General features: G+C 66.2%; 36 protein-coding genes and 1 tRNA gene. 24 read left to right on the forward strand and 13 right to left on the reverse strand.

Annotation, left to right across the window (positions count from 1 at the left end):
• Positions 1 to 286: 286 nt before the first annotated feature.
• Positions 287 to 1,222, reverse strand: coding sequence for an AraC family transcriptional regulator (locus AC3WJE_RS18370; protein WP_493732271.1), 936 nt, complete (start codon positions 1,220 to 1,222; stop codon positions 287 to 289).
• A 257-nt stretch (positions 1,223 to 1,479) separates the two neighbouring features.
• Here AC3WJE_RS18370 and AC3WJE_RS18375 point away from each other — a divergent pair, with 257 nt between their 5' ends.
• The 18 genes from AC3WJE_RS18375 (at position 1,480) to AC3WJE_RS18460 (ending at position 19,329) form a co-directional block, all read left to right on the forward strand.
• The gene (locus AC3WJE_RS18375; RefSeq protein ID WP_493732272.1) at positions 1,480 to 4,680 is read left to right on the forward strand and encodes an efflux RND transporter permease subunit; all 3,201 of its coding nucleotides are present in this window, start codon (positions 1,480 to 1,482) and stop codon (positions 4,678 to 4,680) included.
• A complete protein-coding gene (locus tag AC3WJE_RS18380) occupies positions 4,680 to 5,810 on the forward strand; it encodes an efflux RND transporter periplasmic adaptor subunit (protein ID WP_493732273.1) in 1,131 nt (376 codons plus the stop codon). The genes AC3WJE_RS18375 and AC3WJE_RS18380 overlap by 1 nt, the downstream gene beginning before the upstream one ends.
• Before the next feature lie 173 nt (positions 5,811 to 5,983).
• Positions 5,984 to 6,598: an alpha/beta fold hydrolase gene (locus AC3WJE_RS18385; RefSeq protein ID WP_493732274.1), complete on the forward strand. Its 615-nt coding sequence runs from the start codon at positions 5,984 to 5,986 to the stop codon at positions 6,596 to 6,598.
• A 74-nt stretch (positions 6,599 to 6,672) separates the two neighbouring features.
• Positions 6,673 to 7,404 (forward strand): YebC/PmpR family DNA-binding transcriptional regulator, encoded by a 732-nt coding sequence (locus AC3WJE_RS18390; protein ID WP_493732275.1) that lies wholly within the window; start codon positions 6,673 to 6,675, stop codon positions 7,402 to 7,404.
• A 113-nt stretch (positions 7,405 to 7,517) separates the two neighbouring features.
• Positions 7,518 to 8,039, forward strand: a complete 522-nt coding sequence (gene ruvC, locus AC3WJE_RS18395; protein WP_493732276.1) for a crossover junction endodeoxyribonuclease RuvC — start codon at positions 7,518 to 7,520, stop codon at positions 8,037 to 8,039.
• Between the two features lie 142 nt (positions 8,040 to 8,181).
• Positions 8,182 to 8,769, forward strand: a complete 588-nt coding sequence (gene ruvA / locus AC3WJE_RS18400) for a Holliday junction branch migration protein RuvA (protein WP_493732277.1) — start codon at positions 8,182 to 8,184, stop codon at positions 8,767 to 8,769.
• 48 nt (positions 8,770 to 8,817) lie between these two features.
• Entirely contained in the window at positions 8,818 to 10,722 is a 1,905-nt protein-coding gene (locus AC3WJE_RS18405; protein ID WP_493732278.1) for a potassium transporter Kup, read from the forward strand.
• A 151-nt stretch (positions 10,723 to 10,873) separates the two neighbouring features.
• Complete coding sequence (gene ruvB, locus AC3WJE_RS18410) at positions 10,874 to 11,902, forward strand: Holliday junction branch migration DNA helicase RuvB (protein WP_493732279.1); 1,029 nt, start codon at positions 10,874 to 10,876, stop codon at positions 11,900 to 11,902.
• Between the two features lie 72 nt (positions 11,903 to 11,974).
• A complete protein-coding gene (ybgC, locus tag AC3WJE_RS18415) occupies positions 11,975 to 12,427 on the forward strand; it encodes a tol-pal system-associated acyl-CoA thioesterase (RefSeq protein WP_493732280.1) in 453 nt (150 codons plus the stop codon).
• A 10-nt stretch (positions 12,428 to 12,437) separates the two neighbouring features.
• On the forward strand, positions 12,438 to 13,217 hold the full coding sequence (tolQ, locus tag AC3WJE_RS18420) for a protein TolQ (protein ID WP_493732281.1): 780 nt from the start codon (positions 12,438 to 12,440) through the stop codon (positions 13,215 to 13,217).
• Positions 13,218 to 13,287: 70 nt separating this feature from the next.
• A complete protein-coding gene (tolR, locus tag AC3WJE_RS18425) occupies positions 13,288 to 13,734 on the forward strand; it encodes a protein TolR (RefSeq protein WP_493732282.1) in 447 nt (148 codons plus the stop codon).
• Entirely contained in the window at positions 13,724 to 14,782 is a 1,059-nt protein-coding gene (tolA, locus tag AC3WJE_RS18430; RefSeq protein ID WP_493732306.1) for a cell envelope integrity protein TolA, read from the forward strand. The genes tolR and tolA overlap by 11 nt, the downstream gene beginning before the upstream one ends.
• A gap of 129 nt (positions 14,783 to 14,911) precedes the next feature.
• A complete protein-coding gene (gene tolB, locus AC3WJE_RS18435) occupies positions 14,912 to 16,231 on the forward strand; it encodes a Tol-Pal system beta propeller repeat protein TolB (protein WP_493732283.1) in 1,320 nt (439 codons plus the stop codon).
• A gap of 59 nt (positions 16,232 to 16,290) precedes the next feature.
• The gene (pal, locus tag AC3WJE_RS18440) at positions 16,291 to 16,803 is read left to right on the forward strand and encodes a peptidoglycan-associated lipoprotein Pal (RefSeq protein ID WP_493732284.1); all 513 of its coding nucleotides are present in this window, start codon (positions 16,291 to 16,293) and stop codon (positions 16,801 to 16,803) included.
• A gap of 6 nt (positions 16,804 to 16,809) precedes the next feature.
• Complete coding sequence (ybgF, locus tag AC3WJE_RS18445; RefSeq protein ID WP_493732285.1) at positions 16,810 to 17,616, forward strand: tol-pal system protein YbgF; 807 nt, start codon at positions 16,810 to 16,812, stop codon at positions 17,614 to 17,616.
• Positions 17,617 to 17,666: 50 nt separating this feature from the next.
• Positions 17,667 to 18,353 (forward strand): 7-carboxy-7-deazaguanine synthase QueE, encoded by a 687-nt coding sequence (gene queE / locus AC3WJE_RS18450; RefSeq protein WP_493732286.1) that lies wholly within the window; start codon positions 17,667 to 17,669, stop codon positions 18,351 to 18,353.
• 173 nt (positions 18,354 to 18,526) lie between these two features.
• Positions 18,527 to 19,201, forward strand: coding sequence for a 7-cyano-7-deazaguanine synthase QueC (gene queC / locus AC3WJE_RS18455; protein WP_493732287.1), 675 nt, complete (start codon positions 18,527 to 18,529; stop codon positions 19,199 to 19,201).
• A gap of 52 nt (positions 19,202 to 19,253) precedes the next feature.
• Positions 19,254 to 19,329 (forward strand) — tRNA-Lys (locus AC3WJE_RS18460).
• A 124-nt stretch (positions 19,330 to 19,453) separates the two neighbouring features.
• Here AC3WJE_RS18460 and AC3WJE_RS18465 read toward each other — a convergent pair.
• The 7 genes from AC3WJE_RS18465 to AC3WJE_RS18495 all read right to left on the reverse strand — a co-directional run bounded on the left by AC3WJE_RS18465 (position 19,454) and on the right by AC3WJE_RS18495 (position 27,286).
• Positions 19,454 to 20,392, reverse strand: a complete 939-nt coding sequence (locus AC3WJE_RS18465) for a cyclase family protein (protein ID WP_493732288.1) — start codon at positions 20,390 to 20,392, stop codon at positions 19,454 to 19,456.
• A 259-nt stretch (positions 20,393 to 20,651) separates the two neighbouring features.
• Positions 20,652 to 20,996, reverse strand: a complete 345-nt coding sequence (locus tag AC3WJE_RS18470; protein ID WP_493732289.1) for a PilZ domain-containing protein — start codon at positions 20,994 to 20,996, stop codon at positions 20,652 to 20,654.
• A complete protein-coding gene (locus AC3WJE_RS18475) occupies positions 20,993 to 23,092 on the reverse strand; it encodes a DUF1631 family protein (protein ID WP_493732290.1) in 2,100 nt (699 codons plus the stop codon). Before AC3WJE_RS18475 ends, AC3WJE_RS18470 begins: the two co-directional genes overlap by 4 nt.
• A gap of 222 nt (positions 23,093 to 23,314) precedes the next feature.
• Complete coding sequence (locus AC3WJE_RS18480; RefSeq protein ID WP_493732291.1) at positions 23,315 to 23,713, reverse strand: response regulator; 399 nt, start codon at positions 23,711 to 23,713, stop codon at positions 23,315 to 23,317.
• Positions 23,714 to 23,803: 90 nt separating this feature from the next.
• Positions 23,804 to 24,289: a hypothetical protein gene (locus AC3WJE_RS18485; protein ID WP_493732292.1), complete on the reverse strand. Its 486-nt coding sequence runs from the start codon at positions 24,287 to 24,289 to the stop codon at positions 23,804 to 23,806.
• Between the two features lie 124 nt (positions 24,290 to 24,413).
• A complete protein-coding gene (gene recQ / locus AC3WJE_RS18490; protein ID WP_493732293.1) occupies positions 24,414 to 26,216 on the reverse strand; it encodes a DNA helicase RecQ in 1,803 nt (600 codons plus the stop codon).
• Between the two features lie 509 nt (positions 26,217 to 26,725).
• Positions 26,726 to 27,286 carry a Dps family protein gene (locus tag AC3WJE_RS18495; protein WP_493732294.1) on the reverse strand — a complete coding sequence of 187 codons (561 nt, stop codon included), beginning with the start codon at positions 27,284 to 27,286 and terminating at the stop codon, positions 26,726 to 26,728.
• A gap of 86 nt (positions 27,287 to 27,372) precedes the next feature.
• On the opposite strand from AC3WJE_RS18495, the gene hrpA reads away from it, so the two are divergent.
• A complete protein-coding gene (hrpA, locus tag AC3WJE_RS18500) occupies positions 27,373 to 31,647 on the forward strand; it encodes an ATP-dependent RNA helicase HrpA (protein WP_493732295.1) in 4,275 nt (1,424 codons plus the stop codon).
• A 103-nt stretch (positions 31,648 to 31,750) separates the two neighbouring features.
• Here the strand turns inward: hrpA and AC3WJE_RS18505 are convergent, their stop codons facing one another.
• Both AC3WJE_RS18505 and AC3WJE_RS18510 read right to left on the reverse strand, forming a co-directional pair.
• On the reverse strand, positions 31,751 to 33,526 hold the full coding sequence (locus AC3WJE_RS18505; protein ID WP_493732296.1) for a chloride channel protein: 1,776 nt from the start codon (positions 33,524 to 33,526) through the stop codon (positions 31,751 to 31,753).
• A gap of 10 nt (positions 33,527 to 33,536) precedes the next feature.
• Complete coding sequence (locus AC3WJE_RS18510) at positions 33,537 to 34,049, reverse strand: hypothetical protein (RefSeq protein WP_493732297.1); 513 nt, start codon at positions 34,047 to 34,049, stop codon at positions 33,537 to 33,539.
• Positions 34,050 to 34,198: 149 nt separating this feature from the next.
• Here AC3WJE_RS18510 and AC3WJE_RS18515 point away from each other — a divergent pair, with 149 nt between their 5' ends.
• Together AC3WJE_RS18515 and AC3WJE_RS18520 are read left to right on the forward strand one after the other, a co-directional pair.
• Complete coding sequence (locus AC3WJE_RS18515; RefSeq protein WP_493732298.1) at positions 34,199 to 36,361, forward strand: RelA/SpoT family protein; 2,163 nt, start codon at positions 34,199 to 34,201, stop codon at positions 36,359 to 36,361.
• A gap of 796 nt (positions 36,362 to 37,157) precedes the next feature.
• The gene (locus tag AC3WJE_RS18520) at positions 37,158 to 38,642 is read left to right on the forward strand and encodes a hypothetical protein (protein ID WP_493732299.1); all 1,485 of its coding nucleotides are present in this window, start codon (positions 37,158 to 37,160) and stop codon (positions 38,640 to 38,642) included.
• Between the two features lie 34 nt (positions 38,643 to 38,676).
• On the opposite strand, the gene AC3WJE_RS18525 is transcribed toward AC3WJE_RS18520, so the two are convergent.
• Genes AC3WJE_RS18525 through AC3WJE_RS18535 form a run of 3 tightly spaced genes read right to left on the reverse strand, consistent with a single transcriptional unit; the run spans position 38,677 to position 42,785 of the window.
• A complete protein-coding gene (locus AC3WJE_RS18525) occupies positions 38,677 to 41,241 on the reverse strand; it encodes a glycosyltransferase family 4 protein (protein ID WP_493732300.1) in 2,565 nt (854 codons plus the stop codon).
• Positions 41,238 to 41,468, reverse strand: a complete 231-nt coding sequence (locus AC3WJE_RS18530) for a hypothetical protein (protein ID WP_493732301.1) — start codon at positions 41,466 to 41,468, stop codon at positions 41,238 to 41,240. The genes AC3WJE_RS18525 and AC3WJE_RS18530 overlap by 4 nt, the downstream gene beginning before the upstream one ends.
• A 21-nt stretch (positions 41,469 to 41,489) precedes the next feature.
• Positions 41,490 to 42,785: a glycosyltransferase family 4 protein gene (locus tag AC3WJE_RS18535; protein WP_493732302.1), complete on the reverse strand. Its 1,296-nt coding sequence runs from the start codon at positions 42,783 to 42,785 to the stop codon at positions 41,490 to 41,492.
• A gap of 80 nt (positions 42,786 to 42,865) precedes the next feature.
• On the opposite strand from AC3WJE_RS18535, the gene mrcB reads away from it, so the two are divergent.
• The 3 genes from mrcB (at position 42,866) to yoaA (ending at position 47,951) form a co-directional block, all read left to right on the forward strand.
• Positions 42,866 to 45,286: a penicillin-binding protein 1B gene (gene mrcB, locus AC3WJE_RS18540; protein ID WP_493732303.1), complete on the forward strand. Its 2,421-nt coding sequence runs from the start codon at positions 42,866 to 42,868 to the stop codon at positions 45,284 to 45,286.
• A 3-nt stretch (positions 45,287 to 45,289) separates the two neighbouring features.
• Positions 45,290 to 45,814 carry a tetratricopeptide repeat protein gene (locus tag AC3WJE_RS18545; protein ID WP_493732304.1) on the forward strand — a complete coding sequence of 175 codons (525 nt, stop codon included), beginning with the start codon at positions 45,290 to 45,292 and terminating at the stop codon, positions 45,812 to 45,814.
• Positions 45,815 to 45,938: 124 nt separating this feature from the next.
• Positions 45,939 to 47,951, forward strand: coding sequence for a DNA repair helicase YoaA (gene yoaA, locus AC3WJE_RS18550; protein WP_493732305.1), 2,013 nt, complete (start codon positions 45,939 to 45,941; stop codon positions 47,949 to 47,951).
• Positions 47,952 to 48,013 lie beyond the last annotated feature (62 nt).

Below are 48,013 nucleotides of genomic sequence, written 5' to 3' on the forward strand. Positions count from 1 at the left end.
GCCCTTCGCTTCGCTACGGGTCCGCGGAGCCGACGGGATTTTCTGACGCGGCATCCATGCCGCGGCAGAAAACGACGTGCATCCATGCACGTCGCCCTTCGGATTTTTCCCGCCGTCTCCGCCGCTGCGGCAGGGGCCCCGGGTAAGTCAAAGTCCAAGGCAACAGCAAAGGCAAAATCACGAGCAAAGGCAACGGCAAAAGCAGGGCCACAGCCAAAGCAATGGCAACCGCAAAAGCAAAGCAGTACTCAGTCTTTCATCGCCGATTCGTCCGGGTTGCCGTTGCTCAACGACTTGCAGGAAGAACCTGCGCCACCTCGGTGCGCGGCGGTGCGCCGAACAGGCGCTTGTACTCGCGGCTGAACTGCGAGGGGCTCTCGTAGCCGACCCGGTGCGCGGCTACGGCCGCTTCCAGGCCGTCGAACAGCATCAGTCGGCGTGCTTCGTGCAATCGCAGTTGCTTCTGGTACTGCAGCGGTGACATCGCGGTGGCGGCCTTGAAGCTGTGGTGCAGGGCCGAGACGCTCATGTGGACCGCGCGTGCCAGGGCTTCGACCCGCAGCGGTTCCAGGTAATGACGGCGCAACAGCGCCACTGCCTGGACGACGCGTTGATGCTGGCCGTCGTTGACCGCCAATGCGCGCAGGTGTCCGCCCAGGTCGCCCTGCAATACGCGGTAGAAGATCTCGCGGATCGCCATCGGTGCCAGTACCCGCAGGTCTTCGGGGCTGTCGAGCAGGCGCATCAGCCGGAGTACCGCGTCCAGCAGCGGGGTGCTGACCCGCGCGGCGTAGGCGGCGCAGGCGCTGCCCTTGTCGTCGTTGTCGCTCTCGGCGCTGTCCAGCAGCAGTCGGGTGATGTCTTCCGGGTCGATGTCCAGGCGCAGGCACAGGTAAGGCTTGTCCGGGCTGGCCTCGATCACCTGGCCGATCATCGGCAGGGTCATCGACACCACCAGATAGTGCAGCGGGTCGTAGCGGTAGTGGAATTCGCCCAGGGTGGCGGTCTTGCTGCCCTGGACCACCAGGCACAGCCGTGGCTCGTAGACCGCCGGCACGCAGGCGGTCGGGGCATCGATCCGCATCAACTGCAGCGGTGGCAGGGCGGTGTGGTGGAGGCCCTCGCGGCTGGCGGTCAATCGGGCAATCCGGTCGGTCAGTTCGGCCAGCGGGGCGCTGACCGAGTGCTGGGCGATCAGTTCGGAGGGGGAAGGGATGGTCATGAGACTTCCGCGGACGGCGCAGGCTTGCGGCGATTGTCTGGAGAGTAAGCGCAGGAAGGCGGGGGCGCGAGTCGATTTTGCAGGATCAGGCAATCATTCGGCAGCAACGGGCAAGCGTCCGAACGACGATTTCGGAGAGTCTGTTGTGATCGCCGCGCGGCAGCGTTCCGCGTGGGCATCTTGTGGCAGGGGTCTGGCGGCGCACATCATCGGCGCTCGCGAACCGCTCGCCCTTCATACCCCACGGAGCTGTCCGCATGTGGATCGTCCAGTACGCCTTGTCGCGTCGTTACACCATTGGCGTGCTTGCCATTCTGATCCTGTTGTTCGGGATCCAGTCGGCGCGGCGCATGCCCACCGACATCCTGCCCGAGGTCGGCATCCCCTCGGTCAATCTGATCTGGACCTATGGCGGTCTGCCGGCGGCGGAGATGGCGGCCAAGTTGACCTCGTTCTCCGAAATTTCGGTGATGAACAACGTCGATGACCTCAAGGAAGTGCGCTCGGAAAGCCTCAACGGCATCGGCATCGTGCGCGCCGACTTCCAGCCCGGGGTCAATCTGGAGCGTGCGCTGGCGCAGATGACCGCAGTCTCGCAGACCATCCTGCGACGCATGCCTCCGGGTACCTCGCCGCCGCTGGTGGTGCGCAACAACGTGTCCAGCACGCCGGTGCTGCAACTGGTGCTGTCGTCGGACTCGATGAGCGAGGCGCAGCTGTACGACTACGCACGCCTGCAGTTGCGCTCGCAGATCCAGTCGATCCCCGGCATCCGCATGACCCTGCCGTACGGCGGCGCGGCGCGCCAGGTGATGGTCGATCTCAAGCCGGAGGCATTGCAGACCTACGGCCTCACCCCGCAGGACGTGACCGGCGCACTGGAGCGCGGCAGCCCGACGCTGCCCTCGGGCACCATCCGCGAAGGCGTGCGCGAGATGCAGATCTCGCTGGAGACCAGCCCGGAAAGCGCGGCCGGCTTCCTCGACCTGCCGATCACCAGTCGCGGCGGCAACGTGATCTATGTGCGCGACGTGGCCAGCGTGCGTGACGGCGGTGCGCTGCAGACCAACATCGCGCGACTGGACGGCGCCAGCGCGGTGTCGGTGGCGCTGATCAAGATGGGGGGCGCCTCGGCGGTGGAAATCGTGCATCAGGTGCGCGAGCGCTTGCCGGAGATCATCGCCTCGGCGCCGCCGGGCACACGCATCGAACCGATCTTCGACCAGTCGGTGTTCGTCGACAACGCGATCGGCTCGATCCGGCATGAGGCGATCCTGGTCGGCCTGCTGGTGGCGGCGGTGGTGTTGGTGTTCGTCGGCTCCTGGCGATCGAGCGTGATCGTGCTCTCGGCAATCCCGCTGGCGCTGCTGACCTCGGTGACCGTGCTGCACCTGCTCGGCTACACCTTCAACGTGATGACCCTGGGCGGGCTGGCGCTGGCGATCGGCATCCTGGTCGACAACGCGGTGGTGGACGTGGAGAACACCAACCGCCATATCGCGATGGGCAAGGACGTGCGCAGGGCGATCCTCGACAGTGCCGGCGAGGTGGTGTTCCCCGAGTTCGTCTCGACCGTGTCGATCTGCATCGTGCTGACCCCGATCCTGCTGATGACCGGGCTGTCGTCGTGGGTGTTCACACCGCTGGCGCTGGCGGTGATCTTCGCGATGCTGGCCTCGTTCCTGCTCTCGCGTTCGCTGATCCCTGTGTTGTGCTACCTGCTGCTGCCGGCTGACATCCGCAGCCGGGCGCAGCCGCGTTGGGCGATCGAGCGCGCGCTGCTGGCCCTGCATCACCGCATGGAGCACGCGCTGGAATGGTTGCGCGAACGCCACCACGCATTGCTGTATCGGCTTGGCCACCACGGCGGGGTACTGGCGCTGGCCGCGCTGGTGCTGCTGGCGCTGGGCGGCGGTGCGGCGACGTTGCTCGGCCGCGAGTATTTCCCGCAGGTCGATGCCGGGCAGCTGCGCTTGCAGGTGCGGCTGCCGTCGGGCACGCGATTGGAGCAGACCGCGCAGCGGCTGGCGCAGATCCAGCGCGAGATCCGCCAGATCATTCCCGCCAACGAGTTGCAGACCGTCTACGAGCAGATCGGCATCCCCGACGCGGTCAACCTCGCCTGGGTGGACAGCGCGGTGGTCGGTTCGTTCGAGGCCGAGCTGATGCTGCAGCTGCGCACCCCGCATGCGCCCACCGCCGAGTATCTGAAGAAGATCCGTGCGCGCATCGCCGAGCGCTTCCCCGACGTGCATGTGTTCGAGCGCCCGCCGGATGCGACCGGTCGCACCCTGGCCGGCTCGGCGGTGGGCGCGCTGGAAGTGCGCTTCAACGGGCGCGATGCCGCTGGCAACCTGGCACTGGCGCGCGGACTGGTGCCACGCCTGCAGCAGGTGCCTGGAGCTACCGACGTAATGGTGCGGCAGGTGCTGGATCTGCCCGAGTACCACATCGCCATCGATCGCAGCCGTGCCGCCCAGCTCGGCATCAGCGCGCAGGACGCCAGCCGCGCGGTGCTGGCGGTGCTGGGTTCGTCGGGTACGGTGACGCCGGTGTACTGGGTCGAGCAGGCCACCGCGACGTCGTACACGGTGCAGTTGCAGGTGCTGCCCTCGGATCTGGCCGGGATCGACGCATTGCTCAACACGCCGCTGCGGATCGGCGCCGCCGGTTCCAGCGTGCTGCTGCGGAACATCGCGACCGTCACTCCGCGCACGGTGCCGGCCAGTGTCGGCCGGGTGATGATGGCGCCGACCGTCAGCGTGATCGCCAATGTGCAAGGGCGCGACCTTGGCGGCGTCTACGCCGACCTGCAGAAGATCACCGCCGAGATGCGCGGGCGCCTGAAACCCGGCAACCGCATCGAGATCGTCGGCCAGGCCGGCGAGATGCAGAGCGCTTACGGCGAGCTGGGCTCGGGGCTGCTGATGGCGGCGGTGCTGGTGTTCCTGGTGCTGGTGGTCAACTTCCAGTCCTGGATCCAGCCGCTGGTGGCGATGTCCGGCCTGCCGCTGGCGATCGCCGGCGCGGCAGTTGCGCTGTTCGTCACCGGCACTCCGCTCAGCGTGCCCGCGCTGATGGGCGTGATGATGGTGATCGGCGTATCCACCGCCAACAGCGTGTTGGTGACCAGTTTCGCGCGCAATCTGATCGCCGAGGGCCATGATCCCGAACGGGCCGCCTACGAGGCCGCGGCGGTACGCCTGCGACCGGTACTGATGACCGCCAGCGCGATGGTGCTCGGCATCGTGCCGATGGCGCTGGGGCTGGGCGAGGGCGGCGAGCAGAACGCCCCGCTGGGTCGCGCGGTGATCGGCGGCCTGCTGTTCGGTACGCCGGCCACCCTGCTGCTGGTGCCCTCGATCCTGGCCGTGCTCGGTCGCCGCCACAATCGCCGCATCGCTGCGGCCGCAACCACCACCGACGGCCTGCCGGCCGGCGGTGAAGGAGTCGTCTGATGAACACCCCCCAGCTCATGTCCCGTTCGTTCCTGGTGGTTGGCGCGGTACCGGTGCTGATCGCCGCCTGTGCGTTGCTGGCCGGCTGCGAAAAGAGCCGCGCGATGCCGGAGTCCGCGGTGGTACCGGAGGTTTCGCTGGTCAAGGCGCGTCCAGCGGATGCCGACTACGTGCTGGTACTGCCCGCACGTGCCCAGGCCGGGCAGACCGCGCAGGTGTTCGCTCGCGCCACAGGACTGGTCGGTTCGCGCCGGGTGGATCTGGGTGATCGCGTCAAGGCAGGAGAGGTACTGGCGACGATTGCCGCGCCGGAAATCGACCAGGCGGTGCGCCAGGCACAGGCCGACGTCGCCCAGGCCGATGCCGAGCTGGTGCTGGCACGCGGCAACTACGAGCGCGCCGCCGCGATGCTGCGCACCCAGTTGATCTCGCGCGAGGACTACAGCAGCCGCCTCGGGGCACGCGACGCCGCGCAGGCGGCGCTGGAGGCCGCACGCGCGCAACTGGCCAGTGCGCGCGAGCGACAGGGTTTCGCCAGCGTGCGCGCACCGTTCGATGGGGTGGTCAGTGCACGCAATGTCGATCTGGGTGATCGCGTGGTCGGCGATACCGCCTCGGCCACGGTGCCGATGTTCCGCATCGACGCGCTCGATCCGCTGCGCATCGCGGTGGACGTGCCGCAGAGCGCCACCTTGCAGGTGCGCCCCGGGCTGCGCGCGCAGGTGACCTTCCCGGAGCTGCCGGGCCAGAACTTCGACGCCGAAGTGGTACGCAGCGCGCAACGCATCTCCGAGGACGCCGGTGGCATGCGCGTGGAACTGCGCCTGCCCAATCCGGATAACCGGATTCCGGCCGGGATGGTGGGGCAGGTACGCCTGAGCGTGCCGCGCGCCGCGCCGGCCGTGGTGCTGCCGTTGGCGGCGGTGGTGCAGGACGGCGCCACTCCGAAGGTGGCGCGGGTGGGCGCGGACGGTCAGGTGAATTACACGGCGGTCGTGCTGGGGCGCAACCTCGGCAACGAGATCGAAGTGCTGTCCGGCGTGGCTGCGGGCGATGCGGTGGTGATGGCGCCCAATGCGCTGCTGGCCGATGGCACCAAGGTGGCAGTCAAGAAGCCGCCTGCGCAGTAGCGCAGTCCAACGGCATTCCCCTGTAGGAGCGGCGTAAGCCGCGAGGGGGCCTCCCAGGAAAGCCTCTCGCGGCTGACGCCGCTCCTACGATTGTCAGTACGGCTTGCCAGTACGAATTGCCAGGGCTGTGGTGTATTCCTTAGTCTGAATGCCCCTTCCTGTTGCCTGATCGCATGCCGCTGGTCGTACTGCTTCATGGCATCTGGAATCCCGCGTGCTGGATGCTGCCGCTATCGATGCGCCTGCGCCGGCAAGGCTTCGAGACGCGCCTGTTCGGCTATTACGGTGCCATCGACGGCCCCGATGTGGCGGTGGAGGCTTTTTCACGGCAACTTGCACGGCTCGGTGACCGGCCGCTGTCGCTGGTCGGCCATAGCCTCGGCGGGCTGGTCTCGCTGGAGACCGTCCGGCGCGGCGGCGGGCCCACGGTGGAGCGGATCGTCTGCCTCGGCAGCCCGCTGCTGGGTAGCGCGACCGCACGCGCATTGAGCCAGCACCGCAGTTGCGCCTGGGCGCTGGGACGCAGCCGTGCGCTGTTACTGCAAGGACTCGCGCCCTGGACCCGCCCGGTGCCGGTCGGCATGGTCGCCGGCACCCACGCCGCGGGCATCGGGCGGCTGTTTGCGGACCTCGGCGACTCCGACGGCACCGTCGCGCTGGCCGAAACCCGGTTGCCCGGGCTGACCGACCATTGCGTGGTGGATGCCAGCCATACCGGGCTGGTGTTTTCGCCGGCCGCGGCCCGCCAGACGGTGAGGTTCCTGCATGAGGGGCGTTTCGGCGCCTGAGCCGGCTGGCGGAGGGCAGGGCGGGCAATCGGGTAGAATCCGCGCCCTGTCATCCAAGCAAGACCGGTAAGCCCATGGGTAGAGGCCCTTCGATCGAAGCCCGCAAGAATGCGTCTGACGCCAAGCGTGGCAAGGTTTTCACCAAGATCATCCGCGAGATCGGCGTGGCTGCGCGCGCTGGCGGCGGCGACCCGTCCAACAACCCGCGCCTGCGCGTGGCGATGGACAAGGGGCTGGGCGCGAACATGTCCAAGGACGTGATCGAGCGCGCGATCAAGAAAGCCACCGGCGAGCTGGAAGGCGTCGAGTACGAGGAAGTGCGCTACGAGGGCTATGCCCCCGGCGGCGTGGCGGTGATCGTCGACTGCCTGACCGACAACCGTGTGCGCACCGTCGCCGACGTCCGCCACGCCTTCTCCAAGTGCGGCGGCAACATGGGCACCGAGGGCTCGGTGTCCTTCATGTTCAAGCGCCTGGGTGTGCTGAGCTATGTCGCCGGCGCCAATGAAGACCAGGTCACCGAGGCGGCGATCGAAGCTGGTGCCGACGACGTGATGGTCTACCCGGAAGACGGCGCCCTCGACGTGCTGACCGCACCCGAGGCGTTCTCCCCGGTCAAGGACGCCATGACCGCCGCCGGCCTGGCCCCGGCCCACGCCGAGATCACCTTCCGCGCCGACAATGACATCGCCGTGGACGGCGACACCGCGCTTCAGGTGCGCAAGCTGCTGGACATGCTGGAAGACCTGGATGACGTGCAGGACGTGTATTCCAACGTCGATCAGGGTTCTTTGGGGAGCGCCTGACGGCGCTCCCGGGATTCGTGATTCGTGATGGGTGATTCGCAAAAGCGGCCGATCTGCGCCAGTGTGGATCTTTTACGAATCCCCCATCACGAATCACGAATCACGGCCTTTCCATGACCCGCATCCTAGGCATCGATCCCGGCTCGCAGCGCACCGGGGTCGGCATCATCGACGTCGATGAGGCGGGGCGTACTCGCCATGTCCATCATCTGCCGCTGGTGCTGCTGGGTGAGGGCGACTTCGCCCAGCGCCTGAAGCGGCTGCTGCATGGGTTGTCGGCGTTGATCGAGGAATACCGTCCGGACGAGGTCGCGATCGAGCGGGTGTTCGTCGGCAAGAGCGCAGACTCGGCCCTCAAGCTCGGCCAGGCGCGCGGCGCGGCGATCAGCGCGGTGGTGCTGCGCGACCTGCCGGTGCACGAATACGCGGCCAAGGAAGTGAAGCTGGCACTGGTCGGCAAGGGCAGTGCCGACAAGGTCCAGGTGCAACACATGGTCGGTGTCATGCTCAACCTGAAAGGCAAGCTGCAGGCCGACGCCGCCGACGCGCTGGCCGTGGCGATCACCCACGCACACGTGCGCACGACCGCGCAACGGTTGGGCGTGAACACTGGACAGGCTTGGAGTAGGAAATGAGTGGAGCCGGGATTGGGGATTGGGGATTGGGGATGACCAGCCGTCCGGCTGTGGAAAGCCGCAACGGCGGATTTGCATCGCTCTTGCCCCACGAATCCCCAATCCCCAATCCCGAATCCCACCGCGTCCAAAGGACGCGGCCATGATCGGCCGTCTGCGCGGGATCCTCGCCCACAAGCAGCCGCCGTGGTTGGTGATCGACGTCGGTGGTGTCGGTTACGAGCTGGAGGCGCCGATGAGCACCTTCTATGACCTGCCCGATCTCGGTCGCGAGGTCACACTGTTCACCCATTACGCGCAGAAGGAGGACAGCGTTGCGCTGTACGGCTTCCTGCGCGAGGGCGAGCGAAGGTTGTTCCGCGATGTACAGAAGGTCTCCGGCATCGGCGCCAAGATCGCGCTGGCGGTGCTGTCGGGCGCGAGCGTGGACGAGTTCGCGCGGCTGATCCAGACCGGCGATGTCACCGCGCTGACACGTATTCCCGGCATCGGCAAGAAAACCGCCGAGCGCATGGTGGTCGAACTGAAGGACCGCGCCGCCGATTTCGGCGGCGGCGGCGCGCCGATCAGCGGACAGCTCGGTACCGATGCCGTCTCCGAAGCCACGGTGGCCCTGCAGCAGTTGGGCTACAAGCCCGCCGAGGCGGCCAGGATGGCCCGTGACGCCTCCAGCGAAGGCGACGACGTCGCCAGCGTGATTCGCAAAGCGCTGCAGTCCGCGCTGCGCTGACGCGAACCCTTTCCTATTTCTCCACGGCCCACGCGCTACCCTGCCTCCATGTCCAAGCCCCCCTCTTCCGGCCACGCTGCCGCTACCTCTTCCAAGAGCGGCTGGACCGTCATGCTGGCGACGATCGGCGTGGTGTTCGGTGACATCGGCACCAGCCCGCTGTACACGCTCAAGGAGGCGTTCTCGCCTCATTACGGGTTGACCGCCGACCACGACACCGTGCTGGGCATCCTGTCGCTGATCTTCTGGGCGCTGATGCTGGTGGTGACGCTCAAGTACGTCGCCATCATCATGCGCGCCGACAACGAGGGCGAAGGCGGCATCATGGCGCTGACCGCATTGGCCCAGCGCACCCTGCCGGGCGGCACCCGCTCGGTCTATGTGGTCGGCATCCTCGGCATCTTCGGCGCCTCGCTGTTCTTCGGCGATGGCGTGATCACCCCGGCCATCTCGGTGCTGTCGGCGGTGGAGGGGCTTGAGATCGCCGCCCCGCAACTGGAACCGTTCGTGGTGCCGATCACGCTGGTGGTGCTGATCGTGCTGTTCGTCGCGCAGCGCTTCGGTACCGAGCGGGTCGGCAAGGCGTTCGGACCGATCACCCTGGTCTGGTTCATGGCGCTGGGCGCGATCGGCATCTACAACCTGGTGCAGGCGCCGGAAGTGCTGTACGCGCTGAACCCGTGGTGGGGCGTGCGCTTCTTCATGGAGCACAACTGGCACGCGGTGTTCGTGCTGGGTGCGGTGGTGCTGGCGGTGACCGGTGGCGAGGCGTTGTACGCGGACATGGGCCACTTCGGCCCGCGTGCGATCCGCCGCTCCTGGAACTTCGTGGTGCTGCCGATGCTGACCCTGACCTACCTGGGGCAGGGCGCACTGGTGCTGCGCAACCCGGCCGCGGTCAGCAATCCGTTCTACGAGGCGGTGCCGGGCTGGGCGCTGTATCCGACCATCGTGCTGGCCACCGCGGCCACCGTGATCGCCTCGCAGGCGCTGATCACCGGCGCCTATTCGGTGTCCAGCCAGGCGATGCAGCTGGGTTACATCCCGCGCATGAGCATTCGCCATACCTCGCAATCCACGATCGGGCAGATCTACGTGCCGGCGGTCAACTGGACCCTGCTGGGAATGGTGATCGTGGCGGTGATCGGCTTCGGCGACTCGACATCGCTGGCCACCGCCTATGGCGTGTCGGTCACCGGCACCATGCTGATCACCACCGTGCTGATGATCATCTACGCCCGCGCCAATCCGCGGGTGCCGCGCGTGGCGTTGTGGGCGCTGGCCACGGTGTTCCTGGCGGTGGATTGCGCATTCTTCTACGCCAACATCATCAAGTTCCTGGATGGCGCCTGGTTCCCGCTGCTGCTCGGCGTGGTGATGTTCACCCTGATGCGCACCTGGCGTCGCGGTCGCGCGCTGCTGCGCGAGGAGATCCGCAAGGACGGCATCCGCATCGACAGCTTCCTGCCGGGGCTGATGCTGGCACCGCCGGTGCGCGTGTCCGGCACCGCGGTGTTCCTGACCGCCGATCCGATGGTGGTGCCGCACGCGTTGATGCACAACCTCAAGCACAACAAGGTGCTGCACGAGCGCAACGTGTTCCTGACCGTGGAGACGCTGCAGGTGCCGCACGCAGCGGCCGGGCAGCGCCTGAAGATCGAGTCGATCGGCGACGAGTTCTATCGCGTCTACGTCCGCTTCGGCTTCATGGAGACCCCGGACGTGCCGCTGGCGCTGATGCGCTCGTGCGATGCCGGCGGCATCTACTTCGATCCGATGGACACCACCTTCTTCGTCAGTCGCGAGACCGTGGTGGCCAGCGCCAACCGCGGCATGCCGATCTGGCGCGACAAGCTGTTCGCGCTGATGCATCGCAATGCCGCGCCGGCCAACGCCTTCTTCCGCATCCCGGGCAACCGGTTGGTCGAGCTGGGCGCGCAGGTGGAGATCTGAGCGGCGGAGGCCGGAGGTCAGGGGCCAGGGACCAGAGGTCAGAAATGAATCTTCAGACTCTCTACAATGCATTTCCAATGCAGACCATGATCTCTGTCGCCCGGATCCATCCTTGGCCCCTGGCCTCTGGCCTCCGGTCTCCGGCCCCCCTATGACCGACCGCATCATCGACAGCAGTTCCACCCGCGAAGACGCGGCAGCGGATGCCAGCATCCGTCCCAAGCGCCTGGCCGATTACCTCGGGCAGGTGCCGGTGCGCGAGCAGCTGTCGATCTATATCGAAGCGGCCAAGAGCCGCGGCGAGGCGCTCGACCACGTACTGATCTTCGGGCCGCCCGGCCTGGGCAAGACCACCTTGAGCCACGTGATCGCCAACGAGCTCGGGGTCAATCTGCGCACCACCTCCGGCCCGGTGATCGAGAAGGCCGGTGATCTGGCGGCCTTGCTGACCAACCTGCAGCCGCACGACGTGCTGTTCGTCGATGAGATCCATCGCCTCTCGCCCGTGGTCGAGGAAGTGCTGTACCCGGCGATGGAGGATTTCCAGATCGACATCATGATCGGCGAGGGCCCGGCCGCGCGCTCGATCAAGATCGACCTGCCGCCGTTCACCCTGATCGGTGCCACCACCCGCGCCGGCCTGCTGACCGCGCCGCTGCGCGACCGCTTCGGCATCGTCCAGCGCCTGGAGTTCTATTCGCCCGAGGAGCTGACCCGGATCGTGACCCGCTCGGCCGCGATCCTCGGCATCGACTGCACCGGCGAGGGCGCCAACGAGATCGCGCGCCGCGCGCGCGGCACCCCGCGCATCGCCAACCGCCTGCTGCGGCGGGTGCGCGATTACGCCCAGGTGCGGGCCAACGGCAGTATCGATCGCGCCATTGCCCAGTCGGCGATGGCGATGCTCAAGGTCGACCCGGAAGGCTTCGACGAACTGGATCGGCGCCTGCTGCACACCATCATCGACCACTTCGACGGCGGCCCGGTCGGGGTCGAGTCGCTGGCCGCCTCGCTGTCGGAAGAGCGCGGCACGATCGAGGACGTGATCGAGCCCTACCTGATCCAGCAGGGCTTCCTGGTGCGTACCGCGCGTGGACGCATGGCCACGCGCAAGGCTTATCTACACCTCGGGCTCACGCCCAGGATGGGGGAATCGGGAATCGGGAATGGAGAATCGTAGGCGCTGTTCTGATTTCCTGCTTCCGGGACGGGGCTTTTCCACGATAATGAGTCGGCTGCTGGAGTGCCGCTCTTGACTTCCGATCCCCGATTCTCGATTCCCCATTCCCGATTCAGTTGGCCGACACGCGTCTACTGGGAAGATACCGACGCTGGTGGCGTGGTCTACCACGCGCGCTATGTGGCCTTCATGGAGCGGGCGCGCACCGAGTGGATGCGCGCATTGGGCTATGGTCAGGAGCGTATGCGGCAGGAGCACGACCTCGTGTTCGCGGTGCGTTCGATGGAATTGGACTTCCTCAGACCGGCGCGGCTCGACGATGCTCTGGATGTTTCGGTAGTGCTGCGCCGTTGCAAGCGGGCCAGCCTGGAGTTCTTCCAGGCAATCCACTGCGGCGGGGAGCTGCTGACGACCGCCAGCGTGCGGATCGCGGCGCTCGGTGCGGCAAGTTTCCGGCCGTGCGCCATGGATGGTGCGCTGTATGACGTGTTGAAGACCCTGGAAAACCAAGAACTCGAAGACTGAGGAAAGACGGATGTCGATCGCATTGCTCCTGGCCCTGCAGGATACGGTGGTGGAAGCACTGCCGCAGGAAGTCACCAGCGCTGCCGCGCAGACCGCCACGGTCGCCCACACCGGCAGCATCAATTACCTCGAGCTGATCGCGCGCGCAAGCATCCCGGTCAAGATCATCGTGCTGCTGTTGCTGGTCGGCTCGTTCATCAGCTGGGTGATCATTTTCCGCAAGGCGCGCGCCTTCAAGCAGGCCAATCGCGAGGTCGAGGAGTTCGAGAACCGGTTCTGGTCCGGCGCCGACCTGGGCAAGCTGTACTCGGCTGCCACCGACCGCAATCGCAGCGTCGTCGGCACCGAGGCGATCTTCGAGGCCGGCTACCGCGAGTTCTCGCGTCTGCGCGACCGCCGTCGCCTGGATGGTCGGGCCCAGCTGGAAAGCGCCCAGCGCGCCATGCGCGTGACCTTCGCCCGCGAGGTCGACCAGCTCGAGCGCAGCCTGGAGTTGCTGGCCAACATCGGCTCGACCGCGCCGTACGTCGGCCTGGTCGGTACCGTGTTCGGCATCATGGTGACCATGCACGACATGGTCAGCAGCGGTGAGCAGGCCGGTATCGCCTCGGTCGCGCCGGGCATCTCCGAGGCCCTGTTCGCCACCGCGATCGGCCTGTTCGTGGCGATCCCGGCGGTGTGGGCCTACAACCGCTTCACCACCCGCGTCGAGCGGCTGTCGGTGCGCTACGACACCTTCGCCGACGAGTTCAGCTCGATCCTGCAGCGCCAGACCGGCGCCGATGAATGAAATGACGCGAGTCCCTCGCAAAAGCCCGCACGTCCATGTGCGGGAGGTTAACTAGGAAGCTCCCGCCATGATGTCCGGCATTTCCCGCCGCAAGAAGCGCAAGCTCAAATCCGAGATCAACGTCGTGCCGTACATCGACGTGATGCTGGTGTTGCTGATCATCTTCATGGTCACCGCGCCGCTGCTCACGCTGAGTACCGACGTCAACCTGCCGACCTCACGCGCCAAGGCGCTGGAGAGCAAGTCCGATCCGATCGTGGTGACCGTGAAGCCTGACGGACAGCTCGGCCTGCAACTGCCGAAGGGCAAGCCGCAGGAGATGGACGCGGCTACCTTGCAGGCGCAGCTGGCCGCGATCGTCGCGCAGGACAAGAACGTACGCGTGGTGGTGGCGGGCGATGGCGCCGCCTCCTACCAGAAGATCATGGACGCGATCGACGCGATCAAGCAGGCCAAGGTCGAGAAAGTGGGCCTGATTTCGGATTCCGGTGGCAATCCCGGTGGCAATGCACGCTGACGCACTTCCCCCGCAGGCTCCGCGCGAAGGTGACTGGGTCCGTCCGGTCCTGTTCGCGCTGCTGGTCCACCTCCTGGTGCTGCTGGTATTCACCGTGGCCTGGCTGTGGTCGCCCGAGCGCAGCACCGATGCCGCCGCCGGCAATCCGTCGCTGGAGGCGAGCCTGGACGTGTCCGCCGCCGATGCGCGCGTCGCCCGTCAGGCGCTGAAAGCCGAGGCGCAGCCGTTCACGCCGCCGGCACCGGTGCCGCAAGCTGCGCCCGAGGACACCGTTCCGCCGCCGCAGCCGATCCCCGAGCCGCGCCCGCAGGATGCGCCGACACCGCAGCAGGCCAATGCGCAGGAGCGCATCGCCCAGCCGGACACCGTCGATCAGGAGCAGGTCAGTGCGCTGGCCGAGTCGCAAGAGAAGGCCAAGCAGGAGCAGGAGGCCAAGCGTCGCCAGGAGCAGGTCGACCTGACCGAGCGCAAGCGCCAGGAAGAAGCCGAGCAGCAGCGGCGCCTGGCCAAGCAGCAACAGGACGACGCCGAAAAGAAGAAGATCGCCGACCAGCAGGCCCAGGCGCAGGCCGACCGCGACAAGAAGCTGGCCGAACTGCGCAAGCAGCGCGAGCAATTGGAAGCGCAGATGGCGCGTGACGCCAAGCAGGCCGATCTGGCCGAGCAGAAGTTGAAGCAACTCGCCGCTGCCCGGGCGCAGCAGGCTTCTTCCGGCGCGGTTGCCAGCAATGCCACGGCAGCGCCGGGCGCGGGCGGTACCAGCAACGACCTGTCGGCCAAGTACGCCGCGGCGATCCAGCAGGCCGTGCTGGCGCAGTGGATTCGCCCGGACTCGGTGCCGCTGGGGCAGAAGTGCACCATCCACATCCGGCAAGTCCCGGGTGGTACCGTGATCCAGGCCGAGGTCGCGCCGAACTGTCCGTTCGACGATGCCGGCAAGCGCTCGATCGAGGCGGCGGTGCTGCGAGCCCAGCCGCTGCCGTACCGCGGCTTCGAGTCGGTGTTTGCGCGCGACCTGAACTTCAACTTCACCGCGCAGGACCGCTGAGGCGTTTCCACCCGCCGGCTGTCAGGCAATTGTGCGTTTTCACGCGATCATTTGTTCACGATTGCGAAAATGTTCACCCTCCAGTTGCTATCCATTGCCCACTTTCCCGTCAGACCCACCGAGCGATCCATGAAGAAACTGCCGCGCTGGCTAGCCGTGTTCACCGCCCTGATGCTGCCGTTTGCCGCTTCGGCGCAGCAGCAAGGACTGACCATCGACATCGTCGGCGGCAGTGCCTCGGCCACGCCGGTGGCCGTGGTGCCGATGCCGTACCAGGGGTCGGGCACTGCGCCGCAGACCGATGTCTCCCAGGTCGTGGGCGCCGATCTAGACCGCTCCGGTCAGTTCCGCACCCTGCCGGCCGCGCAGATGACCGAGCGGCCCACGCGTGGCAGCGAAGTCCAGTACCCGACCTGGCGCGCACTGAAGCAGGACTACCTTGTGGTCGGCCGCGTGCTGGATGCGGGCGAGGGCGCGTATCGGGTCGAGTACGAACTGTTCGACGTGGCCAAGGGCGAGCGTCTGCTCGGTCTGGCGATGACCGCGCGCGCCAATGCGATGCGTGACGTCTCCCACCAGATGGCTGACGCGATCTACGAAAAGATCACCGGCGTGCGCGGTGCGTTCTGGACCCGCATCGCCTATGTCACCGCCACCGGTAGCGGTGGTTCGATGCGCTATGCGCTGATGGTGGCCGATTCGGATGGCTACAACCCGCAGACCATCGTGCGCTCGGCCGAGCCGCTGCTGTCGCCGAACTGGAGTCCGGATGGCCGCAAGCTGGCCTACGTGAGCTTCGAGCGCGGTAATTCCTCGATCTACGTGCAGGACATCGCCACCGGTGCCCGCGAACTGGTGTCCAGCTTCCGCGGCATCAATGGCGCTCCGTCGTTCTCGCCGGATGGTCGTCGCCTGGCGCTGGCGCTTTCGCGCAGCGGCAACCCGGAGATCTACGTGATGGACCTGGGGAGCAAGCAGCTGACCCAGTTGACCAACAACGTCGCCATCGACACCGAGCCGACCTGGGCGCCGGATGGCAACACGATCTACTTCACTTCCGATCGTGGTGGTCGCCCGCAGATCTATCAGGTCCCGGCCAGTGGTGGTTCGACCAGTCGGGTGACCTTCCAGGGCAACTACAACGCTACCGCCACTGTTTCGTATGACGGCAAGAAGATCGCCGTCGCCCAGGGCAGCGGCAATACCTACCGGATCGCGATGATGGACCGCAGCCTCGGCTCGCCGAGCTGGAGCACGTTGTCGCCGGGTTCTCTGGACGAATCACCGAGTTTCGCGCCCAACGCGAGCATGGTGTTGTACGCCGCCCGTGAGGGTGGTCGTGGTGTGTTGTACGCAGTATCCGCCGATGCGCGGGTCCGCCAGCGTCTGGTGCTGGCCGATGGCGACGTGAGGGAGCCCTCCTGGGGCCCTTACCGTAGCGCGCATTAATGTTAATATTCCGCTGCGTTGAACCCCTCATCGGCTTAGGAGCCACAAAAGGTATTGCCATGAACAAGACCACCCGAGTTCTGCTTGTCTCTCTGTTGTCCGTGGCCGCCCTGGCCGGTTGTGCGAAGAAGGTCAAGGAAACCCCGCCTGCTGCAGTCGATACCACTCCGACCGCTACGACGGCTCCGACCACTTCGGGTCTGTACGGTCCGGACGACCTCGATACCGATGCCTGCCTGCGTCAGCGCGTCGTTTACTTCGACTTCGACCAGGATTCCGTGAAGCCTGAGTTCCAGGCCATCGTTGCCTGCCACGCCAAGTACCTGCGTGACCGTCCGTCCGCACGCATCACCCTGCAGGGCAATACCGACGAGCGTGGCTCGCGCGAGTACAACCTGGGTCTGGGTGAGCGTCGTGGCAATGCCGTGAATTCGGCACTGCAGGCCAACGGTGGTTCGGCCAGCCAGCTGACCGTGGTCTCCTACGGCGAAGAGCGTCCTGTTGCCACCGGCTCCAACGAGGCAGCCTGGGCGCAGAACCGTCGCGTCGAGATCGTGTACACCGCGAAGTAATAGACGATGCGTTTTGGGTTAGTCACCCTGTTCGTCGCGGCGGCCCTCGTGGCCGCCGCGCCGGCGTATGCGCAACGGCAGAGTCTGGCCGATCGCGTCGCCGTGCTCGAGCAGCAGGCCGCCAACCCGCAGGCCAACATGGATTTGCTGAACCAGATCGAAGCTCTGCGTTCGCAAATGCGTGATCTGCAGGGCACGGTGGAACAGCTCCAGCACGACAACGATCAGCTCAAGCAGCAGATCAAGGATCAGTACCTGGATCTGGACGGTCGCCTCAATCGCCTCGAAGGCGGTGCGGCCCCCGTGTTGCCCGCGGCTTCGGGCAACAGCGTTCCTGCGGCTCCGGCCAAGCCCGGTGCGGCGGCCACTTCCGAGCGGCCGCCTTCAGTGCATGGTGATCCAGGCACGTTGGTCAGCACGGGCGATGAGCGCACCACTTATAACGTGGCTTTCGATGCGCTGAAGAACGGCAAGTACGACGATGCGTCGCAGCTGTTCCTGAGTTTCCTCGAGCTGTATCCGAATGGCGTCTACACCCCCAATGCGCTGTACTGGCTCGGGGAGAGTTACTACGCCACTCGCAATTTCCCGTTGGCCGAGGTGCAGTTCCGCGACCTCGTCAACCGTTATCCCACGCACGACAAGGCCTCCGGTGGCCTGTTGAAGCTGGGTCTCTCGCAGTATGGCGAGGGCAAGGCCAAGGATGCGCAGCAGACGCTGCAGCAGGTCATTTCGAAGTATCCCGGCAGCGATGCCGCCCGGGTGGCGCAGGATCGCCTTCAGTCCATCCAGCTCGGCCAGCAGCTGCGCTGAAGCCTTTCCCAGGCCTGCCGCCGTGGTTGCGGGCCGTATGATCCCGCCACATGACCGTCGCCGCCGCCATCCCCAGTGAGATCGTCCAGTCGCCGTTGCCGCGGCTGAAGATCACCGAGATCTTCCTATCCCTGCAGGGCGAGGCCGAGGCTGCGGGCTGGCCAACGGTATTCGTGCGCCTGACCGGTTGCCCGCTGCGCTGCCTGTACTGCGACACCGAATACGCGTTTCATGGCGGGCAGTGGCGCGATATCGACGACATCGTCGCCGAGGTGGTGGGGCACGGCGTACGTCATGTATGTGTGACCGGCGGCGAACCTCTGGCCCAGAAGCGTTGCCTGGCGCTGCTGCAGAAGCTGTGCGATGCGGGCCTGGATGTGTCCCTGGAAACCTCTGGCGCGCTGGACGTCTCGGCAGTCGATGCGCGGGTATCGCGGGTCGTGGACATCAAGACGCCGGGATCCGGCGAGGTCCACCGCAACCGCTGGGACAACCTGCCGCTGCTGACCGCGCGTGACCAGATCAAGTTCGTGCTGTGTGGCCGCGCCGACTACGAATGGGCGCGAGGGATCGTGCGCGAGCATGCGCTGTCCGCGCGCTGCACGGTATGGTTTTCGCCGAGCAAGAGCGAAGTGGAGCCGCGCGAGCTGGCCGACTGGATCATCGCCGACCGCCTGCCGGTGCGTTTCCAGCTGCAGTTGCATAAGCTGCTGTGGAACGACGAGCCGGGGCGCTGAGGAGCGGTGACTCGTGATTCGGAAAGCCACTCCGCCCGAATCCCCCTGTAGCCTGTAACCCATCACGGATCCCCCTGCATGCTGCGGGCAAGCACTTGCCGGGAAAGTGTGTCGGCTTCCGATGCTGTAGCTTTTGACCCATCACGAATCCCCAATCACGAATCACGGTCCTTATGAAAAAAGCAGTCGTCCTCCTCTCCGGTGGCATGGATTCGGCGGTTGTCGTCGCGATGGCGCGCGAGCAGGGCTTCGCGGTGCATGCGCTGAGCGTGCGTTACGGCCAGCGCCACACCTCCGAACTCGCGGCTGCGGCGCGGGTGTCGGAATCGCTGGGCGTGGTCGAGCACAAAGTCGTGGACGTCGATCTGCGCAGCATTGGCGGTTCGGCGCTGACCGCTGACATCGAGGTGCCCGAGGCCGGCGGTTCCGGGATTCCGGTTACCTACGTGCCGGCGCGTAACACCATCATGCTGTCGCTGGCGCTGGGCTGGGGCGAGGTGCTCGGCGCCAACGACCTGTTCTGCGGCGTCAATGCAGTGGATTACTCCGGTTATCCGGACTGCCGCCCGGAATTCGTTGCCGCCTTCGAGGCGCTCGCCAATCTGGCAACCAAGGCCGGGGTCGAGGGCGCGGGTCTGCGCGTGCATGCGCCGTTGCAATACCTGAGCAAGGCCGACATCGTGCGCGAGGGCGTGCGGCTGGGCGTGGACTTCGGGCTGACGGTGTCGTGCTACCGCGCCGACGGTGACGGACGTGCCTGCGGCCACTGCGACGCGTGCGAACTGCGCGCAGCCGGCTTTGCCGATGCTGGCGTGGCAGACCCTACGCGCTATTCGATTTCGCGTTGACACCCCCTTGGGGTAGAATGCGCACCCGGCGTGAGGCCGGGTGTTCGTTTTTGGGCCGTTAGCTCAGTCGGTAGAGCATCGGACTTTTAATCCGCTGGTCGATGGTTCGAATCCATCACGGCCCACCATCCAGAAACAGACATCCGTGACGCAAGCGGTGGATCGATTACCGCTGCATGGGCATGTTCCTCGCGATCCCAGTGTTCCCGACCCCGGCCATGTGCCGGGGTTTTTATTGGGGCGTGTACCGGCTTATGGCGTAGGACGCAGCACACCGTCGGCATCGCGCTTGAGCGGATAGGGTTGCTCAGGCAGCGGCGCGCCGGGGGCCTGTTCGATGGTGACGCCGTGTGGCCAGTCGGGTGGGGCGATCGCTATGTAGCGGGCGAAGCCGCCGGTGCCGCCTTCGGGTTTGGCGAAGCCGATCGTGATCAGTGCGCCGGCTTCGGGTACCTGGTCGAGATTGGCTACGCCTTCGGCCTGGGTGTAGTTGTGGTGCAGCAGCCAGTGCTCGCCTTCGAGGTTGTCGGTAGCGTCGGTGTCCAGCGGTTCGTGGCCGTGGAACAGGATGTGGCGCTGCAGGTGCAGGTACTTGAGCGCGTCCAGGGTGATGCCGGGGAACGGCTTGCTCGCGAAGCGCTCGGTTTCGTTCCAGCGCTTGTACCAGTCCGAGCGGATCATCACCACGGAGCCTTCGGGGATCGGGCCGTGTTTCTTTTCCCAGGCCTGGATGTCGGCGACGGTGGCGTGGTAGCCGGGATTCTTGGCGACCTTCTCGTGGATGTCGATCACCACCAGCGGACGCACCGCATAGGTGGGTGGCAGGTCGCTGATGGTCGCGCCCTTCGGATTCCAGTGTGCGGGCGGGTCGAGCTGGGTGCCGTACTGGTCGGTGGTGAGTTCGTAAGCGGTGGCGATGAAGCCGTGCTTGTCGTAGGTGAACTCGTCGCCGGGTTTGGCGTAATCGCCGAGATCGTTGCCGGCTACCGCGGGCTTGAACTTCGCCGGTGCGAAACCGGGCCAGACCGGTTGCCGTGGCGAGAATGCGTGGGTCAGGTCGATGTACTTGGCGTGCTTGAGCGTCTGCTCGTAGGTGTTCCACAGCGAGAGATCGGTAGCGCTTGCGGTGAATGGGATCGGCGCGAGCAGCAGGGCAAGGGCGAGCAGAGCGTTGCGGTGGGACGTAGGCATGGACGACGGCACCGTGTGGTGGGGATCGGTCCATGGTAATCGGCTGCCAAGGGGGCGCAGAGTTGGGGCTACGCATGTATCGACATGCCGGGCGTGGAGGCCGCGCAGCGGCGTGCTGGTGGGAGGTGCAGGTCGCGGAAGGCGGCTCTTTTCGGTGCTTCGCGCGACCTTCTACCGAGGTTGATTGGGCTTGTTGTGAAAGAGGGTCACGCATTAGCGAGCGTGAGTAGGGTTTGCTCTGTCGGAGTCTGGATTTGATCTAGATCGGCCCCGCCGCTGCAAGCGTACCCAGCCAATGCCGCAGCGCCTCGCGATGGCTGGCCGATACGGTCAGGAAGCGTACGCCGGCCCAGCTTTGTCCCGGTGTGCTGGCCGGGCTGCTCCACAGCAGATGCGCGCCGACGTCGATGGCCGCGCCGTGACTGGGCTGGAACTGCAATTGATACAGCGCATCTTCGACCAGCTCCGCATGGGCGATGAGCAGCATGCCGCTCTCGGAGATGTTGGCGATGCGGCCGATCGCATTTCCGGTCATGGTGTCGACCACCGTCACCGGTTGCGCGACCGGATAACGCTCGGCGCGGCGCGATTCCCTCTGGCTCATGGGCGGGCTTCTCCGTCGAGGCGGGACATGGTGTCGAGCACGGTCTGCCAGACGCGATCGAGTGGCCGATTGCGGTCTTCAGTGAGTGTGCGGGCGCGGCCCTGGGCCATCAGTCGCGCCAGGCTGTCCAGCGATTGCTCGCCGCTGCGCTGACCCCGCGGATTGACCAGCAGGGCGTGGTCGCTGTCTGCGCTGTACCAGGACAGCCGGCGGCGGAGGACGCCCTGCTGCGGTGAGTTCTGGGCTATCTCGAACCAGGTGCCGTGGGGCAGGGTGCGCAGGTGGTCGAAGCACTCTTGCTCCGTGGGCGTACGCGGTGCTGTCGGAGCCATCGGCGGGCGTTCGCCGCCCAGGCGTGCGCGCTCCTGCAGCAATGTGGCCGGCTCGGCGTGGATCTCGGCGCCGGCCAGGCGAAGCGCGATCGCCTGCGCTTCTTCCTCGTGATAACCGATCTGGCGCAGCGCCTGGTCGATCCGATCCGGGAGTTGCGGATCGTGCGCGGCGCCGGCTGGCGCAGTGGCGGCAGCGACGATCTCCCGGGTGATCTGCAGCAGTTCGCCCCAGGTATCCGAGTTCTCGCGCTGGCGCAGTTGAGCGAGGGTCAGCACGTCGGTCCAGGCCTGGTCGAGCAGGCTGCGTCCGGCCGGTGGCAACGGCCGCTCATGCAGTGCGTCATCGATGATGGTGGAGGCACGCTGCCGGGCGATTTCCAGCCGCTGCCGGCCGCGGGCGGCCTCGATCTGGCGACGCTCGGTCAGGTCGGCCTTGTGCGCGGCGGCCTGCAGATGGCGCTGCACGGCGCGGTTGGCCTGCTCGAATACGTTTTCGTCGCCCTGGTAATGCCGGGCCACGTGTTCGACCGCGAGATGCAGCAGCGGCAGCAACTGCGGATCCTGTTCTTCCTCGAGATGCCAATGGGCGCCAGCCTCGGCGACCGCATCCAGCAGGCCGCGTGCGGGATGTTGCGGACGCAGGAAGAACTGGCGGTCGCGCAGCGCGACCTGCGCCAGCGGCAGTTGCAGGTGCGCCAGCAAGGCCGTGGCCGGCGCGCCCGGGCGGACCTCGCGACGCAACTCCGCGTACAGCTGTTCCAGCAGTACCAGGGCGTCGGCATCGGCCGCGGCGAGTTCGGGTTGCGGGCCGTGCTGCGGACGCAGGCGTTCCAGCAGGGCCTGCTGGAGTGCCTTCAGGTCCTGCGGGCGCGCGCTCGCGGATGGTGTGGCCTGCAGGTCTTGCAGCGCCGCCAGCAGGTCCGCGGTCGGCACTCGTTCGCGTGGGCTTTCCTGCGCTGCGGGTGCGGTCCAGGCCGGTGGCATCGACGGTGCGGGCCGGTCGGTCCTGGGGCGTTCGCCGCCGGTGCGTGGTGCCACTTGCTCGTTGCGCACGCGTCGCGGGATGAACACCAGGCCCGGCAGCACGCCTTCGGCTTCCAGCATCAGATTGAGCGCATCGAGCAGCCTGGGATAGTCGGTCAATACATGCCGATCGAAGATGTTCCACAGCAGCAATTGCGAAGGGCGGCTCAGTTGCAGCGCCGGCATCGCTTCGCGCAGGGCATCGCAAAGCGACTGCGGGCCTGCCGGAACGCGTGACAGTTCGAACGCCGGTGACCCGGCAAGCACGCCGAAGCGCTGGCCGAGCAGCAGCAGCGGCATGCTGGAACGGGTTTCGTGCCGGCGCACGATGTCGGTGAGGACGATCTCCTGGTCCATCTGCGCGTCTTCGACCAGCGACAGGACTTGATAGTCGATGTGCTGCGGGCTGGCGAAGCTCGCGTCGCCAAGACGCGGCTGACGAAGCTGGGTCAACTGGGCTTCCAACGTTGCCAGCAGCGACGGCAGCAGTTGGGTGTTGCGTTGGCGCAGCGCGTGCAGGTCGGCGATCCGTTCGGACTGCATGCCGTGGTGGCGTGCGGTTTCGATCAGCTCGATCATCTGCCGTTCGAGCTCGACCAGCATCATGCCGACGCGTGGTTTCAGCTCGTCGGCGACGCTGGCGAAATAGCCTTGGATGATGCGTGCGACCCGCGGCGGCAGCGCGGCGGGGGCGAGAGCTGTCGGCGAGAAGGCCGACGAATTTGACGGGGGCATGGACATGCGGACGGGTGCGGATTCTGCCTGTCGCCTTGCGGCATCGGATTGACCCCGGTACATCCCCGCCGCAATTCTAAAGCCATCCGCCCCGGGCCGCCATGGCGGCACGGGGCGTGTTTGTCGCGCCTTACCAAGACATCGGCATGCCGATGATGTGTGATTTGAGGAAAACGCCGGGAGTGGTGAAGGGCTGCGTCAATGCTTTGGCGCTGCCCGTCGCTGTACTCAGGCGGCGCTTGCGTGGCTGCGCGGGCGCATGACCTGGCGGATCGCATGCAGCAGCTGTTCGGGGGTATAGGGTTTTTCGAGGAAGGGCACCCCGTCGGGCAGGATGTCCTCGACGTACTCCAAGGGTTGCCCGGAGGTCAGCAGCACGGGGAGGTTGAACGGTGCGCGCTGGGCCAGCAGTGCCAGATCGACGCCGGTCATCGGGCCGGGGAAATGGATGTCGGCGAATACCACATCGATGAGCGGCTCGCGGCGGATCAGTTCGATCGCGGTTTCCACCGTGTCTGCGCCATGGCAGATGAAACCGTAGCTTTCGAGCACCAGGCAGCTCAGGTGGCGGGTGCCTTCGCCGTCCTCGGCGACGAGGACGACGGGGTGATCGGTGGCGGTACGCATGACGGCTCCCGGGTGCGTGAGCCGCATTGTGTTGGAGTGGGCGGTGAAACAGCCGTCAAATAAGCAGGCGGCTCGTGCCCGGCGCCGTTGTTACCAGATCGGGCCGCCACCGTAGCGGCCGCGTCCGTAGTACCCGGGGCCATCCATGCGGCCGACGCTGATGCTGATGCCCACTTCGTGAGCGTTGCCGTCATCGTCGTAGTAGGTCTTGCAGCTATTCAGATTGGCGCTCTGCCAGTTGCTGTTGCCGCCACGGTTGGAATAACCGAAGCCGGTGCTGACGCTACCGTGCAGATCGCCCTTGCACTGCTCGGCGCGCGCGGCGATCGCCTGCTGCGCACGCACGGTGGCCGAGGCCGACTTGCCGCTGGTGTCGCCGTAGAAGGTGCCGGGCGGATCCTTGGAGTAGCTGGGGTCGCCCTTGTACTGGATCGGGTCCTTGGGCACGCTCAGGTCGAGCGCGGCGGCGGAGGTGGCGTCAGTGGTGCTGGTGTCGGCGCTGGTGCTGCCGGTTTCCTGGGCCATCGCGCTGGTGCAGACAAGCAGGGCGCCGAGCAGGGGAAGAGTACGTTTCATGGGCGAGGCTCTCGGAAAGACGGGCGTCCGTGTCTGGGGCGTACTGATGAAACTAGCAACGCCAGATTGAATGAGCGCTGTCGATTTCCTGGATTTTTCTTGCGGGGGTGACATGGGTGACACCCTAACCCTGCTCGCGGACGATTTCGACCAGTTGCTGGCCGTAGCGCGCCAATTTGCCGCCGCCAATGCCGCCGACGCGGGCCAATTCATCCAGGCTGCCCGGGCGCTGTTCGGCGATGTTGCGCAAGGTGCTGTCGTGGAAGATCACGAAGGCGGGCACGTTCTGCTCCTTGGCCAGTTGCGCGCGCAGGCCGCGCAACGCATTGAACAGGCCCAGATCCTCGGTCTGCACCGGCAGTCCGGTGCGCGGAGTGCTGCTGCGCTCGCGCTCGCGGGTGGCGGTCTGGTCGCGCCGCATCATCACCTGGCGTTGACCTTTGAGCACCTGCCGGCTGGCGTCGGTCAGGCGCAGGCCACCGTGGCCCTCGCTGTCCACCTCCAGCAGGCTGGCGGCGACCAGTTGGCGGAACACGCTGCGCCAGGCGCGCGAGTCCAGGTCGCGGCCGATGCCGTAGGTGCTGAGCTTGTCGTGGCCGAACTGGCGGATCTTGTCGGTCTCGCCGCCGCGCAGGATGTCGATCAGCTGGCCGACGCCGAAGCGCTGGCCGCTGCGATAGACGCAGCTGAGCGCCTTCTGCGCCGGGACGGTCGCGTCCCAGGATGCGGCCGGGGTCAGGCAGTTGTCGCAGTTGCCGCAGGCGTTCGGGTAGGTCTCACCGAAGCCGGCCAGCAGGATCTGGCGGCGGCACTGCATCGATTCGCAGTAGCCGAGCAGGTGGTCGAGCTTGGCGCGTTCCAGCCGCTTGCGCTCTTCCTGGGCTTCACCCTGCTCGATCATCTGCTTGAGCAGCACCACATCGCCCAGGCCGTAGCATAGCCATGCCTCGGAGGCCTCACCATCGCGGCCGGCGCGGCCGGTCTCCTGGTAGTAGCCCTCCATCGATTTGGGCAGATCGACGTGGGCAACGAAGCGCACGTCCGGCTTGTCGATGCCCATGCCGAAGGCGATCGTGGCACACATCACGATGCCGTCCTCGCGCAGGAAGCGGCGCTGGTTCTGCGCGCGCACCTCGGCCGGCAGGCCGGCGTGATAGGGCAGTGCGGTGTAACCCTGCGCAGCCAGGTGCTCGGCGGTCTCTTCGACCTTGCGCCGCGACATCGCGTAGACGATGCCGGCCTCGCCACGATGGCGCGACATGAAATCCAGCAGCTGCCGGCGCGCGTTGTCCTTCTGCACCACGGTGTAGCGGATGTTGGGACGGTCGAACGAGCTGACGAAGTGCTCGGCGTGGACCAGATCCAGGCGCTCGGCGATCTCGCGCTGGGTCGGCGGGTCGGCGGTCGCGGTCAGCGCGATGCGCGGAATCTGCGGCCAGCGCTCGTGCAGCACGGTGAGCTGGCGGTATTCCGGGCGGAAATCGTGGCCCCATTGCGAGACGCAGTGGGCCTCGTCGATCGCGAACAGGGCGATCCGGCTGCGCTCGATCAGCGACAGGAAGCGCGGGGTGAGCAGGCGTTCGGGGGCGACGTAGAGCAGGTCCAGCTCGCCGGTCTGCAGCGCGCGCTCCACGCGCTGGGCGTTCTCGGCGTCGAGGGTGGAGTTGAGGAATTCGGCGCGCACGCCGAGCTGACGCAGCGCCTCGACCTGGTCCTGCATCAGCGCGATCAACGGCGAGACGATGATGCCGGTGCCTTCGCGCAGCAGCGCCGGCACCTGGTAGCACAGCGACTTGCCGCCGCCGGTGGGCATCAATACCAGCGCGTCGTTGCCGGCGGCGACGTGCTCGACGATGGCCTGCTGCGGGCCGCGGAAGTCGTCGTAACCGAAGACGCGCTTCAGCAGTTCATGGGCGGGGGAGGACATGCGCTATTGAATCCCCGCATGTGGATGTGCGGGCTCTTGCGAGGGATGAGCCATAGGATACCGCGCCGCGCCTGGACGGCCGTCCGTGGTGATGGCGGTGTGCTATCGGGTAAGTGCGGGGGCGGCTGTGGGGATTGGGAGGTCCGGCGGTGATCTTGTTGGTGATCCTGCAGGAGGGACTTCAGTCCCGACGCCTTACCGGTAACGCCCGTCGGGACTGAAGTCCCTCCCACGGAGGGCGCTGGCACTGCAAGTGGGCCGCATGCTGGTCGAACGCCCCTGGGTCCCCGCCTTCGCGGGGACGACGGTAGAGATTTCAACGCGTTGGCCTGAGCACGTGCGCCGGCGTTGTTCCAGACGAAGGTCCCCTTTGGCTCAGTCCAGGAGCCCCCTTGAGTCAAGGGGGCGCGCCGACAGGCGCGGGGTTGTGGCCGGCGATTGAGCGGGGGCCCAAGGTTTCGCCGCAGGCGCAACCTTGGGCAAACCCGCAGGGGCGAAGCCCGGGGGGTTTACTGCAGCAGCGAACGCAACATCCACGCGTACTTCTCGTGGGTCTGCAGGCGCTGGGTCAGCAGGTCGGCGGTGGGGTCGTCGCCGGCCTTGTCGGCGGCGCTCAGCACCTTGCGCGCGGTGCGGCACACCGCTTCGTTGCCTGAGACCAGTTGGCGTACCATCTCGCGCCAGTCGGCGCTGTCGCTCAGGCCCGGCTCTTCCGGGATCGAGGTCAGCGACAGGTATTCCTTGTACGAGCCCGGTGCGTTGTAGCCCAGGGCGCGGATGCGCTCGGCGACGTCGTCCAGCGCGGCCCACTGCTCGGTGTACTGCGTCTCGAACATGAGGTGCAGCGAGTTGAACATCGCGCCGGTCACGTTCCAGTGGAAGTTGTGGGTCTTCAGGTACAGGGTGAACGCGTCGGCCATGTAGTGCGACAGGCCGTCGGCGATCTTCTTGCGATCACCGCCCTTGATCCCGATATCGATGTTCGGCGCAGACGCGGCCGCCTCGGCCAGGGTCTTGGTAGCGCTCTTCTTGGCGGTCTTGGCGGTGCTCTTGGTCTTGGCTTTGGCCATGGGGGTTCTCCTTGCTGCGTGATTGGGCCTCACAATAGGCCCGATATACGATTTATTGAAATTCAATATTCTTGGTCTAACGATTGATGTCTTCTATTGAATCCGATTACAGCGTCAGGCTTCGTGAAGGCCGGGCGCTGATCGAAGGTGGGTTGAGCCGTGATCGAGGGCGCCTGCTCGGGCTGTGGGCGCGCTGGCGCGACCAGCCGGGCAACGCGAAGCTGCGCGAGGCGTTCGAGCAGGCCGCGCAGGCCTCCGCCGCCAGGTACGAGGTGCGGGCGCAGGCGCAACCGGCGATCACGCTGGACGAGCAGTTGCCGATCGCGCGCGAGGCTGAGCAGATCATCGAAGCGATCCGTGCGCACCCGGTGGTGGTGATCGCCGGCGAGACCGGTTCGGGCAAGACCACGCAGCTGCCGAAGTTGTGTCTGGCGGCCGGGCGCGGCATCGCCGGGATGATCGGCTGCACCCAGCCGCGCCGGATCGCCGCGCGCGCGGTGGCCACGCGCGTGGCCGAGGAACTGAAGTCGCCGTTGGGCACGATCGTGGGTTACCAGGTGCGCTTCACCGACAGGGTCGGCGATGCCTCGCGGATCAAGTTCATGACCGACGGCATCCTGTTGGCGGAAATCGCCAGCGATCGCTGGCTGTCGGCGTACGACACGATCATCGTCGACGAGGCGCACGAGCGCAGCCTCAACATCGATTTCCTGCTCGGCTATCTCAAGCAGTTGTTGAAGAAGCGTCCGGACCTGAAGCTGATCGTCACCTCGGCGACGATCGATACGGCACGTTTCTCGCAGCACTTCGACGATGCGCCGGTGATCAGCGTGGAAGGTCGGACCTTTCCGGTGGAGGTGCGCTATCGGCCGGTGGAGCCGGGAATGGAGAATGGAGATTCGGGAGCCGCGAAAGCGCGAGATGGCGAACGTTCGCCGTCATCTGCCGCTCCCATTCCCGATTCCCGATCCTCCATTCCCGGTTTCACCATCAACGATGCGATCGTCGCGGCGATCGACGAAATCACCCGCATCGATCCGCGGGGCGACGTGCTGGTGTTTCTGCCGGGCGAACGCGAGATCCGCGACGCTCATCATTCGCTGGAACGACGCAAGTACCGAGAGACCGAGGTGCTGCCGCTGTACGCGCGGCTGTCGGTGGCCGATCAGGATCGGGTGTTCAATCCGGGGCCGAGGCGCCGGCTGGTGCTGGCGACCAATGTCGCCGAAACCTCGCTGACGGTGCCGCGGATCCGCTATGTGGTCGATCCCGGCTACGCGCGGGTGAAGCGTTACAGCCCGCGCCAGAAGCTGGATCGCCTGCATATCGAGCCGATCAGCCAGGCCAGCGCCAACCAGCGCACCGGCCGCTGCGGGCGCATCGCCGAGGGCATCTGCTATCGGCTGTATGCCGAAGCGGATTTCCAGGCGCGGCCGGCGTTCACCGATCCGGAAATCCGGCGCTCTTCGCTAGCGGGCGTGATCCTGCGCATGCTGCAGCTCGGGTTGGGCCGGATCGAGGATTTCCCGTTCCTGGAGTCGCCGGACGAGCGTGCGATCGCCGACGGCTGGCAGCAACTGGTCGAGCTGGGCGCGGTCGATGGCGAGCGCAGGCTCACCGTGACCGGCAAGCAGATGGCGCGATTGCCGGTGGACGTCAAGCTGGCGCGGATGCTGGTCGCCGCGCACAGGCAGGGCTGTCTGCGCGAGATGACGGTGATCGCCGCGTTTCTGGGTATCCAGGATCCGCGCGAGCGACCGCCGGAAGCACGCGAGGCCGCCGACAACGCGCATGCGAAATTTGCCGATGCGCGTTCGGAATTCGTCGGCATCCTGCGGTTGTGGGAGGGCTACCGGCAGGCGCACGAAGATCTGACCCAGTCGAAGCTGCGCGATTGGTGCGAGCGGAATTTCCTCGGGTTCCTGCGCATGCGCGAGTGGCGCGAGCTGCATCGGCAGTTGCGGCTGTTGTGCGAGGAGCTGGGCTGGGACGATGCCGGCGCGGATGCCGCAGTCTCGGCCGGCAAGTCGCGTCGCGGTGGAGCGGAGGCAAAGGCGGATGCGCCGCGTCAGGCCGCCACCTCAGCGAGTTCGGGATTGCTGCAGGCGCTGTTGGCGGGAACTGCCGAGCCCGGCCAGGGCGAGGGCAGCGGCAATCGTCCGACCCGTGGCGAGCTGCATCGCGCCGCACGTCTGGCGCGCGAAGGCAAGGCTATGCCGGCGCAACCTGTGGGAGGGACTTCAGTCCCGACGGGCGTTACCGGTGAAGCCCCCTCGGGACTGAAGTCCCTCCCACAGGTCCCGCGCATCAGCGAACGCGAGCGTGCTGCCGCCTATCAGGCGCTGCATCGCGCGCTGCTGGCCGGCTTGCCGACGCAGATCGGGCATCGCACCGAGAAAAGCGACTTCCAGGCACCGCGTCAGCGACGCTTCCTGCTGTTTCCCGGTTCGGCGCTGGCGAAGAAACCACCGCCGTGGGTGCTCGCCGCGACGCTGCTGGATACGCAGAAGGTGTGGGGCCTGACCAATGCCGCGATCGAGCCGGATTGGGCGATCGCCGAACTGGGGCATCTGCTGCTGCGCAAGCACTTCGATCCGCATTGGTCGCGCGCGCAGGGGCAGGTGGTGGCGTCCGAGCAGATCAGCCTGTTCGGGCTGGTGCTGGCGCCGAAGAAGCCGGTGCATTACGGCCGCATCGATCCGGTCGCTTCGCACGACATCTTCGTGCGTCAGGCACTGGTGACCGGCGAGATCAACACCCGTGCCGGTTTTGTCGCCGACAACCTGAAAGTGCTGGAGCAGGCGCACGAGGAAGAAGCCAAGCTGCGTCGCGCCGGGCTGGTGGCCGACGAGGGCTGGCAGGCGCGCTGGTATCTGGACCGGGTGCCTTCTGAGATCCATTCCGCCAGCGCGCTGGATGCGTGGTGGAAGGTGCTGCCCGAGGACAAGCGTCGTGGCCTGCACTGGTCGCTGGTCGATCTGCTGCCTGGCGAGGGCAGTGAGGAAGATCGCTACCCGAAATATTTCGCGCTCGGCGATGCGCGGTTGGCGCTGCACTACAAGTTCGAGCCGGGCGCCGTGGACGACGGCGTGACCCTGGAAGTACCGGTGCACCTGCTCAACGCGCTCGATCCGGCGCGCTTGTCGTGGCTGGCGCCGGGCTTTGTCGCCGACAAGTCGTCGGCGCTGATCCGTTCGTTGCCGAAGGCGATGCGACGCAACTACGTGCCGGCGCCGGATTTTGGTCGCGCGTTCTTCGAGGCGTTCCAGCAGCCATCGGCGGACGATATCCGTGGCGAGCTTGCGCGGTTTCTCAGCAAGGCTACCGGCGTGCAGGTTGCGGCGCTCGACTTCGACGAGACGGCGCTGGAGCCGCACCTGCGCATGAATCTGCGTCTGCGCGACGAGGGCGGCCAGGTGCTGGCCGAGTCGCGTGAGCTGGACACGTTGCGCGCGCGTTTCGGCGAGCGCGCCGGGCGTGCGTTCGCGGTGCGTGCAGGGCGCGAGATGGCGGTGGAGGGATTGCGCGAGTTCCCGGCGCAGGCCATTCCCGAGCAGGTACCGGGCGAGGCTGGCGTGCCGGCTTACCCGGCCTTGGTGGATGCGGGCGAGACCGCCGCGCTGCGGATCTTTGCCGATCGCAGCGAGGCATTCGAAGCGCATCCGCGGGGCGTGCGCCGGCTGCTGGAGATTGCGCTGGCCGAGAAGGTCAAGCAGGCGCGCAAGCAGTTGCCGGTGTCGCCGAAAACCGGGTTGCTGTACGCGGCGATCGAGTCGCAGGAGCGGCTGCGCGGCGATCTGGTCGATGCGGCGATGAACGCGGTGCTGGCCGAGGGCCTGGATGCGATCCGTGACCGCGCCACCTTCGAGCGCCGCCGCGAGGATGCCGGCAAGCGCCTGTTCGGCGAGGCGATGGAGCGGTTGAAGCTGGCCGAGTCGATTCTGACGCTGGTCGGCGAACTGAAACCGCTGCTGGAAGCGCCGCTGATGGGCTGGGCGCGCGGCAACCTGGATGACATGGAACGGCAGTTGGCCGGACTGGTGCATGCGGGCTTCCTGCGCGACACCCCGGCCGATGCGCTGGCGCAGTACCCGCGCTACCTCAAGGCGATGGTCCTGCGCACCGAACGCGCCAAGCGCGATCCATCACGCGATCAGCAACGGATGCTGGAGATCAAGCCGTTCCTGGATGCGCTGGACGATGCCGCCGCGCAAGGTCGGCAGTCGCGGCCGCAGTGGCAGGCGCTGCGCTGGGACATCGAGGAGCTGCGGGTGTCCACATTCGCGCAGGAACTGGGGGCGAAGTCGGGCATCTCGCCGAAGAAACTGGCGCAGCGGGCGGCTGCATTGCAGGAGCGCTGACCCCCGATCTGGTAGGACGGAGCTTGCTCCGCTGCTCGTGCTCTGCCGCCTGTCACCCCAGCGCAGAAGCAGCGGAGCAAGCTCCGCTCCACGCAATGGCGGCTCAGCTATCGCCGTCGCTGTCCTCGACCCGCTCGCCCATCATCTCGCGCTGGCGCTTGTCTAGTTCCTCGGCATAACGCTTGCGCACGAACGCTTCCGACAGCACGCCGAGCAAATGCCCTTCGGCATCGACCACCGCCATTTCATCGCTCTGGGTCTCGTCGAAGCGGCGTATCACCGTCAGCACGTCGGTATCGGGTGACAGCGCCACCTCGCGGTTGTCGACGAACGCCGCCACGGTTGCGTCGGCCTTGACGCCGTCGGCGTAGACCCGTGCCACCGGCACGATGCCGGCGTAGCGCTGTTCCGCGTCCAGCAACGCCACGCGCGTATCCGAGCCGAGCGGAAAGCGGCGGCGGAATTCCTCGACACTGGCATCGGCGGCGATCGTGCCGGTGCCCTTGCGCATCATCCGGCCGGCGCTGAGGGTGTGTACCCAACCGACGTCGCGCGCGCTGGTGATCGTGCCGCCGCGCAGTTGCAGGCGCCAGGTCGAGAACGAATAGCCGAACGCCTGCCGCACCACGGTATTGGCAACCAGCACCGCCGCCATCACGGCGCTGGCCAGTACGAAATCGTGGGTGCCTTCCAACACCAGCATCGCCATCGTCATCGGTGCGCCGACCACCGCCGCCGCCAATGCCGCCATGCCGGCCAGCGCGGCGCCGGTGCTGTCCACCACGTCGCCGCCCGCGGCGTGGTTGATCAAGCCGGCGAACAGCGCACCCACCAGCGTGCCCATGAACAATGAAGCGAAGAACAGGCCACCACGGAAGCCGAAGCCGAGCGAAATGCCCGAGGCCAGGCATTTGGCCAGCAACAGGCCGCCGATCCACAGCAGCGGCAGGTGCGTGGTGAGGTCCACGTGCAGTGCGCCGTGGCCGGAAGAAAGCACTTGCGGCGTTGCCATCGCCAGCGGGATCAGCAGCAATCCGCCGACCACCGGCCGGCCCCAGCTCGGCAGCGGGCTGCGGTTGACCCGTTGCTCGATGCCGGTGACCAGGCGCATCACCACGATGCCGACCAGCGCGCAGACCAGGCCGAGCACGGCGAATATCGCGTAGTCGCGCGGATGCAGGCTGACTTCGGAAGCGGCCGGCAGCATGTAGGGCGACACACCGGCGGCCTGGGCGATGAAACTGCCGGCCAGCGCGGCCACGGCCACCGGTGCCAGCGCCGAGGGCGTGTAGGCGCCGATCACGATCTCGAACGCATAGAACGCCCCGGCCAGCGGCGCGCCGAATGCGGCGGCGATCGCGCCGGCGGCACCGGCACCGACCAGCGTGCGCATATCCGAGCGCCGCAATCGCAGCGCCCTGGCCAGCTGCGAGCCGCTGCCCGCACCCATCTGGGTGTAGGCCGCTTCCAGCCCGACCGAGGCACCGAAACCGTTCGACAGCAGCGTCTGCAGCGAGACGATCAGGTTGTCGCGCATCGACATGCGGCCGCCGTGCAGCGCATTGGCTTCGACCGCATCGAGCAGGCGGCGCTTGCGCAGGGTCGCGGCCAGGCTGACCAGCCCGACCAGCAGCCCGCCGATCGGCAGTGCCAGCAGTGCGACGAAGCTCAACCGCGCGCTGGAACTCAGCCGCGTGTCCTCGTCCAGGCCATACAGCCAGCTTTGCAGCCCGTGTGCCAGCCCGCTCTGCAGCAGGGTGAGCAGGCCGGCGACCAGGCCGGCCAGCAGCGCGAGCACGATGAGCCAGCCTTCACCGCTGCGCATCCGCCGGCGTATCGCCTGCAGCACGCGCTGTAGCCAGCCGACCGGCGTTTTCATCGTCGTGGCGTTACTTGATGCGCCGGACCTTGGCCTGGGTGTTGTAGTTGCCGACCTGCAGGTACCACGCACCGACCAGGCCCGGCTTGATCTTCACCTGCGGCGATTGCAGGCGTACCCCGGACAGGCTGGCCGACTCGACCTGCTCCCATTCCTGGCCATTGGCGAGCACGAACTTCTTGCCCTTGCCGAAACCATCGAAGTCGCCGACCAGCGTGCTCTCGATCGGCTCCTTGCTGCCGAAATCGAAGAAGCCACGGTTCTTGACGATCACTTCCTGGCGGCCTTCCTCCTTGGCCTGTTCCATTGCGATCTCGGTTTCCTTGCGGACCTTGCCGTGCAGCCAGTCGTTGAGCGCGGCCAGTTCGGTCGGGCTGAGCTTATCCAGGCCGGCGGCCTTGAACTCACTGGCCGACATCTGGGTTTGCAGGTCACCCGAGACCACGCGCTGGGCGCTTGCGGGAGCGACGGTGAGCGCCAGGGCCAGGCACAGGGCGGCGGGAAGGACGCGCGGGATCGGCATCGGAGTGGTTCCAGAAGTAAGGACGCCGTTAGTGTAGTCGTTGAGGCGTCGGGCTCAATCGAGCGATGGCTGCGGCCGGCATCGTGTGCTGTTCGTGATGGCGCGAGCGCGTTAACGTAGGTGTCATCTTCGATGGCCGGCTTCCCGCAGTGACGCTTTCTTCCTCCCATGGCATGGATGCCCTGTTGCAGCGCCCGACCGCCTCCGTCCTGGCGCCGGAGCTGCGCGAGGCGTTGGCACGAACCTGGCAGGCACGTCCGTCCGCTGCCGCCGAGCCACCGGTAGCCTGGTCGGTACTGGCCGATACGCTCGATGCACTGGCACTGCTCTCGGCCGACGAGGCCACGCTGCTGGCGGCGTTGTTGTTCGACCTGCCGCCGTTGCGTGCGAAGTCGGCCGAGTTGCCTTGGCCGGAGCCGCAGCGCCGGATCGCGGTGGATGGCCTGCTCGACGGCCAGGACGCTGCCGATCAGGTCTGGGCACTGCACGCTGGCCGCGACGCCGGCCGCAACAGTGAGGGCCTGCGCCGGCTGCTGCTGGCGATCATCCATGATCTGCGCGTCGTGCCGATCCTGCTCGCCCGCCAGTTGGCGAAGATGCGTGCCGCCACCGAGCTGCCGGACGAACAGCGTCGCGCGCTGGCCCAGCTCACCCGCGACATCCACGCGCCGCTGGCGAACCGGCTCGGCATCTGGCAGTTGAAGTGGGAGCTGGAGGATCTGGCGTTCCGCTATCTGGAGCCGGATACCTATCGTCACATCGCACGCGAAGTCGATGAGACCCGCGTCGAGCGCGAGCACTACATCGAGGCGGTCAAGCACCAGCTTTCGCAATCGCTGGCCGAGCAGGACCTGAAGGCCGAGGTCAGCGGCCGCCCAAAGCACATCTACAGCATCTGGCGGAAGATGCAGAAGAAGCGGCTGGCCTACGACCAGCTCTATGACATCCGCGCGGTGCGGGTGATGGTCGACAGCGTCGCCGACTGCTATGCCGCGCTCGGCGTGGTGCATGCGCTGTGGGCGCCGGTGCCGAGCGAGTTCGACGACTACATCGCCCGGCCCAAGGCCAACGACTACCGCTCGCTGCACACCGCGGTGATCGGCCCGGAAGGGCGCACCATCGAGATCCAGATCCGCACCCACGAGATGCACCAGCAGGCCGAGCTGGGCGTGGCCGCGCACTGGAAGTACAAGGAGGGCGGACGCGGCTCGGAGAAGGCGTTCGAGCGCAAGATCACCTGGATGCGGCAACTGCTGGAACAGTCGCAGGAAGGCGAGCAGGCCGGATTGGCCAGCGCGCTGGACGCCGAGCTGGTCGAGGATCGCGTCTACGCGCTGACGCCCAAGGGCGAGGTGATCGATCTGCCGCAGGGCGCCACGCCGCTGGACTTCGCCTATCACGTGCACACGATGGTCGGGCACCGTTGCCGTGGTGCCAAGGTCAACAACCGGATCGTGCCGTTGACCTATCGCCTGCGCAGCGGCGACCGGGTCGAGGTGATGACGGCCAAGGAGCCCGATCCGCGTCGCGACTGGTTGTTGCCGGCCAACGGTTTCCTGGCCAGCGGGCGTTCGCGCGACAAGGTGCGCGCCTGGTTCCACAAGCTCGATCGCGTGCGCAACGTGCAGGCCGGCAAGGAATTGCTGGATCGCGAACTGCGCCGGCTCGGTCTGCTGCAGGCGGACCTGGCGCCGATGGCGAAGAAGTTCCACGCCGACAGCGTGGAGGATCTGTACATCCAGGTGGCGCTGGGCGACACCGGCCCCAACCAGATCAGTCGCGCGCTGCTGGAAGCCGAGCGCGCTGCCGCGCAGCCGGCCACGCCGGCGATGCCGCGTCCGACCGCGCGTCGCAACGACCTCGGCAAGTCCAAGTTCACCGTGCAGGGCGTGGGCAACCTGCTGGTGCAATTGGCGCGCTGCTGTCAGCCGGTGGCCGGCGAGCCGATCGTCGGTTATCTCACGCGTGGCCGTGGCGTCACCGTGCATCGTGGCGACTGCGTCGCGTTGGCGCGACTGGCCGCCGCGAATCCGCAGCGGGTGTTGCCGGTGGAGTGGGGCAAGCTTGGCGGCAGCTATGAGGTGGACGTGCTGATCCGCGCGGTGGATCGGCGCTGGTTGCTGAAGGACATCACCAACCTGATTGCCCAGGAGGAGGCGCACGTGTTGGAGATCAATAGCGACAACGTGCGTGACAGTGGGCGGGCGCAGTTGCGGTTGCGCTTGAAGGTGGCCGATTACGGGCAGTTGGCTACGTTGCTGGGGAAGCTGGATGCGTTGCCTGGGGTCAATGAGGTGCGGCGGTTGGGGTAGCCGTCTGCCACCGCTTCTTGTAGGAGCGGCTTCAGCCGCGATGGGGCTCTACCCTTGATGTCGTGAGTGCCGTGAGTCTTGTGGGTTCGTGGGGTTGTGGGAGGGACTTCAGTCCCGACGAGCTTTCCCGGCGATACTTCGGTTTGCCAATTGAAGCAACGGTAACGGCAACCGCAATCTCTCTACCGTCGTCCCCGCGAAGGCGGGGACCCAGCGACTTCCACGTTATCTCCCTACCGGCATCCCCGCGTGGGCGGGGACCCAGTAACTTCTGCGTGATCTCTCTACCGTCATCCCCGCGAAAGCGGGGATCCATGGACGTTGCTTCTAGGTTTGAGGTTGCAGTGATGGCAACAGCAACAGCCAAGGCTTTCGCTCCTTCGGAGCGAGTCACCTTTCTTTGCTCGTGCAAAGAAACGTAACCCAAAGAAACACGCCCCAGTCCTCGCGCCCTTCGCTGCGCTACGGGTGCACTGCGCCAGCGGGATTTTCTGACGCGGCATCCATGCCGCGGCAGAAAACGACGTGCATCCATGCACGTCGCCCCTGCGGGGTTTTTCCCGCTGGCTCCGTCGCTGCGGATGGGGCCCCCGGGTAAGTCAAAGTCCAAGGCAACTGCAAAGGCAAAATCACGGGCAAGGGCAACGGCAACGGCAACGCCGCGCTCTGTTGCTGGGGTTCTCGACAGCATCACCACCATGGGGGCTACCATTTGCACGTGAGCGCGTCCGGACCCGGTCGCGCATGGGAAGGGTGCTGCTGCATGCCAAGAACACTGCGAGGGGCTGGATCACGTTTGTGGTCGCCGCTCAAGTCGTGCCGGTTGTGGCGGGGCGTGGTGGTCGTGGTTTTCGGACTGGTGGTGCTGGCGTTCGTGTTCAGGCGGCCGCTTTCGGACTGGATCTGGCCGGATACGCAGATCCAGCAATTGCTTGATCGTGCGGAGATCGCGCTGAGGCAAGGGCGTCTGAGCGCGGGCGATGGCAGCGGTGCGCGTGAATTGTTCGATGCGGCACAGGCGCTGGATGCCGATCGCGACGAGGCCCGCGACGGGCTCGCCCGTACCGGTCTGGCAGCGGTGGCACAGGCGCGTGCGAGCTTGGCAGCCGGGCGTCTGGACGAAGCTGCGGCCAGGCTTTCGCTGGCGCAGACGCTGCAGGTGCCGCAGGTGCAGGTCGGGCCGCTGCTGGACCAATTGCGACAGGTGCGAGCCCACGGCGCTGGCCTCGACGTGCTGCTGGCGCAGGCCGCGCAGGCACGCAGCGAGGGGCGTCTGGATGGCACGCCGGACAGTGCGTTGCCGTTGTACCAGCAGGTACTGCAACTGGCCCCGGAGCGCACCGAGGCACTGGAGGGGCGCGAGGATGCCCTGTCCGATCTGATCCAGCAGATCTGGGCCGCACTGCGCAAGGATGATATCGCTAGCGCCGGCCCGATCCTGGCCGCGGCGCGTCGCTACGATCCGGGGCACGCCGAGCTGCCGGCAGCGCAGGCGGAGTTCAATCGTTTGCTTGAACGGCAGCGGCGCAGGGGCGAGGCACAACTGCAGCGCGGTCAGCTCGATGCCGCCGCACGCAGTTTCCAGGCGATGGCGCAGGCCCAACCAGACGACGCGCGGGCGCGTGATGACCTGTCACGGGTAGCCACGGCTCTCGCGGCGGAGGCCATTCGCGATGCTGCGGATTTCCGTTTCGACGACGCCGAGGCGGCGCTCGCGCAGGCGCGCAAGCTGGATGCGGGGAATGCAGCGATCGCGGCCGCCGGACAGGCTGTCGAACGCGCACGCGATGCTCACGATTCACGTCCACCACGGCTGTCCTCGGCCGAGCGCGAGCGCCGCCTGCGCACGTTGATACACCAGGTGGAGCGGGCCGAGACCGCGCAGGACTGGCTGACCCCGCCCGGTGCCAGCGCCTACGACAAGCTGCGCGAGGCGCAGGCAATCGCGCCGCAGGACAAGCGCGTGCTGCATGCGGTGAAGCGTATTGTCGAAGCCACGCGCGGTTGCTTCGAGGATGAATTGCGCGGCAACCGCCTGCGCGCCGCACGCGTCTGCCTGGACGCCTGGCAGGCCACTGCCGCCCGCGATGCGGAGGTGACAGCGGCACGCCGGCGTCTGGCACAGCGCTGGATTGCGGTGGGCAGCGAGCGACTGGGTGCAGGTGATGCCGGTTTCGCACGACGGGCGTTGCAGGAGGCGAGTGAACTCGATCGGGATACACCGGAACTTGCTGAGTTCCGCGAACGCGTGGACGCGGCAACATTGCATAAGCCGTTATAGGAGCGACGAAAGCCGTTCCTGGTGAATTCACGCTCTATGGTTTTGCTCGCGCAGCGTCGTTCAGGGATCCAGTTTGAGGATTGCCGGCGTCCCTGATCAGCGTAGCCAACTTGTCCGCGCTTTCAGCCCATGATGGAAAGGTGGGAAGGGATAAATCCTGACGTGCAGGAGGTGTCCGTAACCATTCGGCTACGGCAGCCGGCCAAGAGGACGGCGTATCGTTGTCCAGATAATGGGGGTAGTCGGCCATGATCTCGCGGAATACAGGCAGCGAGCGGGCTATCACAGGCAACCCATGATGTGCCGCCTCCAGTAGCGGTAGGCCATAGCCTTCCCCTTCCGAGAGCGCCAGCAGTGCGGTGCAATGGGAATACAAAGCGGAGAGTTCGCCGTCCTCGGCGTCATTGAGCCAGAACAGGCGGCGTCCAGCTTCTTCGTGCTTTGTCAGGCGCTCGGCCAGTGCTTCATCCGACCAGCCGCGTCGCGCCACCACAACCAAATTGACGTCATGCCCTGTACTCCAAAGGAACTCGCAGATGCGCAGGACATGGTCGTGACCCTTGCGTGGTTCCAGCGTGCCGACAAATAGCAAGCTAGGGCGTGCATGCAGCGCGGCATTGACCGGCGTGCGGATCTCGGAAAAGTCGACCGGCTTGTCCGCGAAGCTGGCTCCCAACGGAAAATGAGTCACCGCTGGCCTGATTCGGAATTGGTAATCAGCTGAGCCATCATCCAGCCAGGTGGACAGGTCGGCTGCTGTCGTGCCGGAAACGCAGGCAATGTTGTCGGCCAGATGCGCTACGTTATGCAGCCAGCGCTCGAACAGATCGCGCGAGTAGGGATGGAAGCGGCCGGGCATTCGGATGGGAAGCAGGTCATGGACGACGAAGCACGTGGCGACCTGGCCGCGGCGCCATTCTTGCAGGCGAGTACGGCCGGCGTTGAGGGCTTCTGGAGCCCAGTCGAGCCCGATAAACGTATCGCCAGGGTAGGCGCAGGCGATACCGTCTTCCAGGCTGATAGCTTCATCGCCGAGCAGGTGTGCAACGAAATCGCGTGCATAGCGGTATTGGCCATCGTGGAAGCGCACAGGTGCAATGCGCACCCCGGTGGGTGCTTGACGCAGCCATTCTTTCAGGATGCTGCGAGTGACGCGGTGTGTGCCGGTGCCGATATCGCCGGCAGCGATGCTGCTGACATCGATCAGCCATTGTGGAGATTCAGGTGGCGTCCGTGTCATGCAGAGAGAGAATGCGACTTGCGCCAGATCGTCGCGGCTAGGGGAGCCCGGCAAGGAGGCAAGGTCGGCGATTGCCTGATCTTCACGTGATTGGGTGAGTGCAGTGGATGACGGTGCAGCCGAATGATCGTTCCGCTCGTGGGCGAGGCGTGCATGCAACGTCTCCAGTCCCGCAAGCACGCGCTTGGCAACGGCATCCCAGGTGAAGTCGGCGGAACGGCGCAATCCGTACTCGCGCAAATCCTGAGCGAAGCTGTCATCGTTCAATACCGATGCCATGCGGGCGCAAAGATCGTTGCGATCCACAGGTGAGAAAAGCATGTCAGCGCGGCCGGCGACCTCGGGCAGGCTGGTGGCGTTGCTGCACAGCACTGGCGCGCCGCAGGCCATGGCCTCGAGTACAGGCAGTCCAAAGCCCTCCAGCAGCGAGGGGAAGACGAACAGGGCGCACTCGCTGTAGAGGGCCACAAGATCGGCGTCATCGACGCGACCGGTGAACACGATTTCGTGTGACGCCAGGCCGATGCGTTTGCATAGTTTGGACAGCTGCCTGTGGACCTCACGGTGGTCACCGACCACGACCAACTGGTGCCGATCCCGGATATCAGCAGGCAGCTGGGCGAAGGCTTCCAGTAGCGCAGAAATATTCTTGCGTGGATCCAAGCCGCCGTTGTAGAGGACATAGCGAGATCGGAGGCCCAGGCGTTCGAATAGCTCGTGCCTCCCTTCTTCATTCAGCTGAGCCGGCCGGAACATGGCGTCGACGCCGGCACCGATTACCGAGATGCGTGCAGGATCAACGCCCAGTCTCTCGACGGCGTCCTTGGCGCTCCATTCCGAAATGGAGAACAAGGCGTCTGCGTCGGCAAGGCGGTCTGCGCGACGCTGATACCACGACTTGACCAGCGTGCCGGAAAGATGGGTCTCGGGATCGTGCAGTGGGATCAAGTCGTACAGTGTCGCTGCGCTTGCTGTGCGCAGCGGCTTGGTGTCGGGCATTACGGCGTCTTCGTCGTATCCTTCGAAAACACTGTGATGCCATACGACATCCACTTTCAAACGTTCGATTTCGTATCGGAACAAACGTGAAGTCGCACGATTCAGCCAGGCGTTGGCGGTCGTGTGTTCCGACGTACCGTATGGCAATCGCAGGTAGTGGAAGCGGTCGCGCGGCACGCAAGGGCGGAATTCGGTGATCAACTCGTCGATGGCCTGATCCAGCGGCGAGCTGATCGCAAGATGCACGTCATGGCTGCCTGCATGTCGCAGCAGAGCCTTGGTTACTTCCCGCGTGTAGCGGCCAATGCCGCGATGGCGGCTCTGGGTCTGTGCACCCTGCAGGTCGAGAAGAATCCTCACGACTTGCGATCCGTACCGACCACGGCCAGCAGCTTGTTGTAGATGTCGATGGCGGCTTCGGGAAGCTGTTTCTCACCGATCTGCAACCCCGAAGGCCGATAGGACTCTGTGCTGATCCGGTTCCTGGTCCAAAGGTCCAGCGCGGGGAATGCGGCCAGCGTGCGGGTCGCCAGACGCTTGAGGAGGTTGCTGCGGGCGATAATGAGTCTGATCGACGATAGCGACATTGGATATTGGGAACCGGTATTTCAGGGGAGCAGCGTTGAAAGTTTCTCACGCGTGCTCCGCAACGAGAAATGCTGGAGCACGATCTGTTGCCCGTTGTCGGATAGCTGCTGCCAGAGTCCCGAGTCCTCGTGCGCGCGGAGTGCGGCTTCAGCGATCGTGGCTGCGTCTGTGCCGATCAGTGCATCAATGCCTGCGCGCAGGTGCATGCCCTCGGCACCGTTCGGTGTGGTGACCACGGGAAGGCCGTGGGCCATGGCCTCGCTGATTTTGCCCTTGACGCCGGCGCCGAAACGCAGCGGCGCCAGACTGACTCGGCAGGAGGACAGCAGCGGCGTGAGTGTCGGGAGATGCCCGTGGAAACTTACGCCTGGATAAGCATGCGGATCGACTCGCAGTGCTTCGGCCAGGCCCGAACCAACCAAGTGCAAGTGCGCGTGCCCGAGCTGGGAGCAGATGCGCGGAAAAATGTCCCGCAGCAACCAATCCGCGGCGTCGAGATTCGGTGGATGGCGGCCGCCGCCGACAAACATGAAGCCGGCGCGTCCTGCAAATGGCGCGATGTCTTCAACCGTTGCGTGCAGATTGGGAATTACCTCGAGGCGCGTGCTGGAAACTTGCTCTTGCAGGTAATCCTTTTCTGCCGGGCTCACTACCCATGCCATGTCGGCCAATCCGATGGCATTAAGTTCGTGTCGGCGCGTCGCGGCTGCAGCGCTACGAAGTCCAGCATTTCCGCGCAGCTCCGCCTCGCGTAGTTCGCGGAGGTGATGCAGATCCACGGTATCGAGGATGTGCAGGCAGTGTGGCAGCAGCTTGCGCAACAACGGTAGCCAAACAAGACCGAGGTGGTAACGACAGACGATTGTGGCGCAGTAGTCGTCCGGATTTTCGGTGAGCCAGTGCGGGTACGAACCCGTCCGTGGGGACGTATCGACACCGATGGTGCGTAGTTCGTCGATTTCACTCGGCGTGGGAGTGCGTCCTTCGCAATGCAGGGTTACCGCGTAACCAAGCGATACCAGCAGGCGCATCAAATTCTGGCAGCGCACAGAGCCGGAGTCGCGATCGGGTCGCGGCGGTTCTGTATCGACGATCAGGATGCGCCGGCCTGGCATGGCTCGAAGTGGCTCTGTGCCGCCATCGGCAATGCCTTGCCTGGGTGCCGGTGAGCGTGCTGGAAGCGTCGGGATGGAGCGAGGACGGACCAGCTCGGCAAGTCCACGAGAATGCAGCGCGATACGCGCTCTATGCAGCTTCGAGCGCTGCTGGCGCCACTGGAACGCTAGATAAACACGAAGGAAATCCGTCAGCGACATCTGGCCATGCTTGTGCGGAACGGGACCAACGGGCATGCAGGTTGAGCTAGACTCGCGAGAATCCCCATTCTTGCATATCCGTGGCGTACCGCGCAGAAGACGATTTCGACGAAGAGGCAGACGACATGCGGCCGGACGCACCCGACTGGCGCAACCGGCTGATCCTGTGGGGGCTTGCGGCACTGGCGCTTGCGCTGGGTTTCCTCATTCCCTACACGCTGTACCTGAACGGTCAGGTCACCCAGCGCTTCGGCGAACTGCGTTGGCAGATCCCGACCCGGGTGTATGCGCGTCCGCTGGTGCTGGCGCCGGGCAAGGCACTCGATGCCAAGACCCTCAAGACTGAACTGGATGCGGCTTCTTACCGCGATGACGGTGCCGGCAAGCTGCCCGGTACCTATCAGCAGGACGGCGGCCGGTTCGTGATCTCCAGTCGTGGCTATGTCGATGTGGACGGCCGTGTGCCGGCGCGCAGGATCGAGGTCAACGTGGCTGGCGGCAGTGTGGCTGGGTTGCGCGACAGCGCCAGCCGCAACGGCATCAATAGCGCGCGCCTGGACCCGGCGCGGATTGCCACGCTGTATGGGCAGAAGCAGGAAGAGCGCCGGCTGGTGCGGCTGGAGGAAGTGCCCGAGCTGCTGGTCACCGGCCTGCAGGCGGTCGAGGATCGCGATTTCAACTATCACCATGGCATCGACTTGAGCGGCATGGCGCGCGCGGCGTGGGTGACGCTGCGCAGCGGCGGCCACACCCGCCAGGGTGCCAGCACCCTGACCCAGCAGCTGGCGCGCAGCGGCCTGCTCGGGATCGGCAAGGAACAGACGGTCACCCGCAAGTTCAACGAGATCCTGTATGCGCTGATCATGGAGGCGCGTTACGACAAGCGCACCATCCTTGAGGCCTACCTCAACCAGGTCTATCTGGGGCAGCGTGGGGGTCAGGCGGTGCACGGCATGTCCTCCGGCGCGGAGTTCTGGTTCGGTCGCGAGCTGGGCTCGCTGACCACCGAGCAGGTGGCGTTGCTGATCGGTCTGGTGAAGGGGCCGTCCTACTACGATCCGCGCCGCTCGCCCGAGCGTGCGCTGGACCGGCGCAACTTTGTGCTCGGCAAGCTGCGCGAGAGCGGCCTGATCGACGATGCCGAGTACAAGCGCGCGCTGGCCGCGCCGCTGGGCGTGCCGGAAGAGCCCGGTCTGGTCGCCGCCAACCGCTTCCCGGCCTATATCGATCTGGTACGCCGCCAGCTTGCCCATGACTATCCGGAGAGTGCGCTGCAGGGCGCCGGTTTGAGCGTGCTGACCGGCATGTCGCCGTCCGCCCAGGCCTATGCCGAAGGCGCGGTGACGCGCACGATCAAGTCGCTGGAGAGCAAAAAGCGTCCGCCGCTGCAGGCCGGGCTGGTGCTGACCGACGTGCACAACGGCGACGTGCTGGCCGTGGTCGGCAGTCGCGATGTGTCCACGCCCGGCTTCAACCGCGCGGTCGAGGCGCAGCGGCAGGTGGGTTCGTTGCTCAAGCCGTTCGTCTACCTGCTGGCGCTGGCCTCGCCGGATCGCTGGTCGCTGTCCAGCTGGGTCGACGATTCGCCGGTGACGGTGCAGCTCAGCCGCGGCCGTACCTGGTCGCCGGGCAATTCCGACAACCGCAGCCATGGCACGGTGCGGCTGGTCGATGCGCTGGCACATTCCTACAACCAGGCCACGGTGCGGGTCGGCATGCAGGTCGGGCCGGAGCGGGTGGCGCAGCTGATCCATGTGCTGGCCGGTGTGCAGGCCGAGGTCAATCCATCATTGATCCTCGGTGCCACCGATCAGAGCCCGTACGCGATGGCGCAGCTGTATCAGTTCCTCGCCTCGGGCGGCGAGATCCAGCCGCTGCATGCGGTGCGTGGCGTGCTCGATCCGCAGGGCAAGCTGCTCAAGCGCTACGACAAGACACCGGCGCCGGCGCAGGACGGCGACTCGATCGCCGCCAACCTGATCGGCGTCGGATTGCAGCAGGTGGTCAGCAATGGCACCGGCCACCAGTTGCTCAATGACGGCCTGGGCCGTCTGACGCCGGCCGGCAAGACCGGTACCTCCAACGATGGTCGTGACAGCTGGTATGCCGGCTACACCGGCGACCACCTGGCGGTGATCTGGATGGGCAACGACCAGAACGCGCAGACCGGTCTGTACGGTGCCACCGGCGCGATGCGGGTGTGGTCGGGCATCTTCACGCGACTGCCGAGTGCGCCGTTGCGGGTCACCGGCAAGGGGCTGGATTGGCAGTGGGTCGAGCCGACCGGCTCGGCGGCGACCGATCCGTCATGCCCGGGGGCACGCCAGTTCCCGTTCGTCGCCGGTTATGCTCCTGCGCATATGCCGTGCAGCGCCGGGGTGGCGCCGGTTGCGGAGGATGGCCAGGGCGAGAGCGGCGGCGGTTGGCGCAGCTGGTTCGGACTGGACAAGAAGGACGCGCCGGCACAACCGGCGTCCGAACACCCGTCACGAGATCAATAGTCCATGTTGAACCTGCGTTACGCCCTTGCCGCCGTTGTTTCCGTCATTGCGCTGTCGGCCTGCACCAGTGCGCCGCCGCCGCCGCCGGCGGCACCGGTCGATACCACCACGCCAGCGCAGCGCATGGCCGCGATCGACAAGATCGCAGGCGTCGACGACACCGAGCTGTCGGTGCAGCCGCTGCGCGATCCGCAGGTCGGCGACCTGTACGAGATGGCGCAGGCCAAGCGTACAAAGGGCGATCTCGCCGGCGCTTCCGCCGCGCTCGACCAGGCATTGAAGCTGGTGCCGAACGATCCAGGCGTGTTGCAGGAACGCGCCGAACTCGCCCTGCTGCTGCAGGATTACGCTGGCGCCGAGCGCTTCGCCAAGCAGGCGATCGATCTCGGCTCCAAGACCGGCCCGCTGTGCCGCCGGCACTGGGCGACGATCGAACAGTCGCGGCTGGCGCGTGGCGAGAAGGAAAACGCCGCTTCCGCGCAGGCGCAGATCGAGAGCTGTACGGTGCCGGGGATCAAGCGCTACTGAGGACCGTGATGGGTGATTCGTGATTGGTGATTCGCAAGAGCAACGTCACCTGCTCCTGATTGCGAAGCCACGCGAGCCTTCGTTTTTTCGAATCACGAATCACGAATCACCCATCACGAATCACATGTCCTTGCTAGCCACCGCCAGCCGCGAAGCCCTCAGCGAGGGTGGAGCGCTTGCCAGCCGTCTTGATGCGTTCACGCCGCGTCCGGCGCAGTTGCGCCTGACCGAGGCGATCGCCGATGCGTTCGACCAGCGCGATGTGCTGCTGGCCGAGGCGGGTACAGGTACCGGCAAGACCTTCGCGTATCTGGTGCCGGCGCTGCTGTCGGGGTTGAAGACCATCATCTCCACCGGCACCCGCGCGCTGCAGGACCAGCTCTATCACCGCGATCTGCCGCGTGTGCGCGCCGCGCTCGGGGTCGGTCTGCAGACCGCGTTGCTGAAAGGGCGCGCCAACTACCTGTGCAAGTACCGGCTGCAGCAGGCGCGCGGCGAACCGCGGTTTGCCACGCCCGAGCAGGTCGCGCAGTTCCAGCGCATCCTCGCCTGGAGCGGGCGTACCCGCGCCGGTGACATGGCCGAGCTGGAGGCGTTGTCGGACGACTCGCCGCTGCTGCCGATGGTGACTTCCACCGTCGACAACTGCCTGGGCACCGATTGCCCGTTCTGGAGCGAGTGCTTCGTCGTGCAGGCGCGCCAGCGTGCGCAGGCGGCCGACCTGGTGGTGGTCAACCATCATCTGCTGCTGGCCGATCTGGCGCTCAAGCAGGAGGGCTTCGGCGAGATCCTGCCGGGCGCGCAGGCATTTGTGATCGATGAAGCGCACCAATTGCCGGAGCTGGCGGCCAATTTCTTCGGCGAGAGCTTCGGCATGCGGCCGTGGCAGGAGCTGGCGCGTGATTGCATGGCCGAGTCGAGGCTGGTCGCCGGTGCGCAGCCCGCCTTGCAGGAGCCGGTGCGCATGCTCGACGAGGCATTGCGCGCGTTGCGTGTGGCGATGGAAGGCCTGCCACCGCGCGGTACCCAGTGGCGTGCGCTGGCCAAGCCGGACGTGCGCGACGGGTTCGACGAAGTGATGACCGCACTGGCACGGCTGGGCGAAGCGTTGCAGCCGCTGCGTGATGCTTCGCCGGGGCTGGATGGCTGCTCGGCGCGCGCGGTGGAAGCGCGCAATCGGTTGTCGCGGTGGTTGGGTGAAGAGCAGGGATTGGGGATTGGGAATTGGGGATTGGGTGACGTCAACGGCACCGATGGCCCTGCTTCTGCGAATCTCGAATCCCGAATTCCGAATCCCGACGTTCTCTGGTACGAACTGAGCCCGCGCGGTTTCCGCTGCCAGCGCACGCCGCTAGACGTTTCCGGTCCGCTGCGCGAGCACCGCGAGAAGACCCGTGCGGCCTGGGTGTTCACCTCGGCGACGCTGGCGGTGGATGGCGATTTCGAGCACGTGGCCACACGCTTGGGTCTGCGTGATCCGCTGACGTTGCTGCAGCCCAGTCCGTTCGACTGGGCGCGGCAGGCGCTGTGCTATCTGCCGCCCGGCCTGCCGGACCCGGGCGCGCGTGGTTTCGGCACCGCATTGATCGCCGTGCTGCGGCCGGTGCTGGAGGCTTCGGAAGGGCGCGCATTCCTGCTGTTTGCCTCGCATCGCGCGCTGCGCGAGGCTGCCGAAGCGTTGCGCGATGGGCCGTGGCCGTTGTTCGTGCAGGGCGAGGCACCGCGTGCGACGCTGCTGGAACGCTTCCGCGCCTCCGGCAACGGCGTGCTGCTCGGCAGCGCCAGCTTTCGCGAAGGCGTGGATGTCGTGGGTGAGGCGCTGAGCGTGGTGGTGATCGACAAGCTGCCATTCGCCGCGCCGGACGAGCCGGTGTTCGAGGCGCGCCTGGACGCGATCCGGCGCGAGGGCGGCAATCCATTTCGCGACGAGCAGTTGCCGCAGGCGGTGATCGCGCTCAAGCAAGGCGTTGGCCGGTTGATCCGCAGCGAGAGCGATCGCGGCGTGCTGGTGCTGTGCGATCCGCGGCTGCTGTCCAAGGGGTATGGGCGCAAGTTCCTGGATTCGTTGCCGCCGTTCGCCAGGACGCGTGAGATCGATGAGGTACGGGCGTTTTTCGGTATGACGCCCTCCTCGTAGGAGCGGCTTCAGCCGCGATGGGCTTTACCGGTAAGGCCCTGTCTCTTCTCCACATCTGACGC

Source organism: Pseudomonas sp. GW821-FHT07E12, from assembly GCF_058986605.1.

Excerpts from the sequence above, each read along its gene's own strand:
- AC3WJE_RS18370 (WP_493732271.1), bottom strand. The coding sequence starts at position 1,222 with ATGACCATCCCTTCCCCCTCCGAACTGATCGCCCAGCACTCGGTCAGC.
- AC3WJE_RS18375 (WP_493732272.1), top strand. The coding sequence starts at position 1,480 with ATGTGGATCGTCCAGTACGCCTTGTCGCGTCGTTACACCATTGGCGTG.
- AC3WJE_RS18380 (WP_493732273.1), top strand. The coding sequence starts at position 4,680 with ATGAACACCCCCCAGCTCATGTCCCGTTCGTTCCTGGTGGTTGGCGCG.
- AC3WJE_RS18385 (WP_493732274.1), top strand. The coding sequence starts at position 5,984 with ATGCCGCTGGTCGTACTGCTTCATGGCATCTGGAATCCCGCGTGCTGG.
- AC3WJE_RS18390 (WP_493732275.1), top strand. The coding sequence starts at position 6,673 with ATGGGTAGAGGCCCTTCGATCGAAGCCCGCAAGAATGCGTCTGACGCC.
- ruvC (WP_493732276.1), top strand. The coding sequence starts at position 7,518 with ATGACCCGCATCCTAGGCATCGATCCCGGCTCGCAGCGCACCGGGGTC.
- ruvA (WP_493732277.1), top strand. The coding sequence starts at position 8,182 with ATGATCGGCCGTCTGCGCGGGATCCTCGCCCACAAGCAGCCGCCGTGG.
- AC3WJE_RS18405 (WP_493732278.1), top strand. The coding sequence starts at position 8,818 with ATGTCCAAGCCCCCCTCTTCCGGCCACGCTGCCGCTACCTCTTCCAAG.
- ruvB (WP_493732279.1), top strand. The coding sequence starts at position 10,874 with ATGACCGACCGCATCATCGACAGCAGTTCCACCCGCGAAGACGCGGCA.
- tolQ (WP_493732281.1), top strand. The coding sequence starts at position 12,438 with ATGTCGATCGCATTGCTCCTGGCCCTGCAGGATACGGTGGTGGAAGCA.
- tolR (WP_493732282.1), top strand. The coding sequence starts at position 13,288 with ATGTCCGGCATTTCCCGCCGCAAGAAGCGCAAGCTCAAATCCGAGATC.
- tolA (WP_493732306.1), top strand. The coding sequence starts at position 13,724 with ATGCACGCTGACGCACTTCCCCCGCAGGCTCCGCGCGAAGGTGACTGG.
- tolB (WP_493732283.1), top strand. The coding sequence starts at position 14,912 with ATGAAGAAACTGCCGCGCTGGCTAGCCGTGTTCACCGCCCTGATGCTG.
- pal (WP_493732284.1), top strand. The coding sequence starts at position 16,291 with ATGAACAAGACCACCCGAGTTCTGCTTGTCTCTCTGTTGTCCGTGGCC.
- ybgF (WP_493732285.1), top strand. The coding sequence starts at position 16,810 with ATGCGTTTTGGGTTAGTCACCCTGTTCGTCGCGGCGGCCCTCGTGGCC.
- queE (WP_493732286.1), top strand. The coding sequence starts at position 17,667 with ATGACCGTCGCCGCCGCCATCCCCAGTGAGATCGTCCAGTCGCCGTTG.
- queC (WP_493732287.1), top strand. The coding sequence starts at position 18,527 with ATGAAAAAAGCAGTCGTCCTCCTCTCCGGTGGCATGGATTCGGCGGTT.
- AC3WJE_RS18465 (WP_493732288.1), bottom strand. The coding sequence starts at position 20,392 with ATGCCTACGTCCCACCGCAACGCTCTGCTCGCCCTTGCCCTGCTGCTC.
- AC3WJE_RS18470 (WP_493732289.1), bottom strand. The coding sequence starts at position 20,996 with ATGAGCCAGAGGGAATCGCGCCGCGCCGAGCGTTATCCGGTCGCGCAA.
- AC3WJE_RS18475 (WP_493732290.1), bottom strand. The coding sequence starts at position 23,092 with ATGTCCATGCCCCCGTCAAATTCGTCGGCCTTCTCGCCGACAGCTCTC.
- AC3WJE_RS18480 (WP_493732291.1), bottom strand. The coding sequence starts at position 23,713 with ATGCGTACCGCCACCGATCACCCCGTCGTCCTCGTCGCCGAGGACGGC.
- AC3WJE_RS18485 (WP_493732292.1), bottom strand. The coding sequence starts at position 24,289 with ATGAAACGTACTCTTCCCCTGCTCGGCGCCCTGCTTGTCTGCACCAGC.
- recQ (WP_493732293.1), bottom strand. The coding sequence starts at position 26,216 with ATGTCCTCCCCCGCCCATGAACTGCTGAAGCGCGTCTTCGGTTACGAC.
- AC3WJE_RS18495 (WP_493732294.1), bottom strand. The coding sequence starts at position 27,286 with ATGGCCAAAGCCAAGACCAAGAGCACCGCCAAGACCGCCAAGAAGAGC.
- hrpA (WP_493732295.1), top strand. The coding sequence starts at position 27,373 with ATGTCTTCTATTGAATCCGATTACAGCGTCAGGCTTCGTGAAGGCCGG.
- AC3WJE_RS18505 (WP_493732296.1), bottom strand. The coding sequence starts at position 33,526 with ATGAAAACGCCGGTCGGCTGGCTACAGCGCGTGCTGCAGGCGATACGC.
- AC3WJE_RS18510 (WP_493732297.1), bottom strand. The coding sequence starts at position 34,049 with ATGCCGATCCCGCGCGTCCTTCCCGCCGCCCTGTGCCTGGCCCTGGCG.
- AC3WJE_RS18530 (WP_493732301.1), bottom strand. The coding sequence starts at position 41,468 with ATGTCGCTATCGTCGATCAGACTCATTATCGCCCGCAGCAACCTCCTC.
- AC3WJE_RS18535 (WP_493732302.1), bottom strand. The coding sequence starts at position 42,785 with ATGTCGCTGACGGATTTCCTTCGTGTTTATCTAGCGTTCCAGTGGCGC.
- AC3WJE_RS18545 (WP_493732304.1), top strand. The coding sequence starts at position 45,290 with ATGTTGAACCTGCGTTACGCCCTTGCCGCCGTTGTTTCCGTCATTGCG.
- yoaA (WP_493732305.1), top strand. The coding sequence starts at position 45,939 with ATGTCCTTGCTAGCCACCGCCAGCCGCGAAGCCCTCAGCGAGGGTGGA.